Annotated in this window: 43 protein-coding genes and 1 tRNA gene; 2 read left to right on the top strand and 42 right to left on the bottom strand. The window is 35.5% G+C overall.

Translation table 11 applies throughout. The features are described from left to right. Positions 1-254: 254 nt before the first annotated feature. From Q5O30_RS00820 to Q5O30_RS00755, 14 genes are all read right to left on the bottom strand, one after another. Positions 255-1,559 carry a transglutaminase domain-containing protein gene (locus Q5O30_RS00820; RefSeq protein WP_021951875.1) on the bottom strand — a complete coding sequence of 435 codons (1,305 nt, stop codon included), beginning with the start codon at positions 1,557-1,559 and terminating at the stop codon, positions 255-257. Between the two features lie 11 nt (positions 1,560-1,570). Beyond that, positions 1,571-3,463 (bottom strand): lipopolysaccharide assembly protein LapB, encoded by a 1,893-nt coding sequence (locus Q5O30_RS00815; RefSeq protein WP_021951874.1) that lies wholly within the window; start codon positions 3,461-3,463, stop codon positions 1,571-1,573. A gap of 141 nt (positions 3,464-3,604) precedes the next feature. Beyond that, positions 3,605-4,813 (bottom strand): family 16 glycosylhydrolase, encoded by a 1,209-nt coding sequence (locus Q5O30_RS00810; protein WP_021951873.1) that lies wholly within the window; start codon positions 4,811-4,813, stop codon positions 3,605-3,607. Positions 4,814-5,053: 240 nt separating this feature from the next. Beyond that, positions 5,054-6,043: a 2-hydroxyacid dehydrogenase gene (locus tag Q5O30_RS00805; protein WP_021951872.1), complete on the bottom strand. Its 990-nt coding sequence runs from the start codon at positions 6,041-6,043 to the stop codon at positions 5,054-5,056. A gap of 122 nt (positions 6,044-6,165) precedes the next feature. Next, on the bottom strand, positions 6,166-6,828 hold the full coding sequence (locus tag Q5O30_RS00800; RefSeq protein ID WP_021951871.1) for a V-type ATP synthase subunit D: 663 nt from the start codon (positions 6,826-6,828) through the stop codon (positions 6,166-6,168). A gap of 39 nt (positions 6,829-6,867) precedes the next feature. Beyond that, positions 6,868-8,241 carry a V-type ATP synthase subunit B gene (locus tag Q5O30_RS00795; RefSeq protein WP_021951870.1) on the bottom strand — a complete coding sequence of 458 codons (1,374 nt, stop codon included), beginning with the start codon at positions 8,239-8,241 and terminating at the stop codon, positions 6,868-6,870. A gap of 1 nt (position 8,242) precedes the next feature. After that, positions 8,243-10,015, bottom strand: coding sequence for a V-type ATP synthase subunit A (locus Q5O30_RS00790; protein ID WP_021951869.1), 1,773 nt, complete (start codon positions 10,013-10,015; stop codon positions 8,243-8,245). Positions 10,016-10,056: 41 nt separating this feature from the next. Beyond that, complete coding sequence (locus Q5O30_RS00785; RefSeq protein ID WP_021951868.1) at positions 10,057-10,377, bottom strand: V-type ATP synthase subunit F; 321 nt, start codon at positions 10,375-10,377, stop codon at positions 10,057-10,059. Next, entirely contained in the window at positions 10,370-11,332 is a 963-nt protein-coding gene (locus tag Q5O30_RS00780; RefSeq protein ID WP_021951867.1) for a V-type ATPase subunit, read from the bottom strand. Before Q5O30_RS00780 ends, Q5O30_RS00785 begins: the two co-directional genes overlap by 8 nt. Before the next feature lie 11 nt (positions 11,333-11,343). Continuing rightward, positions 11,344-11,946, bottom strand: coding sequence for a V-type ATP synthase subunit E (locus Q5O30_RS00775; protein ID WP_021951866.1), 603 nt, complete (start codon positions 11,944-11,946; stop codon positions 11,344-11,346). A 40-nt stretch (positions 11,947-11,986) separates the two neighbouring features. Next, on the bottom strand, positions 11,987-12,481 hold the full coding sequence (locus Q5O30_RS00770) for a V-type ATP synthase subunit K (RefSeq protein ID WP_021951865.1): 495 nt from the start codon (positions 12,479-12,481) through the stop codon (positions 11,987-11,989). 2 nt (positions 12,482-12,483) lie between these two features. Beyond that, positions 12,484-14,496, bottom strand: coding sequence for a V-type ATP synthase subunit I (locus Q5O30_RS00765; RefSeq protein WP_021951864.1), 2,013 nt, complete (start codon positions 14,494-14,496; stop codon positions 12,484-12,486). A 9-nt stretch (positions 14,497-14,505) separates the two neighbouring features. Further along, positions 14,506-14,814, bottom strand: coding sequence for a hypothetical protein (locus Q5O30_RS00760; protein ID WP_021951863.1), 309 nt, complete (start codon positions 14,812-14,814; stop codon positions 14,506-14,508). Positions 14,815-15,037: 223 nt separating this feature from the next. Further along, positions 15,038-18,061, bottom strand: a complete 3,024-nt coding sequence (locus tag Q5O30_RS00755) for a glycoside hydrolase family 76 protein (protein ID WP_021951862.1) — start codon at positions 18,059-18,061, stop codon at positions 15,038-15,040. A 184-nt stretch (positions 18,062-18,245) separates the two neighbouring features. Between Q5O30_RS00755 and Q5O30_RS00750 the strand changes: the two genes are divergently transcribed. Further along, a tRNA-Trp gene (locus Q5O30_RS00750) sits at positions 18,246-18,316 on the top strand. 60 nt (positions 18,317-18,376) lie between these two features. On the opposite strand, the gene radA is transcribed toward Q5O30_RS00750, so the two are convergent. The 17 genes from radA to Q5O30_RS00665 form a co-directional block, all read right to left on the bottom strand. After that, on the bottom strand, positions 18,377-19,732 hold the full coding sequence (gene radA, locus Q5O30_RS00745) for a DNA repair protein RadA (RefSeq protein WP_021951861.1): 1,356 nt from the start codon (positions 19,730-19,732) through the stop codon (positions 18,377-18,379). Positions 19,733-19,837: 105 nt separating this feature from the next. Further along, the gene (locus Q5O30_RS00740) at positions 19,838-20,251 is read right to left on the bottom strand and encodes a hypothetical protein (RefSeq protein WP_021951860.1); all 414 of its coding nucleotides are present in this window, start codon (positions 20,249-20,251) and stop codon (positions 19,838-19,840) included. A gap of 113 nt (positions 20,252-20,364) precedes the next feature. Further along, positions 20,365-22,848, bottom strand: coding sequence for an ATP-dependent Clp protease ATP-binding subunit (locus Q5O30_RS00735; protein WP_021951859.1), 2,484 nt, complete (start codon positions 22,846-22,848; stop codon positions 20,365-20,367). Positions 22,849-22,986: 138 nt separating this feature from the next. Continuing rightward, positions 22,987-24,705 (bottom strand): cadherin-like beta sandwich domain-containing protein, encoded by a 1,719-nt coding sequence (locus tag Q5O30_RS00730; protein ID WP_021951858.1) that lies wholly within the window; start codon positions 24,703-24,705, stop codon positions 22,987-22,989. A gap of 74 nt (positions 24,706-24,779) precedes the next feature. Continuing rightward, positions 24,780-26,051, bottom strand: coding sequence for a phosphoribosylamine--glycine ligase (gene purD / locus Q5O30_RS00725; protein ID WP_021951857.1), 1,272 nt, complete (start codon positions 26,049-26,051; stop codon positions 24,780-24,782). 100 nt (positions 26,052-26,151) lie between these two features. Next, positions 26,152-26,745 (bottom strand): phosphoribosylglycinamide formyltransferase, encoded by a 594-nt coding sequence (gene purN / locus Q5O30_RS00720; protein ID WP_021951856.1) that lies wholly within the window; start codon positions 26,743-26,745, stop codon positions 26,152-26,154. Further along, on the bottom strand, positions 26,739-27,764 hold the full coding sequence (gene purM, locus Q5O30_RS00715; RefSeq protein WP_021951855.1) for a phosphoribosylformylglycinamidine cyclo-ligase: 1,026 nt from the start codon (positions 27,762-27,764) through the stop codon (positions 26,739-26,741). Before purM ends, purN begins: the two co-directional genes overlap by 7 nt. Before the next feature lie 22 nt (positions 27,765-27,786). After that, positions 27,787-28,287 carry a 5-(carboxyamino)imidazole ribonucleotide mutase gene (purE, locus tag Q5O30_RS00710; RefSeq protein WP_021951854.1) on the bottom strand — a complete coding sequence of 167 codons (501 nt, stop codon included), beginning with the start codon at positions 28,285-28,287 and terminating at the stop codon, positions 27,787-27,789. Positions 28,288-28,381: 94 nt separating this feature from the next. Beyond that, on the bottom strand, positions 28,382-30,382 hold the full coding sequence (locus Q5O30_RS00705) for an aminopeptidase (protein ID WP_021951853.1): 2,001 nt from the start codon (positions 30,380-30,382) through the stop codon (positions 28,382-28,384). A 12-nt stretch (positions 30,383-30,394) separates the two neighbouring features. Further along, positions 30,395-30,742, bottom strand: a complete 348-nt coding sequence (locus Q5O30_RS00700; protein WP_021951852.1) for a DUF6142 family protein — start codon at positions 30,740-30,742, stop codon at positions 30,395-30,397. A gap of 34 nt (positions 30,743-30,776) precedes the next feature. Further along, positions 30,777-31,232, bottom strand: a complete 456-nt coding sequence (locus Q5O30_RS00695) for a VanZ family protein (protein ID WP_021951851.1) — start codon at positions 31,230-31,232, stop codon at positions 30,777-30,779. A gap of 14 nt (positions 31,233-31,246) precedes the next feature. Further along, positions 31,247-31,927, bottom strand: a complete 681-nt coding sequence (gene pyrE, locus Q5O30_RS00690) for an orotate phosphoribosyltransferase (RefSeq protein WP_021951850.1) — start codon at positions 31,925-31,927, stop codon at positions 31,247-31,249. A gap of 30 nt (positions 31,928-31,957) precedes the next feature. After that, positions 31,958-32,860, bottom strand: coding sequence for a dihydroorotate dehydrogenase (locus tag Q5O30_RS00685; RefSeq protein ID WP_021951849.1), 903 nt, complete (start codon positions 32,858-32,860; stop codon positions 31,958-31,960). Beyond that, positions 32,860-33,627 (bottom strand): dihydroorotate dehydrogenase electron transfer subunit, encoded by a 768-nt coding sequence (locus tag Q5O30_RS00680; protein WP_021951848.1) that lies wholly within the window; start codon positions 33,625-33,627, stop codon positions 32,860-32,862. Before Q5O30_RS00680 ends, Q5O30_RS00685 begins: the two co-directional genes overlap by 1 nt. A 27-nt stretch (positions 33,628-33,654) precedes the next feature. Next, entirely contained in the window at positions 33,655-34,572 is a 918-nt protein-coding gene (gene pyrF, locus Q5O30_RS00675) for an orotidine-5'-phosphate decarboxylase (RefSeq protein ID WP_021951847.1), read from the bottom strand. A 1-nt stretch (position 34,573) separates the two neighbouring features. Then, positions 34,574-35,857, bottom strand: coding sequence for a dihydroorotase (locus tag Q5O30_RS00670; protein ID WP_021951846.1), 1,284 nt, complete (start codon positions 35,855-35,857; stop codon positions 34,574-34,576). A gap of 108 nt (positions 35,858-35,965) precedes the next feature. Beyond that, positions 35,966-37,798 carry a DUF2079 domain-containing protein gene (locus tag Q5O30_RS00665; RefSeq protein ID WP_021951845.1) on the bottom strand — a complete coding sequence of 611 codons (1,833 nt, stop codon included), beginning with the start codon at positions 37,796-37,798 and terminating at the stop codon, positions 35,966-35,968. 160 nt (positions 37,799-37,958) lie between these two features. Here Q5O30_RS00665 and Q5O30_RS00660 point away from each other — a divergent pair, with 160 nt between their 5' ends. Beyond that, a complete protein-coding gene (locus tag Q5O30_RS00660) occupies positions 37,959-38,837 on the top strand; it encodes a DegV family protein (RefSeq protein WP_021951844.1) in 879 nt (292 codons plus the stop codon). Between the two features lie 88 nt (positions 38,838-38,925). Here the strand turns inward: Q5O30_RS00660 and Q5O30_RS00655 are convergent, their stop codons facing one another. The 11 genes from Q5O30_RS00655 to Q5O30_RS00600 form a co-directional block, all read right to left on the bottom strand. Next, positions 38,926-40,524, bottom strand: coding sequence for an MBL fold metallo-hydrolase RNA specificity domain-containing protein (locus tag Q5O30_RS00655; protein WP_021951843.1), 1,599 nt, complete (start codon positions 40,522-40,524; stop codon positions 38,926-38,928). A gap of 117 nt (positions 40,525-40,641) precedes the next feature. Beyond that, positions 40,642-41,616 (bottom strand): choloylglycine hydrolase, encoded by a 975-nt coding sequence (gene bsh, locus Q5O30_RS00650; RefSeq protein WP_021951842.1) that lies wholly within the window; start codon positions 41,614-41,616, stop codon positions 40,642-40,644. A gap of 177 nt (positions 41,617-41,793) precedes the next feature. Further along, the gene (locus Q5O30_RS00640; RefSeq protein WP_021951841.1) at positions 41,794-42,597 is read right to left on the bottom strand and encodes an MBL fold metallo-hydrolase; all 804 of its coding nucleotides are present in this window, start codon (positions 42,595-42,597) and stop codon (positions 41,794-41,796) included. Between the two features lie 16 nt (positions 42,598-42,613). Continuing rightward, positions 42,614-43,111 carry a GNAT family N-acetyltransferase gene (locus Q5O30_RS00635; RefSeq protein ID WP_021951840.1) on the bottom strand — a complete coding sequence of 166 codons (498 nt, stop codon included), beginning with the start codon at positions 43,109-43,111 and terminating at the stop codon, positions 42,614-42,616. 160 nt (positions 43,112-43,271) lie between these two features. Then, a complete protein-coding gene (locus Q5O30_RS00630) occupies positions 43,272-43,415 on the bottom strand; it encodes a hypothetical protein (RefSeq protein ID WP_021951839.1) in 144 nt (47 codons plus the stop codon). Between the two features lie 151 nt (positions 43,416-43,566). Further along, a complete protein-coding gene (locus tag Q5O30_RS00625; protein ID WP_021951838.1) occupies positions 43,567-45,285 on the bottom strand; it encodes a leucine-rich repeat protein in 1,719 nt (572 codons plus the stop codon). Between the two features lie 221 nt (positions 45,286-45,506). After that, entirely contained in the window at positions 45,507-45,908 is a 402-nt protein-coding gene (locus Q5O30_RS00620) for a DUF2752 domain-containing protein (RefSeq protein ID WP_021951837.1), read from the bottom strand. A 40-nt stretch (positions 45,909-45,948) separates the two neighbouring features. Continuing rightward, positions 45,949-46,161, bottom strand: coding sequence for a hypothetical protein (locus tag Q5O30_RS00615; protein WP_021951836.1), 213 nt, complete (start codon positions 46,159-46,161; stop codon positions 45,949-45,951). Positions 46,162-46,240: 79 nt separating this feature from the next. After that, positions 46,241-46,705 carry a DUF2798 domain-containing protein gene (locus tag Q5O30_RS00610; RefSeq protein WP_021951835.1) on the bottom strand — a complete coding sequence of 155 codons (465 nt, stop codon included), beginning with the start codon at positions 46,703-46,705 and terminating at the stop codon, positions 46,241-46,243. Between the two features lie 224 nt (positions 46,706-46,929). Beyond that, positions 46,930-47,559, bottom strand: a complete 630-nt coding sequence (locus tag Q5O30_RS00605; RefSeq protein WP_021951834.1) for a non-canonical purine NTP pyrophosphatase — start codon at positions 47,557-47,559, stop codon at positions 46,930-46,932. 159 nt (positions 47,560-47,718) lie between these two features. Further along, the gene (locus Q5O30_RS00600; protein WP_021951833.1) at positions 47,719-48,123 is read right to left on the bottom strand and encodes a hypothetical protein; all 405 of its coding nucleotides are present in this window, start codon (positions 48,121-48,123) and stop codon (positions 47,719-47,721) included. Positions 48,124-48,676: the final 553 nt, after the last annotated feature.

Genomic DNA, 48,676 nt, shown 5'->3' with positions numbered 1-48,676 from the left:
TTTTCAGATGATGTTCCTCCTTTTTTTCGTTCAATCACCCTATTTCCATTTTAGCATATTAAATAAAAACCGATTAGGTGTTTTTTTTTATAAAAGTATCATTTTTATATTTTTTTAGTTATCTGAAAGTATAATAGCCGAGTATCAAACAAACTCCTATAGAACCTTTAAATCTATTTTATCATAAAATAAACATATTTTTTTAACCATTTTTGCAAATCCAACTATATTTCTTCCCGGTCTTTCCACTAGTATCATCGACATACGTATCTCTTTACCTCCTTCACTGATGACCAGTTGGTGTAAACCTTATTTTCATTAATTATCTTATATGCCCTAAAACGTACATAATATTTCTTTTTCTTTTTTAAATTTTTCGGCTTAAAATATACTTTCGACGTTACTGCTGTTTTTTTTCCTTTTTTGAATTTCTTATCTGTTGCATACTGAATCTGGTATCCCTTAGCCCCGGTAACTGCAACAAAAGTAACCTTTTTCCTTGCCACTTTCTTAAATTTTGCTTTTTTGACGGCAAAAAAGGCCGACCGGGTTTTAAGTGAATATCCCAAAGGTTCAACATTATACTCATTTTGAGCCATGGGATAAACATTGTAAAACTCCATAGTCTTGTACTCTTCTAAGCGGGTATGTTTATTAAAATTATCTCCTTTTAAAAAGTAACGATATTTTATTCCATTTTGTATTAGTTCAGCGTCCCAGGTTGAATCAAGATTGTAATAGTAATCTCCAAGCTTTACAATATTCCAGCCATGGCGCACATTACGACTTCCAAAACCTGCAATAACTCTTACAGATATTCCCAATTCCTTAAGTATCCTGTACATCAGCTGGGCATATCCCTGACATACTGCATTTCCCCTAAACAAGGCTGACCACGATGTATATACGATTTCATCAACTGTGCTATCAGAATATTTTACGTGTTCACACACATAATCATATACCATTTTAATTACTTCATATTCTGTAGTTTCTTCTGTAATTTCCAATTGGCTTATAATTTCTTTCACCTTGGCATCTACCTGCTTTTTTTGCTCTAAAGTAGTGAGATACCATACTTCAGTCCTGAAGTGATAATAATAGTAGATTTTCTTTTTTTCTTTTCTTGTATAACGTGTATAGGAAGGATATTCCCTGTCTATATCCCAATACATGTAATCCCCTTCGTCACCCTTTGATGTGACTTTAAATGCCTGACTCTCCAGTTCATCAAACACTTCTGCCGGAACAGCATTCGTTGATTTAACATATGCGTTTACTTCATACTGATGATTTAACAGCTGTTTTCTATAACCTGTAGCTGCTTCAGCAACTGACTTATATGCAGAGGTTTTCCTGTTTCCTGAATACAGTCTTTCTCTTCTTTCAACAAGGATTAATTTTCCCCTTGTTTTCATAGTGGAAATCTCATCAATCGCATTCCTGCTAATTGTGTCAGCATAAACATTATTGTTACACCATGTTACATTCTCCATTGGAGAACATAACATGACAGTAGCAATAATAAGACATATTATTCTTTTAATTTTTATTTTCATTTAAACTCCTGTTATTTTATTTTTCCATAACGGGTACTAAATTTTTCTCCGTTATATTTAAGCTGTCTTACCATCTTCTTTCCGCCCTTTAAAGTATATGTGAACCTCTGATTATGATTAGCTCTTAATCTGAATTTCAGCTGATAAGTTCCAATTAATATTGAATCTACCTTATTTTTGGTACTTATAACTGTATCAAATCCCAGATAGTCATTATTCTTATCTATAATTCTAAGACACATTTCGTCCTTGTAGAGAACCTGTGAAATATATATCTTATATATCTTCTTTTCTCCATTAACTTTTCCCGTATGTTTCCATGTGCCTACCCAGTATTTAACCTTACTGTTAAAGCTGCTCATTTTACTATAAAGTGTTCCTGCTTTTTTGTAGCTCTTCTTAATTGTTTCAAGGAGTTTCATTGCCTCAGAAATTTTTCCCTGTTCTCCTAATTTTACAGCCTGCTTATAAACACTTTCATTAAGGTTCTCTGACTTGGTATACTTAGATACACTATTGTATATTTCCATGCCGTTTTTTGTATCGCCCTTATCTACTAAAGCTTTAGCATAGCCATATCCATATGTCCCGTACTCTGTTTCGTAAGATTTATCCTTTGCATACACATTTTTAATTGTGTTCCATGCTGTTTCATAATCTTTTTTGAGGTAATAAATTTCTGCCATCCCGGCACTTGCCCTATTAACCAGATTCATATCTGCTGCCGCATTGCTGCTTGACTTAAATAAATCCATTGCCTTATCATATTCTTCACTTTGCAATGCCGTGGCACCTGCATAATAATCTAAAAATGCTCCGCACATTTTTCCATATCTGCTGTTTTTGTCAGAATTATACCCTTTTTTGAAATACTCAGTTGCCTTATTTTCATCTTCACTATCTAACTGATTTAATCCCAGATTATAATATGCTTGGGCTAAATATTCCTCACTTTTTAAGAAACCGTTAAGTTCATTAAAGGAATTTATAGCCTCTTCATAATTCTTATTGTTAATTAACTTTTTAGCTGCCGTATATTTCTTATTAGGAATAAAGTAAGTCATAACAGCCACTGCTGCTAATCCTGCTATAATCACAATTATAATTGCTGCCGTAATATATCTCTTACGAACCGCCTTTTTTCTGTTTACACGTCTGCTTTCACTGTTTTGCTTTCTTTCCTCATTCTGCTTTACTATGGCATATTTTCTTTTGGCATCATTAAGCAACTCTGCTGTATTCATATACCAGTAAATTCTCTTAAATATCTCTATTCCATTGGCAATGCTTGCTGAATCGTCCTTTTCAACATCCTCCGTTGCTGAAATATAGCTGTCTTCATAGTCCTTAAGCTTTGCCTTTGCAAACACTTCCACATCATCAAGTACCCCTACCGATTCACATATTGCCTCTTTTTTATTCCATACTGTTCCGTCTTCAAAAACAACACTGTCTATTTTTATTACAAATTTCTCTGCTGCTTCATTTGAAACAGTTATCTTTGCAGCTTTGCCCTTTGATTCTAAATACTTAAGTCCTAAAGCTCCATACTTATGCTGAATTTCTTCTGCATTGCCCTCATTATCACTGGCATATACAGTTATATTTAAATCCCTGATTGTCTTTTCATAAATATTGGTAAACTTAAGGGTAAGTCTGTTCTTATTGCTTACGGTATCACGCTCAAGCTCTCCTGTTTCAAACAAAACAGGACTTCCGTATGTCCATAAATTCTCTTTTAAATCTAATATTTTTTCATAACGCTTTAAGCCTTCAGACTGTGAAACTTTATTGTCGTTCGTTTCCGAATTATTTATGTTTTCTGAATTACTTAAAGCTTCCGCACTATTTTCCTGCTGATTTGCAGTATCTTCTATAATATTTTCATTCATCTTTTCTTCCATATTAGTCTCCAATAATAATATTTTTAAGATTATAGTATCAATGGTTATTGTATCACATTTGACAAAATAATACACCCCAAATGTTGATATCTGCTCCAACACTTAGGGTGTATAAAAATTTGTATGAGATTTTAAAATAATTTATTTTTTAATTTTTACATGCTTAACCTTTGACCAGCTTCCATATATCTTTTTGCCTTTATATACCTTATATGCTCTTACCTTAACATAGCAGGTACTTTTCTTTTCAAGTCTCTTTAACGTATACTTTGTTTTTGTAGTATTTTTTTGTATATAGCCCTGAAATCTTTTATTGTCGCAATATCTGATTTGATATCCCTTGGCATCTTTTATCTTCTTAATGGTAAGGCTTACTTTTCTTCCCTTTACATTTTTCATGGATTTAACTGTAGCCCTTGCCGGTTTCGCCTTTGCTTTCTTTTCCGCCTCTGCTTTAGCTGCAGCAGCCTTCTTTGCTGCTTCTTCCTTAGCTGCCTGCTCTTTTTCGTCAGCAATATCCTGAGCTGTCTTGTCTCTGTAATATCTTACATAGTCTACTTCCATTGTTGCCGGAAGTGCTGATGTTGCAGGCAATTGATTAGAAGTTAAATTTCCTCCTACTGCCACATTTAATAACATATAGTAATTATCTTTTAATTCTTCCATTCCGGCTACATATGTATAAGAACCTATTAATTGATTATCATAGAATACTCTTATTTTGTCGTCAGTTCTGTAAACGCCGTATGTATGCCACTGGGTTTTATCAAAATTCGGGAAACCGTATGCTGTCGGGAACTTACTTTCATAATGATCCTTTGTAGGTGCTGCCACTGTTGTCCAATGCATTGTTGCATATGGGAACTGGTTGGTATTTATGGATTCCATTATGTCAATTTCACCACACATAGGCCATGTCTGTCCGTTAGTTCCTAACATCCAGAATGCCGGCCATATACCTTTTGCTGAAGGAAGTTTGATTTTTGCTACAACGTAGCCGTTTCCCACTTCCACTTTTCCTGCTGTTTTAATACGTCCCGAGGTGTAATTTTTTCCACCTACAGACTGCTTTCTTGCAGATATTTTTAAAGTTCCGTTGTTTACATATACATTATCTGTGGAACTTGTATAATATTCCTGTTCGTTGTTTCCCCAACCCCAGTTTCCATTTCCAATTTCATAAGTCCAGTTGTTTGTATTAAGTGCATCTCCTTCAAACTCATCCGACCATATTAACTTCATGTCACTTGGATCAATAGTAAGTGTGTCCTGATTATATGAAGCACTTACACCGGTGCTTGCTGCCAAAATTCCCACCATTGTAGCTATAACTGCTAATGCCTTTCTCATATGTTAAACCTCCATTGTATAATAAATGAAAACCTTTTTATGTTCACTTTCATATTACACAATAACGTTTTTATTCTCAACAGTGTCTAAAATATGCTAACCAATTATAAAATTTTTACACCTTTTATGGCACCGGTGTCTGTGTTCGTTTATGATGTAAGCAGAACAAAATTTTGCCACCTCTGATATCCGGATTACTTCATTGCCAGCCAATTTCTCTAATTCCTAAACAGCTTAACATTACTTCACCACATTGTTTTCAATAAGATTTCCCATTTCAAAAGATTTGGCATTCTCTAAAGTTGTGTAGCTTATTGCCTCTAGTGCCTCTTCTGTTAAAAATGCCTGATGAGAAGTAACTATTACATTTGGAAACGACAAAAGTCTTGATGTTATGGATGTCTCTAATATATCATCTTCCCTGTTTTCAAAAACATTCTTAGTTTCCTCTTCATATACATCAAGACCTACACTGTGAAATTTGTGCTCCCTTATTCCCTGTATCAAATCCTGAGTATCAATTAAAGCTCCCCTTGATGTATTTACTAAGACCACGTTGTCCTTCATTTTTTTAATAGTCTTTTTATTTATCATATGATAAGAATCATCTGTCAGTGGACAATGTAGGGAAATTAAGTCGCTTTTTTCTAATACTGTATCTAAATCCGTATATTCCACAAAATTCAAATCCGGATTTTTGTAAATATCATATGCCATAACCTTCATTCCAAATCCTCTGCAAATACGACACATTGCCGCTCCGATTTTTCCTGTTCCAATTATTCCTGCTATTTTTCCATAAAAATTAATTCCCGTAAGTCCCACAAGGCTGAAATTATTTTCCCTGACCTTAATATATGCCTTGTGAATATGTCTGTTACTGGCAAGGGCTAATGCCATGGCATGCTCTGCCACAGCTTCCGGTGAATATCCCGGAACTCTTAACACCGTAATTCCATATTTTTTTGCAGCCCCTACATCCACGTTATTATATCCCGCGCAACGCATAAGAACTAACTTTACGCCACATTCTTTCAATATTTTTAATACTTTTTCACTTACATCAGAACTTACAAAAGCACATATGGCATCATATCCTTTTGCATATTTTGCAGTTCTTTCACTTATATCTTCCTCCGCATACTCTATTTGAATGTCCTTATATTCAGGGATTATTTTATCAAAGGATTCCCTGTCATATTTTTTTGTGTCATAAAATAAAATTTTCATGTATTTATTACCTCCTTTTAAAACATAACATACCATATGGAAGTTTTATAGATATCAGAAAAGCACAAAATAGCGAAGCAAAAGCTCCGCCATTAATTGTTACATAATATTCATATAGATACTTACATATCCTCTTTCCGTCTGGCTTCCACTGCTTCTTCTAACATCATATCCTTAACCTTCATTAAACGAATCTGGGTACTTCTCTCATTTTCATCTAATTTCATGGTTATATATTTTATATTGTCCAAAGCCTGAGGAATTATTACATGTTCTAATGCATTTACCCTTCGTCTTGTTTTTTCTATTTCCGATGCCATAAGCTGACATGATTTTTCTATTTCAGCAAGCTTTATCATATCAGAAAAAACATTAGACAATGAGTATACTGCATCATCTAAATCCCCGGCAGTGAAAGCATATCCATAAGAATATATATCCCTTCCGCCAATTTCAGTTTTAGCACAAAATTGTGGAATGTCAACACTCATTATATTTTTGTAATCCTGCTTTATTTCCAACGACTTATTATTAGCCATAAGGGCTGTGTTTAAAACCTCTTCACTCATTCCTGCCCTGGCCACGGCAAACTCCCTGTTTGCCCTTTTAAGTCCCTCTTCAACTTTAAGTCTGAGCCTCATATTTTCCTTTATCATATCCATAAACTGTCTTACTAACTCGTCACGTTTATCCTTTAACAGTTTATGTCCTCTTGTGGCAGACATAAGCTTCTTTTTTTGCCTTGTAAGCTCCATTCTCGTTGGATTTACACGTGTAGATGCCATAAAACTTCCCACCTTTCGTTAACAAATCCGTTATATGTCCTACTTGCTAATATAGTATTTATCAAGGTATTTTTCGTCAATACGCTTTAATTCTGATTTTGGAAGCATTGACAAAAGTTTCCAGCCTACATTCATTGTCTCCTCTATGGATCTGTCTGTATCATATCCCTGGGAAACATATTCCTTCTCAAATTCATCTGCAAACTTAGCATAAATAAGGTCAATATCAGACAATGCTGCCTCACCTAAAATTGTCATAAGTTCCTTGGCATCCTTACCTCTTGCATAGGCAGAAAACAGCTGATTCATTACATTACTGTGGTCAGCTCTTGTTTTTCCTTCACCTATACCTTTATCCTTTAATCGTGAAAGTGAAGGCAATACATCAATAGGTGGTGTAATTCCCTTTCTATATAGTTCACGGCTTAAAATAATCTGTCCTTCCGTTATATATCCTGTAAGGTCAGGAATAGGATGGGTTTTGTCATCCTCAGGCATTGTAAGAATAGGAATCATGGTTATACTTCCGTCTTTTCCTCTCTGACGGCCTGCACGCTCATAAAGTGTGGCAAGGTCAGTGTACATGTATCCCGGATAACCTCTTCTTCCAGGGACTTCCTTTCTTGCTGCAGATACCTCACGAAGGGCATCTGCATAGTTAGTAATATCAGTAATAATTACCAGTACATGCATTCCCTTTTCAAAGGCAAGATATTCTGCTGCTGTAAGTGCCATTCTAGGGGTGGCAATACGTTCAACTGCCGGGTCATTGGCAAGGTTCATAAACATTACAGTTCTGTCAATGGCTCCTGTTTCCTTAAAGCTGTTGACAAAAAAGTCTGATTCCTCAAAGGTAATTCCCACTGCTGCAAAAACTACTGCAAAAGGCTCATCTGTTCCTACTACCTTTGCCTGTTTTGCAATCTGAGCTGCCAAATTGGCATGAGGAAGACCTGATGCGGAAAATATAGGAAGCTTCTGTCCCCTTACTAATGTATTTAAGCCGTCAATGGCAGATATTCCTGTCTGAATAAATTCTGAAGGATAATTTCTTGCTGCCGGATTCATGGCAATACCATTAATATCCTTTCTTTCATCAGGTAAAATATCCGGACCGTCATCTATGGGATTTCCAAGACCATCAAATACTCTTCCTAACATGTCCATTGACACTCCAAGTTCCATGCTTCGTCCTAAAAATCTTACCTTACTGTTTGAAAGGTTAATACCTGTTGAATCTTCAAAAAGCTGAACTAATGCATTGCTTCCGTTTACCTCTAAAACCTTGCATCGTCTTACCTCTCCATTTGCCAGTTCTATTTCACCTAATTCATCATAAGTTACTCCTGAAACGTCCCTTACCAACATAAGAGGTCCGGCAACTTCCTGTATGGTTCTGTACTCTTTTGGCATATTAGAACTCCTCCTTCTTTAAAGTATTGGCAATCTCAATATCCAGTCTGTCGTTTATTTCTGCAAATTCTTTATCAAGCTCATCTTCATGAGTATATTTAAAACGTCCGATTGCCTCACGGACAGGCATTTTTATCAGAGCTTCCACATCTGCTCCATTGTCCAATGCCTCCTTAGATTTCTCATAAAATCCAATTACTAATTCCATCATCATCTCCTGTTTCTTAAGAGACGTATATGTGTCTACTTCGTGGAAGGAATTTTGATGAAGATAATCCTCTCTAATAGAACGGGCAGCTTCCATTTTTAGTCTGTCCGGTGCAGATAATGCATCCATACCTACCATTTTTACTATTTCGTCCAGTTCTGACTCATCATGTAAAAGACTCATTAACTTTTGTCTTAAAGTAAGCCAGTTCTTATTAACATTTTCCGTAAACCATCCACCTATGCTGTCTACATAAAGGGAATAGCTTGTAAGCCAGTTTATTGCCGGGAAGTGACGCTTATATGCCAGATTAGAATCCAGACCCCAGAATACTTTTACAATACGAAGGGTTGCCTGGGATACCGGCTCTGAAATATCTCCTCCCGGAGGTGATACGGCACCGATAACTGATAATGCCCCGTCTCTTCCTTCTTTTCCCAGGGTAACCACATCCCCTGCCCTTTCATAAAACTGGGCAAGACGGCTACCTAAATATGCCGGATATCCTTCTTCACCAGGCATTTCTTCCAATCGTCCGGACATTTCACGAAGGGCTTCTGCCCATCTTGAAGTGGAATCAGCCATAAGGGCTACTGAATATCCCATATCACGGAAATATTCCGCAATGGTTATACCTGTATATATGGAAGCCTCTCTGGCTGCTACAGGCATATCTGATGTGTTGGCAATAAGAACTGTTCTTTCCATAAGGGAATGTCCTGTTTTAGGATCCTTTAACTCCGGAAATTCATTTAAAACATCCGTCATTTCATTTCCACGCTCGCCACAGCCGATATATACTACAATATCTGCCTCAGCCCACTTAGCAAGCTGATGCTGTATAACTGTTTTTCCGCTTCCAAATGGTCCCGGAACTGCTGCCACACCACCTCTTGCAATAGGAAACAGTGTGTCAACAACTCTCTGACCTGTAATAAGAGGTTTATTAGGTGCCTTCTTTCTCTTGTAAGGTCTGCCTTTTCTTACCGGCCATTTCTGCATTAATGTAAGTTCCTTTTCACCATCTGAAGTTTTTATTACTGCAACGGTTTCAGTTACATCGTAGGTTCCTCCGTTTATTTTTACGATTTCACCCTTAATTCCATATGGGACCATTATTTTCTGTGTAACTACGGCAGTTTCCTGTACGGTTCCAATAATATCTCCTGCCTCAACCATATCTCCTACCTTTGCCGTAGGAACAAATTCCCATTTTAATTCTCTTTTAAGTGACGGAACCTGAACTCCCCTCTTTAAAAGATTTCCGGAAACCTTCATAATGTCATCAAGAGGTCTTTGTATACCATCATATATGCTGCCTATTAATCCCGGACCTAACTCAACAGACATTGGTGCACCGGTGGATACAACCTCTTCTCCTGGTCCAAGTCCTGACGTTTCCTCATATACCTGAATAGATGCCCGGTCATCATGCATCTCTATTATTTCACCTATTAATTTTTTATCGCTGACCCTTACCACGTCAAACATGTTAGCATCACGCATTCCGTCAGCAATTACCAAAGGTCCTGCTACTTTTCTAATAATTCCCTTGCTATGTTCCATGCTTCTTCCTTTCCTGTCATCAGGTTACCTGTCAACATTTTCTAATTATTTCCAAATACAATGTCAGAGCCTATTGCCTGTTCCACTGATTTCTTGACTCCTGAAACACCTTCTCCGGTGTTACCAAGTACACCGGGAATCAAAATAATTGCCGGGGTTACTCTTTCCCTGTATCTGTCTATTTCTTCGGAAATTTCTGCCGCTAATGATTCAGTTATATAAATAATTGCATATTCATTATCAGCTAACCTTCTAAGTTCCTTTATTGCCAAAACCTTGTCATCTAAAGGAAATATATCAACTCCTAAGGCACTAAATCCGTATATGCTGTCATAATCACCCATTACTGCTACCTTATACATACATTTCCCTCATTCTTTCTCTGATAAACCCGTTATCAAATCCATTTAACTTACATGTTAAAATTATCCTTATGGTCTTAATTTCCATTTCCTTTGCTATGGCATAGGCTATAATTGGGCCTACAGTAAAGGAATTGTATTTTTCGGATTTAATACATTGGACAATTTTGTTATCACACCAGCATTCAAACACTGACATGGATTTCTTTAGTGCATCTACCCCATCTTTAAACCCTGTGCTTTCCAGATAAGTACACACACCTTCCATGCCTCCATCTACTGATGCTGCTAAATCCCTTATGCTTATTCCGTCACAGCTAACAACGCATTTTTTTACAAAATCACTGTTTTTGCCTGTGGCGGCACATCTTACTGCAATTTTTATATTAGCAATGGTAACTGTCGTATCGGCATATTTTCTAATTAACTTACTTTCGGAATTTTCTCCCATTTCCTTTATTTTCTCAAGAGCTGCCTTATCAATTATTACATCGCATATCTGTCCGCTTCCTGTCTGAATCAATGTATCTGCTGCTTCCTTAGCCGGCTTTTCCATATTTTCAGGTAGTTTCTGATACTTTCCCTGCCTTATGGATTCCATAATAATCTCCGGAGACAATTTAGTTCCTTCATAGAAAATATTGTCATTATTACTGTCTGTACAAACCTGCTTAATTGCCGCCTTTAGGTTATGATACTCGTCACCTATCATAAGAATATCCATTTCATTACTGTCATCTGATAATTCTTTTATAAGTTTAGATGTATTCTTTTTTTCTATGGAAATCATTTTCTCTAAAGAATCTGCACCATTTCCCCAGCCCTTGGACTTTAGAAATGCAATGCACTGACTGTAATCACTACACTGCAACAGTGCCGTCATATCATCATCAGAAAATAGCTTTCCCTCTAATGCCCTTATTCTGGCAACACCGTAAGTATAATCCTTTTCCATGGCATTACCTCCTAATTTCCGGTACCAAATAATACTTTATTGGCAACATCTTTAAGCTTATCTGAATTTGCCATAAACAGAGATTTTACCGTGCAGTTTTCTTCAATATCACCGTAAGTTAAAATAAATCCTCCATCAATGTTTTCAGGCTTTTCATTTATTTTAATTTCTCCGCCTTTTTCCTTTGCTGCCTGATTAATTTCATCCTTAAACCATTGAGGCATCCGGCTTAAATCCTTTTCATTAAACAGGATTTTCCCCTTTTCACATGTTACATTAGCCTTAAATAATTCAAGCATTAGTTTAAAGTATTCTTCACTTTCAAGTTCTAAAAAAGTCTTTTCTGCTTTTTCAATTACTTCATTAATGCAGCTCTGTTTTGCCATAAGTATGGTTTTTCTTTTTCTAAATTCACCACCGGATTTTGTTTTTTTCTCATATAACTTTCTGTCAGCTAAAGATTTTTTATTGATTTGTTCTACCTGTACTGCTACGTCAGCTTTTACACCATCCATATACTCGTTGCAATATTCTTCAGCTTCATTTAAAATCCGGTTTGCTTCCTTCTGTGCCTGAGAATGAATTTCCTGCACAATGTTGTCTAATCCACTCATACACGTCTCCTTTTCAACGTATCTCCTTTAATACCATCTCCTACAATGAAATTCCGTTAATTGCCAGGAATGAAATAAGAAGTGCTAAAATAGCATACGTTTCAACCATTGCAGGGAATAACATTGCCTTTGCAAACTGTTCAGGTCTTCTTGCAACAATTCCGATACCTGCTGCTGCTGTTTTTCCCTGTGCCTTTGCAGAAATAAGACCTACAATTGCAATTGGAAGACATGCTGCGAGTATTTCAAGTCCCTGAAGAGATGATACCTGTACGGAAGTTCCTCCAATGATTCCGATTTTTGATAATGTAACGAAACCGATTAATAATCCGTAAAGTCCCTGAGTACCCGGAAGTAACTGCATAACTAATACCTTAGCAAACTTTGACGGGTCTTCAGTCATAACTCCTGCCGCCGCTCTTCCTGCTATACCTACACCAATGGCTGAACCTGCACCTGCCATTAACACTGCTAAAGCTGCACCTAATAATGCATAAAATAATCCTAAATTTTCAAAAAAATCTCCAAATGTCATAATTAATTCTCCTTTACATTAATGTATTTTGTATTTTCCTTAAAAGGCTTAAACTCTCTGCTTCCGCCTTCATAAAACTTTCCAAAAAATTCAACGTACTGTAATCTGTTGGTGTGAACATAGGAACCTAAAAGATTAATTGCCAGGTTAAATGTGTGGCCAAATACAAATACCACTATAAAAAGTATAACTCCGCCTATACTTTTTCCTCCCATGGCTGCCATGGTGTTAATAACCTTTGCAATTACTCCTGTGGCAAGTCCTAATGCCAATAGTCTTGAATATGACAACAAATCACTGAGCCAGCTGGTTGTGTCATAAAGGCTGTAGGCTCCTAATAACAGTCTCTTTATAGGATTTTTTGCCCTTCTTCCTGCCATTAAAAGTATTCCCAACATTCCACCTAATGCCATTACCTTTGCCAGCATATTTATACCTGCCGGAAAAACTATTGTTGTTCCTGAAAGGGATGCAAATAATGATGTTGGAACTAATAGCAATATCAGTCCTATTAAGAACACGTACCATAAAACCACGTCACACACAAATGCCATTACATCCTTTTGCTTAAGCAGCTGGTATCCCTTTATTGCCAGTCCTGTAAATAAATGTATAATCCCGAAAATCATACAGTATATTAACATTTCCATTGGCTTTTCTATAGGTTCAAACCATAATGCCGGAATGGTTATTGTGGTGTCAAAAAATGTTTTGGCAATAACCTGTATTGCATCTCCAAAATATCCGCCAAATAATATGCCCCATACCAATGTGGAAATTCCACAGTTTTTAAACATTCTAAGAGTCTTTTCCATGGTTGGTGACATTCCCGGATATTTTTTTAGTGCAAACAGACAACCTAGAAATATTATTAAACCATAGGCTGCATCACTTAGCATAATACCGAATAGTACATAATAGAAAAATGCCGTAATGGCTGTGGGGTCGATTTCGTTTTTGCCCGGATATCCGAAGGATGTTACCACATCCTCCACTGCCGCAGCAGTCTTATTATTTTCAAGAAGTACGGGAACATCTTCATCTTCCCCTACCTCTTCCGTATCAATAGCCACAACAAACTTTTTTTCCAGCTCCTCAATTAACTTTCCCGATTTTTTCACCGGAATAAATCCACTAACAAAAAACGTGTGCTTTGACTGAAGAATGGTTCCTACAACCCGGTATTTATCAGCCCTTACAGTGTAATAGTCTGAAACACTTTCTATTGACTGTCTGCTTAATGCCTCCCGGGCAAGTTCAGCCTTAATTTCAGCTATGTCGCTGTATAAATTTTCAATGCGCTTCCCTCTGTTTTTAATTGAAACAGCCGGCGTGTGATGTGCCACCACCTGAGGCCTGGTAAATCCCAGCTGCCTTAACGCTTTCTCCGTTTCTTCCGTCTTGTCCTTAATACATATACAGGTAATGTATGTCTGGAATTTATCAGCAGCTACTACCTGAATATATACTTCCTTTGGAAACTCTTCTATTTTTTCAATTTCTGAAATTAAAATCTCCTGAGTGTAACTTCCTAAGATACTTCCTAACATAAACACCGTATCCTTTGTTCCCTGATAATTCATTGGAACATCAAGATTTTTCCATATGCTTAATGCCTTAATTTCATCCTGATACTTTGCAATCTGACTTTCCTTTTCATCAAGATTTTTCTTTTGCTGAATAATCCTGTTCACTAAAGACATTATTTCCTGTTGGTCGCTAATTGTCTTTAAATATTCCGAATCAGATATCTGTTTCTTCCCCTCTAGAGAAGATAACATTGACTTCTTTTCAGGTGCATACATATCTAAAATTTCCAAGGCATTTTCAGCTAAAGAAACATTCCTTTCAAAAATTGAAATCTGGGTAGCCGTATTGGTTTTAGTAAAAACCTCATCTTCCTTATCCTTTTCAATTATCTCCAGACAACCACGTTTTTGTAGTAGCTCAAGAATTTTCTTCCGGTTTGCTTTCATTGCGCATATATTAATTTTTTGCATTTGCAAAACTGCCATAAAAACCTCCTAAAACAATGCATCAATTACAGCTTTTACTGCCTCTGGCTGCCTTTCTGCTGCCTCTTCCTTTAGTTTTATTACCTGCCTGTCAATTTCTGCATTAAATTCTCTGTCTGCCTCGCTGCAACTTTTAATGGTTTCTTCCATATCCCTGCGGGCTTTATCTTTCACTTTATCTGTTTCCTCTTCCCTATATGATTGTGCCCTTATCTTAATGTCATTTTTCATGTTCATTGCATTATCCTTTGCCGTCATTACCGTTTTTTCAGCATCTGACTCTGCAATTCTAATTGCATCCACGGTTTCTTTAATCAATACAGGCTCCTCCTTTCTATCCACATTGTCTTTATAATTTCATTTCTTATCAAGTATGATATATCATAGAATAATTATATACAAGTATCATTTTATAACAGTTGTTGTATATTTTTACTATTTCGTATTTTGTATGCTTTTATTACTATTTTACATAATTGTTTTTATGAATTATTTCCTAAAACAATTATGCGTAAAAGTCCTTTTTTTATTCCTTTTATGACTACGGAGTGACTATTGTATTTCCCCAATCATAATCTATTTCTTTTGCATCCTTATTAACAACTTTAACTATTTTATTAAAAAGATAGGCATGAGCTTCCTTTGTATTCATCTTTACATTTTCATAAAGATTTTTTGCAACATCGTAAATAGAATATTGTGAAATATTGTCTCCATATACATAGGTACCATCATCCAGTACGGCATATGCCCTGACCATATACTTTGATGTAAATTCCTTAGTGGAAAATGCTCCGAACTTTATTGTTCTTACATAGTATGTTGCCGTATCGGATTCTCCAAATTTTTGTGCAGCAGTTCCATTAGCGGTAGATTCAAAGCTTGCAATATATTTATTACTACTATTAACGACCATCTCTGATTCCTTAATATTGGTTTTTATACCGTCTACTTCTGACACACCATAAATAAATCCCCACTTTACAACTTGTCCTTCATTTATTTTTAGTTCAACAGACGCAATAGTTCTTATTCCTCCTAATATTGTACTTATCTGGTATCCCTCTATTTTTAGTTCAGGGCTTGTTACAATATTATATATTGCACCTTTAGGCAAAATTTTGCTTCCATCTGCTGTTAAAAACCTGAATTTTTCTTGATTTCCTGTCACTTTATCTGCATTAGCCAGAATATACATTTCTTCATCTTCAGGGTCAACTAACAGGTATTTACCTGTCTTAACAGATTTTATTGCCACCGATGTATCATCTGATTCTTCGTTTAAGTTTTCAACTATAAATTTTGACTCATCATCAATGGTATCTGCATTTGCAGTAATATAATATCCATTTGAGCCATATGCTGCCCTTATATATTTTTCAGTAACTAAAGACTTAAATGAAACTGTACCATCAGAATTATTAACTATACCTATTTGCTCCCAATCTCCTCTACTGGTACTTCTTGCTAAAATAGTTGTATCTTTTGTTCCATTTTTCAACTGGGCATATTTATCATTAGACTCTGAATAAAGAAACATATATCCCTGGGAATTGTCTGTTGCCTTTTCAAACTGTATATAGTCCAAATTACATACATGTTCAGTATCTGACTTAAAAATGACATATAAATTTTGTACACCCTTTACTCTTGCTGTATCAACAGAAATTTCTCTCCAATCACTCCAGTTACCTGTATTATCTAATGGAACACTTGCAATTATGGTTCCATTAGTAGAACCAAGCCTTATTTCTATTCTCCCCTTTTTTTCTGCATCTTCTGTTTTTCTCGAATATCTAAGTTTAACTTTTGAACATCCTGTTTTTCCAAAATCAACGTTATAGTATGCAGTGTAATCTCCACTATTAATTCCACCCAGACTTCTTCCTCCACTGCTGTTATCACTGTTTTCAGAAATCAAACCTTTAGTATAGTCCATATCCTCTGCTTCTATAAGTGAATATGCATCTCTTTCAAGTCTGTCAGAATATGTAGGCATATTTGCCATAAGAGATATGGCATTATACGCTGTGTAGCATTCCCATGTTACATCTTCTGATGTTTTCTTATTCCATACACACCATTGCAAATTCTTTGAGTTTTTATTCATCCATGCTATTTTTGCATTGTCCCGGAAGAATGATAAATATTCCGGTCTGTTGAAATCCACTATGAACTTTCTTAAATATCTCATTAAAATTCCACGCATTTTTGAGTTGTCTGTGATATATGCATCTTCCTTAATTAATATATTGTTATAACACAAAGCTTTCATTGTATGATTTACAGCATTGCAGGCATCTTCATAATAACTATTATCTCCAAAGTGTTCATAAAGCATTGTTGCCGCCCCAATAAATGTCCCCTGATTATATGTTGAGCACCAGTATTCATGCATTGTATCCCAGACATGCCCTATTTCCTCTCCTTCTCGTACATACATAGAACTGTTTCTCCAGGCTGAATACAGTTTTTTTGCTTTTTCATAATAAGACATATCCCCCGTTGCTTCAGCCAGATAGCATGCCCCCACTGTTGCAGGTCCATTAATACAGGATGTTGTATCATCATTCTCATGATTCATTTTCCATATAAGCATTCCGTCGCTTCTCTTATTTGCTCTTTCGTACATTAAATCATAATTATGTTTACCATATGTTAAGTATTGTTCATCACCAAACAAAATATATGCTCTAACCGATGCCAAGACTGCCCATGCCAAATCGTCATTCCAATCCTTCCATGCCCAATCTTCTCCGTTGGTTGCTATAAAATCTTTATAAGTTGTAACAAACATATCTTTATATATTGCTTTACCTGTTGTTTCATAGCCATCAAGAAGTGCTTCCATTATTTCTGCCTCTCCCCAAAAACCATCATCACTACTATGAAATGTCATATACCCTGTTTTTTCATAGTATTTATAATAGTAATCTTTAAACGCATTTACCATGGTGTCATTCATTTCCTCTGTAAATCCATTATATTCCACACTGGTCTTTTTTAACTTCCATATTTGTCTCGGTTCATAATCTATACTTTTTGCTTTAGTCCACAAACGAACCTGAGCACCATCTTTATCCCTTTTGTCATCATCACTGATAATTTCCGCACATTCCTCCTCACCGTTGTCGTTTTTTACAGCAGACACAATATAATAACAACCTTCATATTTGCCTTCTGTTATAGGAACCAGTTTCCATTTGTAAATATCCGTACCATCATTTCCATTAAAATCCAGCTTATCACCATTACTTTTTCCTGTTATTTTCATAGTTTTGTCCGTAACAGTATTTGTAAATGTATAATATTCTCCTTCTTTCTTTACATTAAATCTCGCTAAGTCACTTAGGGCATCAGTATTCCATACAACGCAATCAGCATAATAATTTGATACATCTGTCTGGGTTATTGCTTTTTGGTTATAGACCGATTGAATAACATATACTCCGTCATTAATTGCTCCTTCATCTTCCGCCTTCACATTTTTTAAACCGTTTTGTCCCGGCAATGATGTTATAATCAATGCAACAGCAAGACACAATATCATTAATCTTTTTTTCATAAATGTATACCTCCTACTTTTTATATATATTCAACATAACACATTTAATTTTTCCAAACAATTAAACCTAAAATATGATATCCCTAAAAGAAATATGACATAACTTCACAAAAATATGACATATTTTTCTTGACAGTGAAATCTAATTATGGTATAAATATCTTTGTTGTGCAAAATTGCAAATAGGGGTGTAGTTCATCGGTAGAATAAGAGTCTCCAAAACTCCAGAGGTGGGTTCGATTCCTACCACCCCTGCTATTTAAAGAGTTCTGAGTCCTTTTTAAAGGTATTCAGAACTTTTTCTTTTTAGGTAGCTTATATTACATTAGCTGCCTCATTTATATTTCTTACACCAACTAATTCAATTCCTTCCGTATTTTTCAAATTTCCCACAGATACTTCAGGCATAATACATCTTTTAAATCCCAGTTTTTTTGCTTCCATTACTCTTTGCTGTGCCTGAGACACCGCTCTTACTTCTCCTGCTAAGCCTACTTCCCCAAAAACAATGGTCTTAGAATCTAAGGGACGGTTTTTGTAGCTACTGATTAATGCCATAACCAAAGCTAAATCAAGAGCCGGCTCTGTTATTTTCATTCCTCCTGCAATATTAACATAGGCATCATAATCTCCCATTTGTATTCCCATTTTTTTCTCAATAACTGCCATAAGAAGATTAACCTTGTTGTAATCAGTACCTACAGATGTTCTTCTTGGCATTCCAAAGTTAGTATGGGATATAAGTGCCTGAACCTCTACTAATATAGGTCTTGTTCCCTCCATAAGGCATGCCACCACAGAACCTGATGCATCCTCCGGTCTTCCTGAAAGCATAAATTCAGAAGGATTAAGCACCTGCTTTAGCCCATCCTCTCTCATTTCAAAAACACCTATTTCATTTGTGGAACCGAATCTGTTTTTTACGCCTCTGATAATTCTATATGCAGCATGTCTGTCCCCCTCAAAATAAAGTACAGTATCTACCATGTGTTCAAGGACTCTTGGACCTGCCACTACGCCTTCTTTTGTTACATGACCTACTATAAAAACGGGAATGGTATTTCCCTTCGCTATTTGCATAAGAGTATTAGTTGACTCCCTTACCTGACTTACACTTCCCGGAGCCGAACTAATGTCTTCCCTAAAAATGGTTTGAATGGAATCTATTACCACTGCATCAGGCTTTACCTCTGTTATCACACTTTCAATGGAGTCAAGACTGGTTTCTGCAAGCAGCTTAAGATTGTCACTAAACTTTCCCATTCTGTTAGCTCTAAGTTTTATTTGTTTTAAGGACTCTTCTCCTGATATATAAAGTATGTTTTTTCCTGCCCCTGACATATTTCTACATACCTGAAGTAAAAGTGTGGACTTTCCTATTCCCGGATCTCCCCCTACCAAAATAAGTGCTCCGGGAACTATTCCGCCACCTAAAACCCTGTCTAATTCAGTAAATCCCGTAGTTATTCTTTCTTCATCATTAGCCGTAACTTCATTAATAGCCACAGGCTTGCTGTTTAACAGACTTCTTTTTGTCTGCTTACCGTTATTTTTAACCAATTCTTCCACAAAAGTGCCTACTTCCCTGCACCCCGGACACACTCCCATCCACTTTGAGGATTCATATCCGCACTCTTTACAGAAGAATACTGTTTTTCCTGATTTTGCCATATTTTTCCTTTTCCCAATTAGTTTATTATATAAAAAACAATGCTGCTGTACTAATGCAAAATTATATTCACATTAATACAACAGCTTCGTTAATTTCGTACCTGTTTATGCAGCTACAACTTTAACCACGGTCATGCTGCCTTTTTGCAAGTCAACGTCAAATGTAATCTTTCCTCCAACATCAGTTTTAGAAACGCCTAAATCCTTGTCATCCACAAACACACTGTATTCCTTGTTTGATTCTAATTCTAATGTGATCTGTGTCTGTCCTGTACCTTCAACGAAGAAAGTAACCTCATCTGCTGTCTCTTTAAAAACATTTACTGCTGTTCCCGGAATTGATTCATACACAAAAGTTCCGTTTCTTTCTAATTTTGTCATTTCATTCCATGTCTTTACCTTATACAAGTCACCTGCTACCTCAAAATCTGCAAGTTTCTTCTTTTCCGGTAAATCATAGTTACCAAAACTAATTGATCCGTTACTTTCTTTTTTGATTAATTCCTTGACTGTTGCCATTTCATCCTCCTGTTCACTGTCACTTTGGTGACCTTTCTCTAGATATGAACATTGTACCATAAAACTACAAATAATTGCGAAAAAAGTATGAATTTTTTATAACTTTTTTTCAATTAATTTTCCTGCTTATTTTCCCTGTCCACCTTAAAGGTTACCTTTCCATTTTTACATGAAACAGTAACTTTATCATTGTTATTTACATTGCCGGAAAGCACCTCTTCTGCTAAAGCATCCTCCACCTTTGACTGAATTTTCCTTCTAAGTGGTCTTGCTCCGAATTTTTTATCATAGCTTTCCTTAGCTATCATATTTTTTAAGGTCTCCGTAAATTTAAGTTCTATTGCCATTTGCTCTTTTACCTGTTTTGCCAGATTTTTAAGCATTATGCCTACGATATTTTTAACCTCTTTTTCAGTAAGAGAATGGAATACTATTATGTCATCAATTCTGTTGATAAACTCAGGCTTAAACATAAGCTTAACTTCTTCCATAACGTCAGATTTCATTTTTTCGTAGTCCTTCTTTTCGTCATTTACAACACCAAAGCCTAAATTTTTCGGATCCACAATTCTGTTTGCTCCCACATTACTTGTCATAATGATAATAGTATTCTTAAAGCTTACTTTCCGACCCTTTGAGTCTGTAATATGACCGTCATCTAACACCTGTAAAAGTACATTAAATACATCCGGATGGGCTTTTTCCACTTCATCAAAAAGAATAACAGAATAAGGATTTCTTCTTACCTTATCACTGAGCTGACCGCCCTCATCATATCCCACATATCCCGGAGGTGAACCTATCATTTTTGAGACACTGTGTTTTTCCATATATTCAGACATATCAATTCTGATAATGGAATCCTCGGTGCCAAAAACAGCTTCTGCCAAAGCCTTTGAAAGCTCTGTTTTTCCCACACCTGTAGGCCCTAAAAACAAAAATGAACCTATAGGTCTGTTAGGATTTTTAAGTCCTACACGACCTCTTCTTACGGCTTTTGCCACGGCACTTACTGCCTCATCCTGTCCTACCATTCGTTTATGCAAAACTTCTTCCAGTTTAAGAAGTCTCTTTTGCTCATTTTTTTCTAATTTAGTAACAGGAATACCGGTCCACATTGATACTATATCCTCAATTTCCCTGTCAGTAATCTTCTGTCTGTTTTCCTTCTCTGATAATTCCCACTTTTCATTTTCAATCTTTACCCTGTTTTCTAATTTGTCCAGCTTCTTTTTAATTTCTGCTGCTGTACTAAAATCAGCATTTCTAACATACATATCCAATTCTAATTTAAGTTCAGCTATTTGTATCTCTTTATTTCTAATAGCCTTAGGCTTCGGATCCTCATGAATACGTTTCTTTGAGCAGGCTTCATCTATTAAATCAATTGCCTTATCCGGCAGATTTCTGTCGTTAATATATCTCATTGACAATTTTACCGCTGCTTCAATGGCTTCATCAGTAATATTTATTTTGTGGAAATCCTCATAGGACTTTCTTAGACCTTTAAGAATTTCTATTGCATGCTCCTTAGTTGGTTCTTCTACTGTTATTGGCTGGAACCTTCTTTCTAAAGCAGCATCCTTTTCAAAATATTTTCTGTATTCATTAATAGTTGTGGCACCTATTACCTGCAAAGTTCCCTTTGTAAGGGAAGGCTTTAATATATTAGAAGCATCCATTGAGCCTTCAGCACTTCCTGCCCCTACAATCATATGAATTTCATCAATAAATATTATTACATTTCCTGCTGCCTCAACTTCATCTATGATACTTTTTAATCTGTCTTCAAATTCTCCTCTGTACTTAGCCCCTGCCACGGTGCCGGTTAAATCAAGACTTATGATTTCCTTGTCCTCCATGTTTTTTGGAACTTTTCCCTCCACAATTCTTGTGGCAATTGCCTCAACGATAGCTGTTTTCCCAACTCCCGGCTCTCCAATTAAACAAGGATTGTTCTTTGTTTTCCTGCTAAGTATCTGCAATGCTCTTTGAATTTCAATATCCCTGCCTATAACCGGGTCTAACTTGCCTTCTCTTGCTTCTTCAGTTAGATTTCTTCCGTATTTTTCCAAGGCTGTTTTTCTGCTTTGTCTGCCATTTCCTTTTCTGTCATCCTTAAAATACTTCTTTGCCTCACTTTGACTGCGACCACAAAGCCTTAATATATCCATGCATACTTTCTTTGTATTAACATCATAACTGGTAAGTATTTTGCCGGCTTCACATGTTCTGTCTGTAACCATTGCCATTAAAATATGCTCGGTTCCTATTTCCTTAAGTCCCTGCATATTGGCTTCACTATAGGCATTTTCCAATATTAAATTAGCTTTATAATTATATTCTAACTGTCTTTTATCCGGTATAACGTCCTTCGCCTTAATATCCACGTCATAACCTGCTTCCATAAACCCGATAACATCTGAATATGTGAATTTGTAGTGACTAAGCAGTTTAGCCGTAACACTGTCTGCCACTCTGCACATACCGGCTAAAATATGTTCTGTTCCTATATATTTAATTTTACAAAGGTGAGCAATATAATTAGCATAGGCTAATGCCCTATCAGCCTGTTGCGTAAAAACATATTTTCCCATCTGTTCTTCCTCCATCTTATTGTCAGATATAAAGTATAACCATCATTTATGTCAAATATTTAAACTGTTTTTTAAGAAAGGAGTAACTCTAACCTGTATTTTTGTTAGAATCACTCCTTTGTTATTATCTGCTACTTATTAATTAATATCAATAAATTCAAAATCATCATCGTCCTCTTCTTCATCATCAGCAAGCATGGACTTTAATGTTTCTTTTATATCTTCTTCCGTTTCTTTTTGAGCTGCCTTTGTATCATTTTCAATTTTTTCTTCTTTTGAAATTGTCTCCGGTGCTTTCTCCTGATTATCTTCTACAGTTTCAGGAATTTCTTCTACGGTTTCATCCTCTGTAATATCAATGAAAACTTCTCCGTCTTCATCATCTTCTCCACCGTAAAATCCTTCATCAGATTCTAAATCCGAACCAAAAGTAGGCTGGTCACCATAAGTTCTTGTCATAACATCTCTTCCAAAGAACTTTGATGAATCATCTTCCTCTTCCAGTGTAAGCTCATCTGATTCAAGGTTAAATGTAGGAGCCTCTTCATTGTCTTCCTGCACATTCTCCTGTATATCTTCCGGAATAAATTCCTCTACAGGCTCTTCAATTTCTTCTAAAGGCTCTTCAGAATCAATATTATCTATATCTTCTTCCTCTTCTGCCTTCTTTTCTTTCTTTGACTTCTTCTTTTTCTTTTTAGGACTCTCTTCTTTTGTTTCCTCTACATCAGGCTTATAATTGTTGTCTTTGTCTTTCTTAATCCTCTTTTCCTTTTTGTTTAAACCAATGTTAATACACAGGAAAATCAAAATAATTATAACAACAACCAATCCACACATAACTTTTAAGAAAATATTATATTTTTCCACAAGCTTGTTATAATCTTTTTCAAGGTTATTATAGGCTTTAGCTGCTGCCTCTGACTGATTATTTGCATCATTTGATACTAAATATCTCTGGAAGCACTTCTCATTATCATCATAGCAGTAAAGATTTGTTTCTCCATTCCAGTTCATGGCATAAACTAAATACATTCCCTGCTCTTCATCTAATGCCCAGGCATTTACTTCATTATCAACTATTGTTATTTTCTTCTTGTCATAATTCTTAAGAATACCATCTGTTTTTTCCGGTTTTACAATGGTATACATTCTGCTTTTGATTTTTATATTATACATTGGATAAAATACATCTTTATCCTTGTCATATATATAAAATCCCTTTGTATCATCATTATAAAGGTAAAATGCAGTGATTTTCTTTACTTCGCCTTTGATACATGTATACTTCTTATCATTGTATTTTTCACTTGACTTTGTAAATCCGTCAGGAATATCTGCTTTTGGAAAAGATGAAGATATTTTCATCTGTTTCTTTCCTACTTTTACCGTTGTTTCCTTAGAACTTCTGTCTGTTTTGGGAGTGTCAGATGTATTTGAACCATCTCCATTTTCTGCCTTATATGATTCATCTTCATCAGCAGTCAGCTTAGTTGTATTCAAAGTATATTTCTGAACAGTTCCACTTGTTGATGTTACAGATACTTCTGTTAAGTTTTTTCCTGTATCCATCTTTGTGTTTGCCCACTCTTTTTCAACAACAGCTTTAGATGTGGAATCAGCCGGCACTGCTTCTATCTGAATTTTTTCAGTAGTAGACAACACTGTAAGATTATAAGTATAAGTAGTTGAATTAAAATTCATCTTAACTTCTGTCTTATTTCCTGCTGCATCTACTGCATATACCTTTAGTGAAGACAAATCCGTTGCCTGGTCTGCACTTACACATGTAGCAGTTCCAATAACTAAAACAAATAAAGTTACAACCGTTACCCACAGATTTCTAATTTTCATCATATCATTACCATCCTTTTACAAAAGATTCTTGTGTATCTTTTATTATTTATTCTTAAACCTTAATTATATGACAATTATGCCTCGTCTATAGCCTTTCCTATGTCATTACGCATATATTTATTTTCAAAATCAATTAATTTTGTTGCTTCATATGCGTTGGCTCTTGCTTCTTTAAGGTTAGCTCCCTTAGCTGTAACACCTAGGACACGACCTCCATTAGTAACTATTTTCCCATCAGATAATTTAGTTCCTGCATGGAAAACATAATATCCTTCTTTGTTTTCAAAGTTTTCCAATCCTTTGATTTCAAAGCCCTTTTCATAAGAAACCGGATATCCGTCGCTGGCTAAAACGACACAAACTGCTGCATTATCCTCAAACTCTAATTCAATCTTATCAAGAGTTCCGTCAATACATGCTTCAAAAACATCAACAATGTCATTTTTCATTCTTGGAAGAACTACCTGTGCTTCAGGATCACCGAATCTTGCATTGTATTCAAGTACCTTTGGTCCATCTTCAGTAAGCATAAGTCCAAAGAAAATAATTCCCTTAAATTCTCTTCCCTCAGAAGCCATTGCATCAACAGTTGCCTGATATATATATTTCTTACAAAATTCATCAACTTCCGGTGTGTAAAACGGACTTGGTGAGAATGTTCCCATTCCTCCGGTGTTAAGTCCCTTATCACCATCCTTTGCACGTTTATGATCCTGTGCTGATGTCATAATTTTAATTGTTTTTCCATCTACATAAGAAAGAACTGAAACCTCACGTCCTGTCATAAATTCTTCTATAACAATAGTATTTCCGGCATTACCAAACTTCTTATCAAGCATCAGTTCTTTAACACCATCCATAGCTTCTTCCTTTGTCTGACAGATAAGCACCCCTTTACCAAGAGCCAGCCCGTCTGCCTTAAGAACTATAGGATACTTGGAGGTTTCAAGATATTCCATTGCTGCCTCAGGTGAAGTAAAGTTCTCATATCCTGCTGTAGGAATATTATATTTCTTCATTAAATCTTTTGAGAAAGCCTTTGAGCCTTCAAGTATTGCAGCATTTTTTCTTGGGCCAAACACTCTAAGTCCTGCCTCTTCAAACTTGTCAACTATACCACCAACTAAAGGATCATCCATTCCTACTACCGTAAGATCAATTTCATTTTCCTTTGCAAAGTCAACTAACTTATCAAATTCCATTGCACCAATATTAACACATTCAGCTATCTGTCCGATTCCTGCATTTCCCGGTGCACAGTAAATCTTATCAACTTTGCTGCTTTTTGCAACTGAAGTTGCAATAGCATGCTCTCTTCCACCACTTCCAACAATTAAAACTTTCATCTTTGTCTCTCCTTAAATATGTAACGCCTCCTACCTTCGGTGGTTGGCAATTCGTCGGAAACGTTTATAGAAAATGAACTTCGTTCATTTTGTTTCCTCCTCAAATAATTCCGTTTGCTATGTCGTTGATGGCCTTTGGTAAAATCTTCCATTCAGCCTGCTCCATAACACGCTTCTGCAAAATTTCCGGTGTATCTCCCGGCAACACTTCAACAGCCTTCTGGTAAATAATAGGACCTGTATCTGTACCTTCATCTACAAAATGCACTGTGGCACCTGTAACCTTAACACCTCTTTCTAACGCTTTTTCATGAACATGTAATCCATAAAATCCGTTACCGCAAAATGATGGTATTAAAGACGGATGAATATTTATAATTCTGTTTCTGTATTTTGCAATAAGTTCAGGCGGCAACACAACTAAAAATCCGGCTAATACAATAAGGTCTAAATTGTATGAATCAATCTTTTCTATTAAAGCATCATTAAACTTTTCCCTGCTTTCAAAATCCTTTATACATACTGATTCAGCTGCTATGCCACTTTCCTTTGCCCTTGTAAGGGCATATGCATCTTTTTTATTACTAATAACTACTTCTATTGAAGCATTTGTAATGTCTCCACTTTTAACTGCATCAATTATTGCCTGAAGGTTTGTTCCTCCACCGGAAACTAAAACTCCAACTCTTAACATAATTCAACACCTTTTTCTCCGGCTTCAACATATCCTAATTCATAACATGTTTCGCCTGCTGCCTTTAATGCTTCCATTGTCTTTTCTACATCTGGTTCATCAATTGCCAGTACCATGCCAATACCCATATTGAAAGTATTGTACATCATTTCCTCTGCAATATCTCCCTCTTTTGCAAGAAGGTCAAAAAGTGCAGGAACCTTGTAGCTGTCCTTTTTAACTACTGCCTTTACGCCATCAGGTAACATTCTAGGAATATTTTCATAGAATCCGCCACCTGTAATATGGCTGCATCCCTTTATTTTAACTCCTGCATCCTTAACATTTCTCAATGCCTTAACATATATTCTTGTAGGAGCAATTAATGCCTCTCCTAATGTCTTTCCTAATTCATCATAATATGTATTAAGAGTTTCCTCTGTCATGTCAAAGACTTTTCTTACAAGGGAAAATCCATTGCTGTGAACACCTGTTGAAGCAATACCAATAAGCTTGTCTCCCGGTTTAATGTTTTCTCCTGTAATTAAATCCTTTTTATCTACCACACCTACTGCAAATCCTGCCAAATCATATTCATCTACCGGCATAAGTCCCGGATGTTCTGCTGTCTCGCCACCTACAAGTGCTGCCCCTGACTGCTTACAGCCTTCTGCCACACCACTTACAATAGTAGCAATCTTTTCAGGATAGTTCTTTCCACATGCAATATAATCAAGGAAGAATAAAGGCTCTCCACCTGAACATGCAATGTCATTAACACACATGGCAACACAGTCAATTCCTATTGTGTCATGCTTATCCATAACAAAAGCTAATTTTACTTTTGTACCACATCCGTCAGTTCCTGATAAAAGAACAGGTTCCTCCATTCCTTTAATTTTGCCCATGTCAAATGCACCGGCAAAACCACCAATACCGCCTAACACTTCCGGTCTCATTGTTTCCTTAATGTGCTTTTTCATTAATTCAACTGACTTATATCCTGCTTCAATATCTACTCCTGCCTTCTTGTAATCCATATTAAACTCCTTCTTGTTTTCTCTAATAATTCTTGTATCCGATTTCTTTTAACCTGGCGTCTTTTTCAACAACAGAATCTTTCATCTCCCTGCTGAAATCTTTTAGTTTATTTAAAATGTCATTATCTGATGTGGCAAGAATCTTTGCTGCCAGGATTCCTGCATTCTGTCCTCCATTAATGGCAACTGTAGCCACAGGAATGCCTGATGGCATCTGTACGATAGAATATAGTGAATCAACTCCTCCTAAATCAGAAGTCTTCATAGGTATACCAATAACCGGCATTGGGAATAATGCTGCACACATTCCAGGAAGATGAGCTGCCTTTCCTGCTCCTGCTATTATAACCTTAATTCCTCTTTCTTCTGCACCTTTTGCCCATTCAAAGAATATATCCGGCTCTCTGTGAGCTGAAATAATGGTCATCTCATAATCAATTCCCATCTTATCAAGGAATTCTGCTGCTTTGCTCATTACCGGCAGATCTGAATCACTGCCCATTACAATACCTACTTTAGACATTTTGCTCTCCTTTTTCTTTTCGATAAATATGTTATTTTTTCAACAATCTTCATTGTATCATAATACTTACAAATTATGAAGAAAAAAATCATACTTATAACGGTTTATTTAACATTTCCGTGCCGTTAAGTACAAATTTTCCATTCTTTATAATGGTAATCTCTTCTCCTGCCTTAGTTACAGCCGTAATTTCACCTATTTCATCATAAGGAATGGTTATATCTGTATGACATCCGAAATATGCCTTTGAAATATCAGTTTTTCTAAGAGCCGATATTTCATTTTCCCTGGCCACGATTTCTTTTCCGTCAGGGTTATAGGTTTTAATTTCTTCCTCATAACTGTAACAGGTATCTCCCACTGCAAAATGAGGACCCATTTTTTCCACAATTAAAATAGGAAGCTTATACACTGCCCCAAACTTTCCTGCCATAGCATAAGCTGTTGTATTAGTACCAATGGCAAATTCACCTATAGGAAGAATTTCATGATTATATAAAACATTTTCTTTTATATATATTTTATTTTCCTCTTCGCTATCAAAGTTGCTACAGTTATAATCTTTAACCTTTCCATCTTCAAAGGTCATTTCAAAATTTTTATATTTAAGTTTCCCTAAATAAACTTCACTTACATGTAATAGTCCCTGAGTTCCCTTAAGCTTAGGCGATGTAAAAACCTCCCCTAAAGGAATGTTTACGTCTGCAAGACAGTTTTCAAAGTTAGTTTCTTTTTCAGGATTTGCCAGTTCATGCATCATAACCTTAATATCTGTTTTGTTCCTGCCCTGACCTTTTACTTTCACATAAACTGCTTTATCTAAGGCATCAATTAAACATTGCTGAACCTTTGCATATTTTTCCTCATCTAATGTGTTAATTTCCACTGTGGCATCAAACATTTCCCTGAAATTCTCACCAAATTCCGGTATTGGAAATGCTATAATGGTAAAACTTCTTTCGTCCCCTTTTATATATTCCTGAACGATTTGCTGATACTCCATGGTAAACTCAACCTTAAGCTTCTGCTGCTTTCCATCAAGGGAATATGCCTCTTTTTTGTTTTCCGGTTCAAAAGGATTTTCACCAAACACCTCTATTACAGCAGGACCTGCCATTTTAGAAGCCATTTCTTTTCTGTTTTCAAAAGCCTGTTTAGAAACTTCCAGTTTTCTTTTTACATAAGCCTTATCTAAATACAATGCTTCGTCAAACTTGTGGTCAAACCAGTATTGCCTGTTAAAATTTGTAGACCCATATCCTCTAGGGTAAATAACCGGCTTAAGTCCCATTTTTTCAAAATTTTTAATGGCCGCTTTTACAATTCGCTCAAATCCAATATTGTATCTTATATCAACAGTTTCTTTAATTGATAAATCTTTTCCGGTATTAATAAATCCCTTTCTGTACCCTTCCGTGTATACAAAGGCTAAACTGTCGATTTTATCCTGATCTAATGAATTAAGATATTTTGCCATTTCTATTTCATTATATCCCACGTGTTCTCCGTAATAATATAAATATCTCAAGTCCTGCAGGTCGCTTTTTGTAACAATATCCGTTGCAAAGGTATTGTCAGGATTAATCATGGCATCAACTGAAGCTTCAGTAAAAATCTCAGTATTATCTCTCATAAAGGAACAGAGAGTTTCCCTGACTCCATCTACGGTTATGTCCTCCATAGCCTCAAAATCAACATATATTTCTATAAAAAGTTCAAACCATGATACTGAGATTTCTTCCTGTTTTCTATAAAGATTTCCGATAGTTTTCCTTATTTGTTCATACAGAAAACACAGCATCTTTCCATAGTCATCTCCAAGCTTTTTCACTGCAAACTCAGGATTTGCATAGCTTTCACTATAATTTTCATTATATACATCACTATATAAATCATAGTTAATGCGTTCTAATTCCCTAAGCTCTAACTTTTTTATTTCACCGCTGATTATTTTCTGATATATGTTGTCTAAATGACAAATAAACTTTGCAGTTCTTCTGAAATAATCTCCATAAGGCTCTTTTATGAGACTTTCACCGGCAATTTCATTAATTCTGCTTATTGCCATATCATAACGTTCTCTTACGATATCCATACACGCACCTCATTAAATATAAATTAAATACATTCCCAAAACTCCAAGCCATATAACTGCATTGGCAATGGTTCCAATGTATGTATACATCATAAACTTATTCTCTTCTTTAAAGCTGTTTATCCCTACAATAAACCCTGCAATAGATGTAATAAAAGCAAACAAAGTCAAAAGACCTACGTAAATTCCTGCTTTTCCTTTCATTGCCACGGAAATTGCAATTGCCAAAATAATAACCAGCAAGCTCTCAATGGCAATAAGTGTAGAGGATTTTCCACCTTTTGTATACTTTCTAAGAGGAATTTTTTTTGCTTTTTTATCTTCTTTCTCTTCTAATCTTACTTTCTTGCTCTTTCTCACTTATATTTACCCTCAATCTGTTTTTTATGCACCTTTATATATGCTTTCGCACCCTTGTAAATTTCATTGTCACATAACCTAAAAAGCCGCCTATGGTATTTAAGAAAATGTCGTCAACGTCAAATGCTCCAACCTTTAATAAAAGTTGTGCCGTCTCTATTCCCAAACTAAAAAGCATGGCAAGAAGTGTAACGCTAATAACATTTTTGCATATTTTCTTCTTTGAGATAGTCGGAATTAAAAAGCCAAAAGGCATAAAACATATAACATTTCCAACTAAGTTTACAATGGTTACATTCCAGCCGTAGGTATGCCGCATATCCCAAAATCTTGTTATTTCTTTAAACAACGTAAGATTATACCTGTAATTTTTACTAACCATTGACCTGTCTAAGGTCTCTGATAAAAACATAAAATAAAGGGCGGCAAGCATATAAAGTACAAAAAATAATCTGCCAAAATTTCTGACTCTTCTATCTGTTTTTGTCAACTTGCATCTCCTGACTATTTAGCACCATACTGCTCATAATACTTATCAATTGCTGACTTTATCTCATCGTTAATCACAACTTTTCCGTTGCATTCTCTGTTGTATAAATGCTCCACAACATCTGCCATAGTAACAATGGCATTAGTTTCAAATCCGTAAAGATCCTTTACTTCATCAAGGGCACATTTTTCTCCACCTTTTCCAACTTCCATTCTGTCAAGGGAAACCATAAGTCCTACAATGGTAACATCTGCTGCTCCCTTTACTTTTGGAACTGTTTCCTCCATAGACTTACCTGATGTTGTAACATCTTCAATCATTACCACTCTGTCACCGTCTTTTAAAGTGCTTCCAAGTAAGCTTCCCTTGTCTGCTCCGTGGTCTTTCTCTTCTTTTCTATCTGAACAATAACGGATTTCTTTTCCATATAATTCATTAAATGCAATAGCTGTAACCACTGCAAGGGGTATTCCCTTATATGCCGGTCCGAAAAGCACGTCAAAATCATCACCATATCTGTCGTGTATTGCCTTTGCATAATACTGACCTAATCTGTGAAGCTGGGAACCTGTAACATAAGCTCCTGCATTCATGAAAAATGGAGACTTTCTACCACTTTTAAGTGTAAACTCTCCAAACTTTAAAACATCACTTTCTACCATAAATTCTATAAACTCACTCTTATATGCTTCCATTGTTAAATCTCCTTATTATAAATATTCAATTTACTTAACACTTCCTATCAGATTGTTTATATCTTCAACTCCATGTCTTTCCATATAATCCTCAATTCCTTCAATAACTTCTATTGTGGTATTTGGATTGTTAAAGTTGGCCGTTCCTACCGACACTGCCGTGGCACCTGCTAATATAAATTCAAGAGCATCCTTAGCACTTGCAATTCCGCCCATTCCAATAATAGGAACTTTAACCGCATTTGCCACCTGATATACCATTCTTACAGCTACAGGTTTAATTGCAGGACCTGATAATCCTCCTGTTTTGTTAGCTAAAACAAACTTCTGTCTTTCAACATCAATCTGCATTCCTGTTAATGTATTAATTAAAGACAAAGCATCTGCGCCACCTGCCTCTGCAGCTCTTGCCATTTCCGTTATGTCTGTAACATTTGGACTTAATTTCATAATAACCGGCTGTTTTGCAACCGCTTTTACAGCCTTGGTTATAGCCTCAACCGCCTTTGGATCCTGACCGAATGCAATTCCACCATGCTTTACATTCGGGCATGAAATATTTATTTCCAACATATCAACACTTTCGTGTCCTAATTTTTCCACTACGTCAATGTAATCTTCCGTAGTTCTTCCACATACATTTACAATTATATTGGTATCATAGTTCTGTAAATACGGAATATCTCTTTTGGCAAATAAATCATATCCCGGATTTTGAAGTCCCACTGCATTAAGCATTCCACCGTAAGTTTCTGCAATTCTCGGTGTAGGATTTCCTTCCCATGGTACATTTGCCACACCTTTTGTAACTACTGCTCCAAGTCTGTTTAAATCTACAAACTCTCCGTATTCAGCTCCGGAACCGAAAGTTCCTGAGGCAACCATAACCGGATTTTTAAATTCAACTCCCGCAATATTAACTTTTGTGTTCATTACAGTTCTACCTCCTCTGCCAAAAATACCGGACCATCCTTACAAATACGTTTGTTGTTTACATTTGAATGAGCATCCTTATCCTTTGACTTACACACACAGGCAAGGCACGCCCCAATACCGCATGCCATTCTCTCTTCTAATGAAAGCTGACACTCTATTCCTTTTTCCATGGCATATTCTTTAATCGCCCTAAGCATAGGTGTTGGACCACAGGCGTATATTACGTCTCCCTGTATTTCTTTATCCTTTATGGCATCAATAACCGTTCCCTTAGTTCCGCAGCTTCCGTCTTCCGTTGCGATATAAAGACTTCCGTTTTCCTGCAATTCCTTAGTAAGAAAAAGTTCATCCCTGTAGCCTGCCACAATCTGAACCTCTGCCTTATCCTTTAATGCTTCTGCCAAACCTACCATTGGTGGGATTCCAATTCCTCCACCAATTAAAATGGCTTTTTTATTTTCACGCTGCATAAATCCATTTCCAAGAGGTCCTATTAATTCAATCCCGTCTCCTGACTTATAGCCTGACATTTCTTCCGTGCCGCCACCAACAACACGGTATACTATTCTGATTGTTCCGTTTTCCTTATCTATCTCACATATGCTGATAGGTCTTGGCAACAATTTAGTTTTGTCCTTACAGTAAATTGAAACAAACTGCCCTGCAACTGCACTGTCTGCCGCCTTAGTTTTTATTATCATACTGTAAATTCCGGTACCAATGCATTCCTGACTGACAACAACTGCTTTTTCCTTTTCTCTCATAACTAATCCATCCTTATTAAAATTTCACTAGAAAATTGAATTAATATCCTCAATCATATCTATAACTGCCTGACGTGATGCATCGGCATAATTTAATTCTCCAAATTTGGCATATTTATCCTGCTTGTATGCACATATAATTCCTCTTGAAGAGTTTACAATGGCACCAAGTCCGTCCTCGTTGAAATATGGTCTTAAGCCTTCTGCAGTTCCACCTTGTGCTCCGTATCCCGGTACCAGAATGTAGCTCTTTGGCATAATTTTTCTTAAAACTTTTCCCATTTCCGGATATGTGGCTCCTACAACTGCACCAATGTAGCTGTATTCATCACCCATGTGCTCCTGACCCCATTTTGCCACATATTCACCAACAAGCTCATACAAAGGCTTTCCATCAATTAATCTGTCCTGAAACTCTCCACTTGATGGATTTGAAGTTTTAACTAAAATAAATAATCCCTTGTTTTCTTCCTTACATACATCAATAAAAGGCTTGATTCCATCTGTTCCAAGATATGGATTAACAGTTGCAAAGTCTTCATCAAATAATGAATATGTTTTGCTTCCAACCTGAACCTTTCCAAGATGACCTGTAGCATATGCTGCTGATGTGGAGCCAATATCTCCACGCTTTACATCTCCTATTACAACTAAGTCTTTTTCCTTTGCATAATCTACAGTCTTTTTAAATGCCACAAGTCCCGGAATACCAAACTGCTCATACATGGCTATCTGCGGTTTTACTGCCGGAATTAAATCATATGTAGCATCAATAATTCCTTTATTGTACTGCCATATAGCTTCTGCTGCTCCCTCAAGAGTTTCTCCATATTCCTCAAAAGCCTTTTTTGTAATATGCTCCGGCAAATAACTCATCATAGGGTCTAAACCTACTACTACCGGTGCATTGGTTTCTTTAATTTTCTTAACTAATTTATTAATCATTCTATTTCTCTCCTTTATTGTATACTACATTGCCATTTAAAATCGTATATTCAACCTCTCCGGATACCCTGTAACCATTAAAAGGTGTATTTTTTCCTTTAGAAGCAAATTCATTTGAGTCAATAACATATTCTTTATTTGGATTGATAATGGTAACATCTGCTATGGCTCCTTCATTTAATGTTCCTTTGTTAATTCCAAGAACCTTCGCAGGATTGTAACTCATTTTTGCAGCCATCTGAAGGGGTGTAATATGTCCTTTTTTTACCAGATTAGTTATGGTAAGTGCCACAGATGTTTCAAGTCCCACGATTCCAAAAGGTGCATGCTCTAAATCCTTCGCCTTTTCCTCTGCACTGTGGGGAGCATGGTCTGTGGAAATAACATCCATTATATCATCACTTAATCCCTTTATTAATGCTTCCATATCCTCTCTTGTTCTAAGAGGAGGGTTCATTTTGAAATTAGCATCATTAGAAGTAATATCATCACTGCACATGGAAAAATGATGAGGGCACACCTCTGCGGTAACCTTTACTCCCTCTTTCTTAGCACGTCTTACCATTTCCACGCTGTCTTTTGTGGAGCAATGGCATAAATGCAATTTAGCACCTGTTTCCTTTGCTAAAAGAATATCTCTTAAGGCTATAACATCTTCCACTGCATTGCTTATTCCCTTAACCCCTAACTCCTTTGACTTGTCTCCTAAGTTAATAACTCCGCCTTCTACAAGGTTTATGTCTTCACAATGTGCCAAAACCGGAATATCCGCTTTTTTAGCATTTTTCATTGCTTTTCTATATACACCGGAATTCATAACAGACTTTCCATCTTCACTTATGGCACAGATTCCTGCTGCCTTTAGTCCCTCTACATCTGTAATTTCAACTCCTGCCATGTTTTTGGTAACTGCCCCTACAGGAAGTACATTGGTAAGCCCTACGGCTTTTCCCTTATCTATAATGTATTTAACTGTTTCCGGGGAATCTACTACAGGTTTTGTATTCGGCATGCAGCATACGGTAGTAAATCCACCTTTAGCAGCTGCCCTGCTTCCTGTTTCTATATCTTCTTTATATGTTAATCCCGGATCTCTGAAATGCACATGCAAATCTATAAGTCCCGGCATTACATAACAGCCTTTAGCATCTATAATCTGATTCGCTTCATTTTCAATATATGAAGCTTTTTTTACTATTACTCCCTTATCAATCAGAATATCCATAACACTGTCAAGATTTTCTGATGGATTAAGAACCCGTCCGTTTTTTATGAGTATTGACACCTATAAATCCTCTTTCTTATATATTTACCTTTAAAAGGCATAAAAATCCATATAAAAGTATAGCAAAAAAACACATCCCTTTCAATATAAAGAGATGTGTTCTAACTTTTAATTTGAAGTTCTTTTGTAAATTGTTATTAATCCGTCCACATTATACACCACTTCATACTTGCCTGAAGCTATAATATTGCTAAACTTCTCTTTTTCAGTATCATATCTTGCATCCACTACCAGATAATCAGTATATATATCACTTTCAAGATGATTCTGATCATATAAAATAAGGTTCTTTGACAAATGTGGTACCAAAAATCCTGATGCACATACTGAAGCATCCTCCGGAACCATGTCCAGTGCCTTGTTAAGTCCCTGGTATGTAGCCTTGTCCGCATTATATCTTGATACATAATACGGTGCCTTCTGGTAAATGCTTCCCATAAACATTACACTGGCACATATTACCGAAACAGTTGCCAGTTTCTTTGCCCTGTTTATATCCATATCTGCTATGTTTAATATAATTGCATACATCATAAGTGCTATAACACTAAAATCGTATTGGAATGTTATATCATGCATATATAAATATGTCGGCAATAAATTAATGATTATAAACGGAAGAAGTAATATATATCTTGAATACTTCTTTCCTGTTGTAAAAAGCACTGCTGCTACAGGAACAAGCATGGAAATGATATATCCGATTTTATCCATTGAGTTATCATTTGTGTTTCTTATAATCTGACTGATGGCATAACCCGGATTAGCCAAAAGCGTCTCAAATACCTGAATAAGACCTCCATCCTGAGTAAAGTATAAATTTCCAAATCTATATTCCTGTATTCCAAGACCATAGCTGTTTACTATGGCTGTTGCCATAGCGAAGTAAATTGCTGATGCCACAATAAGAATAACACCACGTTTTTTATCCTTCTTTGAAAACAGGAAGAATATCCCCAATATAAACACATAAACCGGTGCATCTTCCTTAACCATCAATGACAAAATTGCGAATATAACCGCTGCAACGTTCTTCTTTTTTTCAACTGTCCAGGCTAACATCAACAGAAAAAATGTTATAAAGCAGTTTTCGTGAATATCATAAAATGTTCCACCTGCTGTTGCCGGATATAAAACATATATCAGTGAAACTGCAATTGCCATCTGGTTAGATAACTTGTGATGTTTACAAAGTAATACTATTGGTATAACAGGAATGGCAACCATAAATGCCTGTATAAGCTGAACTGTTATGGCGTTATCAAATATAAAATATATTGGAAGCGCTATATAAAATATAGGTGAAAAATGCACTGCAAAATGTGAAAGCAATTTATTTCTCTCTACTGTAGTACTGATGGTTCCTTTTTGCTTCATATATTCATACATTTGAGCAAATATACCAAAATCAAATGTTGAATTGCTATATGTAAGATATCTGTATACCGTAACCACTCCTATAAAGGCAAAGAGTAAAACACCAATTACAGCTACAACAATCCATGTTTCTTTTTTAGTTAAATGAATTTTAGCAAAAATATTAAAAATATCCTCTTTCACATACATAAATGCCCAAACTGCAATGACACACAACACTGTTTGGAAACATACATTTCCAATCCGGTTATAATATGATGCATCTCCCCATGAAACGGAATATCCCTGACATGCGCACAAAATTACAAAAAGATACACAAAAGCAAACATAGCCAGTTTTGCCATGGAATCCTTATGTATATAAAGCATGGCCATAAGTGCCATACCTATCACAAATAGACATATGACAATGGCAATATTAGTAGCTCCTCCAAAATTTACATCATTAATGTGCCTGTATGCCCCTCGTATTATTGAACATAACGCCCAACTTCCTACTGCACTTACAAAGAAACCTTCAATGATTTCTTTTTGATACTGCAATAATGATTTGATTTTATTCACTTTCCCTTCCTCACTTATAAAAACTTTTTCTCTATTTTAGCATATATCTTACAACTTATGTGGTAAAATTTTGTTTTTTGATAAAAATAATATTGATTAATGTTTTTTATATGATATACTATGTAGTATTAAATACTATGTTAAGGAGTTTTACAAGTCTATGTATAAGATAATTAGTGACAGTGCCTGTGATTTGTCAAAAAAGTATATTGCAGAACACGATATTACAATAGTTCCTCTTTCAGTTTCATTTGATGGAGAGACATATTACAGGGATTCCATAGATATTTCAAGAGATGAATGTTATGAGAGAATGGTTTCAAATCCGGGAGTTTACCCTAAAACTTCCCTTCCAAGTGTTGACAGCTATTACAATGCTTTTAAGGAATTTACTGACAAGGGTATTCCTGTTGTTTGCTTTACCATTACTCTTATTTTCAGTGGTTCTTATAACTCAGCAATGAATGCAAAGGAAATGATTGAGGAAGAAAATCCTGATGCTAACATTACTGTTATTGATTCTAAGCAAAATACCGTAACTCAGGCTCTTATTATTGACCAGATGGTTAGAATGCGTGATGCAGGAATTTCCTTTGAAGATTCTTTAAAGAAATTAGAGCCATTAATGGCAAGCGCCCGTATTTTCTTTACAGTAGGTTCTCTTGACTATTTAAAAATGGGTGGTCGTATCGGTAAGCTTGCATCTATTGCCAGCAAAATCGACGTTAAACCTGTTATTATAATGAAAAATGGAGATATCAGCCTTGGGGGTATCGGACGAAACAGAAATAAACTTAAGGCTAAGGTTTTATCAACAGCTAAGGCTTATCTTGATGAAAACGGAAAAGACAATTTCGTGGTTTCCGTAGGATACGGATATGACAAAACAGAAGGTGTCAGCTTTATGAATGATGTAGAGGAAACTCTTGGAGTTAAACTTAATTCTGAAACCAATGTTGCCATTGGTATCGTATCCGGCGTACATACCGGCCCACATCCTATTGGGTTAGGTGTAATCAGAAAATATGAAACACTGTAGTTAAACAAGCAACAGCAAAACAGGCAGTCAGAACGTGTTCAAATCACATTCTAACTGCCTATTTATATATCTTCTCTAAATTTCTGTTTTATCTGTCCCACTTATCGCATAGAGACTGTATCTGACTGGTGAATCTTGCCAAATCTTTATTGGCTCCACCTTCATTTCTCTTAATAACAGCCATAAGACGGTTACCTGCTGATACAAGGTTGTCGTAAATTCCATTAGCCCTGCGTTTCTTTGCCTTCTCAGCGATTCGTTGTGGAATACCTTCTTTAATCAACTCACCGGATATTAAATCAAACTCTGTTCCACTATATGGAGCATATGTATCATAACCATGCTGTTTGCTTAACAGTTCTGCAAAAGTATCACACACCTGATCTTCTCCATGAACGACAAACACCTTATCCGGCTTTTTCATCATGGATTCCATCCAGTTAATCAGTCCTTTTTGGTCTGCATGACCACTTACTCCCTTTAAATTTTCAATGTGGGCATTTACTGCAATTTCCTCACCAAAAAGTTTTACTGACTTAGCGCCTTCAAGAAGTGACCTTCCAAGAGTACCTACTGCCTGATATCCCACAAACAAAACAGTACACTCTTCCCTCCAAAGGTTATGCTTCAAATGATGTCTGATTCTGCCGGCTTCACACATTCCTGATGCCGATAAAATAACCTTTGGTTTCATATCTTCATTGATGGCAATGGAATCCTGAGTTGTTACGGAAACATTTAATCCCTCAAATCTCAGTGGGTTAATTCCCTGATTTATAAGTTCCATGGTTTCATCATCAAAACAGTCTATTATATTATTGTTAAACACGTTTGTAGCTTCCACCGCTAAAGGACTGTCAACATAAACCTGAAAATGAGGGAATCCGGGAACCATGTTTTCTTTTTTTATAATTCTTAAGAAATATAGCATTTCCTGAGTTCTGCCTACAGCAAAAGACGGAATAACTACATTTCCACCTCTCTCAAAGGTTTCATTTAGTATTCTGGCAAGAGCTCCCACATAATCCGGTCTGTCTCCGTGTAATCTGTCACCATAAGTTGATTCAATAAGAACATAGTCAGCACCATCCATAGGTGTAGGATCTTTAATAATAGGTTTATTAATATTTCCAACATCCCCTGAAAAAATAATTGTTCTCTTTTCCTCTCCCTCAGTTAAAAACATCTTAATGCTGGCAGAACCTAGCAAATGTCCCGCATCCTCGTACCTCACGGAGATTTCATCGCAGATTTTCACCATACAGTCATAGTCCACCGGAACTAACAACTCGCAGGCTGCCACAGCATCATCCATAGTGTATATGGGTTCATAAGGTGCCTCACCAGACCTCTTTGCCTTTCTGTTTCTCCATTCTGCCTCAAACTCCTGAATATGTGCACTATCACGAAGCATTATGTTGCACAAATCACAGGTAGCTCTGGTAGCAAACACCTGTCCTTTAAATCCCTGTTTCACCATCAGTGGAATGAGACCTGAATGGTCAATATGGGCATGGGTAAGAAAAATGTAATCAATTTCTCCTGCTAAAACCGGCAGTTCCTGGTTTACATAAATATCCTTTCCCTGCTCCATTCCACAATCCACAAGTACCTTTTTGTCACCAACCTGAATAAAATGACAGCTTCCTGTAACTTCATGGTCTGCTCCTAAAAATGTAAGAATCATAACTAGCACCTCCCTATTCGATTTTATCCGAAACTCATAATTTATATAACAGTAATTATACCATTTTCCCCGGAAGGTCGCTATATATATTTTAGCAAATGTGTTAGATTTAATTAGTTAATTCTGATAATTTATCTGCTCTCCTGTAATTAACGGATACCGTACTAACTTATCCCCATCTAATTTTTCCCTGTGCATGTCCACTGCGGTAATCTGATGATTGTTATAGGTTGTATAATAATAAATCCCCTTGGTTGCATTGCAACATGAAGTATAAATTGTTATCTCATACTTGCCTTCTTCCACTTCACAGCATCCCCTTTGCTGGTCAACAGAGCCTAGAATATGGAAGAACTGGCTGACACTTTCCTCTTCGCCATCTCCTGATACGGAATTCATTTTGGTAAAGGCAACCTTGGCAAATCTTGAAGCTGATGACAAATCCCCCGGAAGCCCCAAAGCTCCCATTCCACGACTGTAGGCATTAAAATCCAAATCCTTTGAAAACTTATTTTCAGGCTGTTTAGGAGATAAATTCATATAATTGTTTAGCATAAACATCTGCTGATCAAAGGGTGGATTGTTGGTAAGAACTCCCACGGGATTGTCATATATATGAAGTCCGTCTGCCATACATTCCACTGTAATTGAGCTCTTTTCATCTGCAATTATCCAATGAAGCTGTGCAGAAGGCAACTGCTCACTAAAAGGTGTTGCCACCAGATTCATATGGGACAGCGCCTCCCTTGCCTCATCTACATTGGAGTATTGTGCCAAAATCCACATAATAAACTCAAACTGAGCCACATTGGTTTCATTTTCCTTAACTTCCTGATACATGGCATTTCCAACAAAATTAAGCCCTGCCATTCCAAGACCTTTCTCATTAATTGCATCATAATATAGAGGATACTCCCCTACAACATACGCCATGCCCATTATGGCATAGTGATTATCTAAAGCCTTTGTATGTCTAAAATTAATTGGATAATTTCTCGGAGTTATGGCAATTTCATCGCCATATGAAAACTCATAGTCCAATGTTCTTCCAAAATAAAAATCCTTTGTTTTATATGTTGCTGCGGTACACATACTACCTCCTAGTTTATTTTATAGTATTACGTTTTGCATATATTTATTTTTCTACTGTTGCCTGAACTCTATCTCTCCGGTATCTGCATTCATCCTGTCTACAATTGCAAGGGATTCTAAATGATATCCCAGATTTCTAATTGTTCTACCTCCCGGCTGGAAGCCTTTTTCTTATAATCACTCTTTAATTTCCACTATTTTTCCTGTGTGAATGGCTTTTAATTTATCTTTCATAATTTTATGCATTATCTCATAAGCTTTATCCCCTGTACAATGCCCGGTATAAAAAATAGTGTACATCTTGTTTAATTTTTTTGCAATAGCCTCTATATTTGCTGTTTCTTCTTTAGTATACCCACCGTTTTTAAACATATGAAACCCACTGATTACTACCATTGGCTCATTGGCAAATTTCTTCTTATATGCCTCTAAAATATTTATAATTCCACAATGTGCACACCCTGATATAAGGGCATTTCCCTTCTTTGTACATATTACAAGGCTTTGCTCATGGGAAAAATCATCTTCTGTAATTTTTCCATCCACTTTTCTTAGAAATTTTATATTTCTCTTTTCTGTGGGTACATTAGAAATCAAATATAAATTATCATCTATTTTATAGCTTCCATCTACTAATTTAAGCTGCGGCAAATTCAATATTCTGTTATCTATTCCTATATATGTGTCTTTATAATAGCATTCCTCTGTTGCATTTTTTTGCATATAAATTTGTGCATGATTGTTTATCTCACAAAATTTAAGCAAACCACCTGCGTGATCATAATGCCCATGACTTATAATAACCTTGTCAATTTCATTTAAATCAATTCCTAATTTTGCGGCATTTCCCACAAATCTGCCTGTGGCTCCCGTATCAAATAACAATTTATACTGTTGAATTTCAATATATAATGCCAAACCATGTTCAAAATCACACTCCATATCCTCCGGGGTGTCCTCAATTAATGTTATTACTTTCATTGTGTTTTTCCCACCACTACACTTCTATATAGTACACACATATATTTTCATATTTTCCTTCATCCATCTTGAAGCCATTGGGAATGACTCCCAGCTGCTTGAAGCCAATTCGCTCATATAAATGTATTGCATGCATATTTGATTCCACTACTGCATTAAACTGGAGAATTTTAAACTGCTCCCTGTGTGCCTGTTGTATGCAGTCACGCACCATTTTTTCACCAATATGAAGTCCTCTGCTTTCCGATGAAACTGCAAAACTTGCATTAGCAATATGTCCACACCTCCCAACATTATTAGGATGCAAAATATACATTCCCAGTATTTTTCCTGTGTCTTTGTTTACTGCTACTCCACAATAGCTCTGTCTCTCAAAGAATATCTTACCCTTTTCTTCTGTCAGTAAATCTTCCTGTGGGAAAGCATTTCCCTCCTTAACAACTTCATTCCAAATATTAACCATTTCAGGAATATCCCTTACTTCGTATCTTCTTAATTCAATATTATTAATCATTGTTCTTTCTCCTGTAACGGTACTTTTATACCTTAATACCGTATATTTTATGGTAACTCCATTGAAACTCTTTTGCAATACATCTTTATGACAATAACTCCAGAAGTTCCTCTTTATTAAATGAAGCCCCGGCATAAGATAGTCAAATTCGCTCCAGAGTTCACTTAATCTGTTTTCTCTCTTCTGCCGTTCCAACAACTATGGAATCATTAAGGGTCGGAGCAAACTTTTCAAATTCACTTTTCCAATTGTACACAAGACTACTAAACTCTTCACTTTTTTTTCGTTTCAATATAAGTTTCATATACATTTCCACCACTTACATCTATATAAATCACTATACATTTATGCAGTTATTAACTACGTATGTGCATTTACTATTTCTATTTTTACATAAAATAACCCCGGTCACATACACCACCAATGACCGGGATTACGACTTTATTTACTAACGATTATTTAACTGTCATAGTCTTTTTGTACCCTGTAGATTTTTTCATAATCATTTTTTTATACTTCTTTAAAGATTTCTTAGGACACTTAATTGTAGCTTTCTTGTTAATTCCGCTAAATGCCTTCTTTCCAATCTTTTCAATATTTTTTCCAATTACTACTTTCTTTGTTTTGTTGCAATTCTTAAATGCCTTTTTTCCAATTGCAGTAACCTTGTATTTATCTTTACCAATTGTTACTGTTGCAGGAATTTTTACAGTCTTTTTATTTTTAGCTGCCTTAAGAGAAACAGTTTTCTTTGATGTTGATGTAACTACATAAGTACCACTTTTAGCCTTTACAATATCTCCCTTTTTAACTTTCTTAACAGAAGTTTTTGTATCGTTACTCTTTGTTCCTTTTTCCTTAACTGATACATCAAATGAAATATCTACAGATGTAGCCTCTTTACCCTCTCCTGATGCGAATTTAATACTTCCTGTAAACAGTGCATCTCTTGAACCTTTTTTACCCTTAGTGTCAGCAGTAAAATTAGCATATGCCTTGACTTTGTTCATTTCAATTGCTTTTTCAATTGGGATGTACTTAATTATGTTTCCTCCCTTATCCTTCACTTCTTCCTTAGTTAAGGCATCTAAGTTTCTGGATATACTTTTAACCTGGAAAACCATTTCTTTCTTCACTGCATCTAAGTATCCCTTTGGATATGATTTAGCTACTTCATCAAATCCAGGTAATGCAAACAATCTATCTGCTGCACTATTTATTATAACTTCCGCATTGTTTCCTAATGCCAGACTAAGTCTCTTGATTAACTCTGTCGCATTTTTTTCTGTTACACTAATAGTTGATTTTGTACCTGACTTTGTTTCAAATTTACCAAGAGTATAGTCAGCTGTATTAAGAACCAATGCCAATAAATCTTTACCTGTACTCATTAACTGCTCACTGGATATGTTAAAGTTTGGATACATTTTTTCTCCATAATTCACATCTTTAATACATCCTATTTTATCAGCCACGTCTTCACCATCTTCCTCTGTATACACTGTATAAGATAATACTTCACGAATCCCAAGTTCTGACTTTAAGTATTTATTTAATTCGTTTATTCCATTAAGTGTAAGCTCTTCTATGGCAGGTATCTCCAATGCATCATAAATATCATTAACAGTTCTTCCTGTATATTCCTTCACAAATGAAACTAATGTGCCTAAATTAATTTTAATTTTTCCATTGTTATAATTTAATGAAATTGCCTTTGCATTTTTTCCTTTTGCAAGCTGAAGATATAAATCTAAATTAAAATTCTGTGAATCAATAACTGATGATTTTACTGTTCCCTTTAAGTCTAAAACATCTGCTCCAATAGGTTCGCCATCTTCATTTAAACCTGATGCAATGCCTAATTTAAGCATCCGGTTGTAAAATGCTTCACCTTCTTTAGTTAAAACCAATTTTCCATCTTCATATGAACCATAATCACTGTTATAATCAAAAGCTAACTGTCTAAAAGTTCTATAAAGCTGTTCAGCTACTTCCTCTCCCTTTACATTTGCCTTAAAATTAGCCGTAACATCTGCATTTTTTGCATCTAAAATGTCATTAACCTGCTTTGATACTGACTTTGTTTCTGCTGCATTTGCAGGTGTATGCACTGTTCCACCTAAACCTATTATCATTGTAAGTGATAATATAATTGCAACTATTTTTTCTTTCATAATGTTCACTCTCCTTCCAATAATTGTGGTGTTAATAAAATAATAACATAGGCAAACCTTCCCCCACATCACACAAAAGTGTTATATGGAGTAATTTCCTACATTTTTTATTCTTATGATTTTACATAAAAAAATATGCCGGTAAAATCATTTCTACCAACATATTTTAATGAAATCATTCAAAGTATAAATTGCCATTCTACATACCAAAATAAGCAACTTCATTTATTAAATATTTTATATAACAGCCCCTTCTCCGGCTGAAAAACCACTATGCCATTAGGTGTAAACATCCTATATATGTAGACTATGCCAAATAAAATCAGCACAGTCCATATAATACCCGACAAAGCTTTTGGCTTTAGTCTTTTTCTATTTAGTATAATAATTAAAATCACCACCGGCATAAAAAATAACGGGTGATAATAAAATGCCATTGAAAAATCTAATTTTAGTGCTGCTAACCATGCCCTGGTCATTCCGCAACCTAAGCATGAAACACCTGTGAAATATTTAATAATACAGGGAACGCCCTTTAAGTATACTCCCACATAGCCAATAATTATTATAAAAACAATTGCTATTATAATCCTTTGTTTCTTTAATTTATTGTCCTTTTTCAAGATTTGCCTTTCTTTATAATTTATCTTTTTGCTTAAAATACTATAAATATTTTCTTATGTCAATGGCAAAACTCTCTTCTATATTAACTAAGCGTTTTGCAATATCTTTAGTCTTCTCATAAGCGGCTTTGTACTGATTAAGATATTCATTCAAAGATTTAACGCCCATATTACATCCGTCAGTTATTAAGTCAGCGATGGTTTCATCTGACTCATCCATAACTAATTTAACATTTGTTTTTATCCACGACATTCCTTTTGCATAGGATTCGGATTTTTTCCTTCGTCATGGGTTTCTGATTGTAAACAATCTTTATGTAAAGCCATCATTTTTATGATTCGTGATTTTTTTCACGAAAAATCATTCTAAATATAAGCCTTACAAAAGGACCACAATAAAACATCTGATAACATATTGCCATTGGAAAATTCATTGCCCATGTCTGTATCCATGTCCCAAAGCTTTTTGTTTCCTTAAACAGTATGGTAGCAACTAAACTCATTATTGGACACATTATACAACAAATGCAAATTGAAATTGCATATGTTATAATCTGTGGTCTGTCGCTTGTTTTCATCACAGTAAAGGCTAATATTTTAGCTATTTTCCCCACTACGAAAAATTCTAATACAAAAGCCACAGGCACCATAATTGGCAATTCATGGGTTGCACTAATAAATGTTTGCCCTGTTACACTGCATGTATTAAGTGCTACATTATACACAACCATTCCATAAACCATCATTGTAGCCATAATAATTGTAAATATTACATCCTGAAATTTGTTTTTTGGCATAAAAAATCCTCCTATCGATAACTTATAACTAATGTGTTGTTCGTTATCATCCCGGAGGATTGTGCGTTTCCAATAATAACCATAATAAAATTGCTAGGGAAGTATAACATATTTTTCTATTTAATGTAATACCTAAATTTAATATTTATCAACATTCCTACGTCGTATTTTTCACCATTTATCGCTGATTATAACAGTTATTTTTCACTCTACCTGCTATATTATTATTTAATATTCAGTGCATTCTTTAAAAATTCCACTACTCTCTTTTTGTATTCTCCATAAATTACATTTTCCTTGCTATCAGTATCAGTTCCATCAACAAAATATTTCCCCGTCTCCCTGCTTACGGATATTGAATCAAGAGGCCATCCCGGAAATCTTTTAGGTGATGCTTTATCTACCATATAAAATGCCCCTGTTTCTTTGGCTGCATCTTTATCCATAAAGGACGAAATAATTCCCTTGTTATACACTGCTATTCCATCAAGATAATAGGCAGACACTTTTCCTCCAAGGTCTGATACCAGCTTAGAATAATATTTTATCATTTCTTCATCTGACAACCTTTCCATCCCCATTGGTGTTCTAACATTAAGCCCCGGCTGTCGCTTATCATCTAAATCAAGTTCCTCAAAATATAAACCTGAGTCATTGCAAATAACAGCATCAAAATACTGTCCGTAAAATTTTGCTTTACATACGGCATTTTCCTCAGGTGTTTTTCCTACTTCTTCCGGTTCCTGTGATATCTCAAGCTCCTTTAAAGTAATAAATTCTATGTTGCAATTAGCTAAAAGCTCAGAAAATCTTTTTACTTTTGAAGGATTTGTTGTTCCTAGTAATACTTTCATTTTTTCTCCTGTCTTTTATATGATTCTACAAATCATACTTACAAATTCAATTCAAACATTTTATACTCTGTCCAGCCTGTATCTTCGTAATACATATTTTTAGCTTCCACAAATTGAAATCCACAACCTGTATAAAGACGTTCCGCCACTTTAATTAATTTATTTCATTTTGGAAATATATTTATTCAATTTGGTCATGTCATCTTCCTCAATTTTTTTCACATCACCTTCAAACAATAATTCCTTTTCATCCTGCAATATATACGCAGCATAACCATTGTCAAAATCAATCTTAAAGTCATAATTTTCTTCAGAAATATCACCTTTTATTGTATTATTTTCATTTACAATTTTCTTAATCAACCTGGTAAATTCCGATTTTTCATCATTAGTCAGAGTTATATTTTTGTCATTGCCTGTAATAACAATCCTGGAGCTGTTTACCTCAAATACCGTCAGTCCTCCCTTGCCTCCATCTTTATTCGTAACAAATATTGTGATACCAATTGCAACCACAATTACTGCAAGAACAATTATACCCAGTACCTTTTTATTTCTAATCATGTGTTTTCACCTCTCCATAAATATGTTGCCTGAATAGTAACATAAAGGTAGCAGTAGTGTAAATAACTTTAGGTTTATGCTTATTATTATAAACTGCTTTTCTTGTTTTCTTAAGAAAAAACAGGGGGATATGTAATAAGTTCTACATTTTTAATTGTTATCAGATGTTCTTTAATTAATGCTGATTTTCTTGTTTCATTTTCTAATATTAAGTAATTTGTTATTTGTGTATATAATTGTGGATTCTGGATTTTTCTGATATGGCTTATATAAATCTCTACCAGAAAAAAAATTTATTATTACACTGTTTATTTCAAAAAAATAATTTCTCGGGCAGTTTACCTTTTTTCAAATAATTTTTTTATATATTTAAGGATAAACTATTGCATCACTTTCATAGTGCAATAATGCCCTGTCCCTTATTCTTTTCTTACCTCAATTTTGATTATTGTATTATTTAATCATATCTGGACCATCATATTGCTATTTTGCAATTTCATCCACAATTTTTTCAAGCCTTTCTATTTTATTTTTGCTTTTATCTAAAAAAATT

Origin of the sequence: Eubacterium sp. CAG:161 (genome assembly GCF_000432355.1) — a bacterium.
In the GTDB taxonomy this organism is placed as follows: domain Bacteria; phylum Bacillota; class Clostridia; order Lachnospirales; family Lachnospiraceae; genus Eubacterium_G; species Eubacterium_G segne.
The sequence above is the reverse complement of the archived record's forward strand: the minus strand, read 5'-3'. Positions and strand labels throughout refer to the sequence as shown.

Bases quoted from the DNA above. Each gene is read 5' to 3' on its own strand.
- pyrE (WP_021951850.1), bottom strand. From the start codon at position 31,927: ATGGAAGCATATAAGAGTGAGTTTATAGAATTTATGGTAGAAAGTGAT.
- Q5O30_RS00805 (WP_021951872.1), bottom strand. From the start codon at position 6,043: ATGAAAATTTTATTTTATGACACAAAAAAATATGACAGGGAATCCTTT.
- Q5O30_RS00815 (WP_021951874.1), bottom strand. From the start codon at position 3,463: ATGGAAGAAAAGATGAATGAAAATATTATAGAAGATACTGCAAATCAG.
- Q5O30_RS00660 (WP_021951844.1), top strand. From the start codon at position 37,959: ATGTATAAGATAATTAGTGACAGTGCCTGTGATTTGTCAAAAAAGTAT.
- Q5O30_RS00655 (WP_021951843.1), bottom strand. From the start codon at position 40,524: ATGATTCTTACATTTTTAGGAGCAGACCATGAAGTTACAGGAAGCTGT.
- Q5O30_RS00685 (WP_021951849.1), bottom strand. From the start codon at position 32,860: ATGAACACAAAAGTTAATATTGCGGGAGTTGAATTTAAAAATCCGGTT.
- bsh (WP_021951842.1), bottom strand. From the start codon at position 41,616: ATGTGTACCGCAGCAACATATAAAACAAAGGATTTTTATTTTGGAAGA.
- Q5O30_RS00820 (WP_021951875.1), bottom strand. From the start codon at position 1,559: ATGAAAATAAAAATTAAAAGAATAATATGTCTTATTATTGCTACTGTC.
- Q5O30_RS00605 (WP_021951834.1), bottom strand. From the start codon at position 47,559: ATGAAAGTATTACTAGGAACAACAAATCCTTCAAAAGTAAAAAGATTT.
- radA (WP_021951861.1), bottom strand. From the start codon at position 19,732: ATGGCAAAATCAGGAAAAACAGTATTCTTCTGTAAAGAGTGCGGATAT.
- Q5O30_RS00625 (WP_021951838.1), bottom strand. From the start codon at position 45,285: ATGAAAGAAAAAATAGTTGCAATTATATTATCACTTACAATGATAATA.
- pyrF (WP_021951847.1), bottom strand. From the start codon at position 34,572: ATGATTAATAAATTAGTTAAGAAAATTAAAGAAACCAATGCACCGGTA.
- Q5O30_RS00810 (WP_021951873.1), bottom strand. From the start codon at position 4,813: ATGAGAAAGGCATTAGCAGTTATAGCTACAATGGTGGGAATTTTGGCA.
- Q5O30_RS00635 (WP_021951840.1), bottom strand. From the start codon at position 43,111: ATGATTAATAATATTGAATTAAGAAGATACGAAGTAAGGGATATTCCT.
- purM (WP_021951855.1), bottom strand. From the start codon at position 27,764: ATGGATTACAAGAAGGCAGGAGTAGATATTGAAGCAGGATATAAGTCA.
- Q5O30_RS00790 (WP_021951869.1), bottom strand. From the start codon at position 10,015: ATGGAACATAGCAAGGGAATTATTAGAAAAGTAGCAGGACCTTTGGTA.
- purN (WP_021951856.1), bottom strand. From the start codon at position 26,745: ATGTTAAGAGTTGGAGTTTTAGTTTCCGGTGGAGGAACAAACCTTCAG.
- Q5O30_RS00610 (WP_021951835.1), bottom strand. From the start codon at position 46,705: ATGCCAAAAAACAAATTTCAGGATGTAATATTTACAATTATTATGGCT.
- Q5O30_RS00765 (WP_021951864.1), bottom strand. From the start codon at position 14,496: ATGGCAGTTTTGCAAATGCAAAAAATTAATATATGCGCAATGAAAGCA.
- Q5O30_RS00770 (WP_021951865.1), bottom strand. From the start codon at position 12,481: ATGACATTTGGAGATTTTTTTGAAAATTTAGGATTATTTTATGCATTA.
- purE (WP_021951854.1), bottom strand. From the start codon at position 28,287: ATGTCTAAAGTAGGTATTGTAATGGGCAGTGATTCAGATCTGCCGGTA.
- Q5O30_RS00615 (WP_021951836.1), bottom strand. From the start codon at position 46,161: ATGTCGTGGATAAAAACAAATGTTAAATTAGTTATGGATGAGTCAGAT.
- Q5O30_RS00630 (WP_021951839.1), bottom strand. From the start codon at position 43,415: ATGAAACTTATATTGAAACGAAAAAAAAGTGAAGAGTTTAGTAGTCTT.
- Q5O30_RS00780 (WP_021951867.1), bottom strand. From the start codon at position 11,332: ATGGAAAAGGATTATACTTACGGTGTTGCCAGAATAAGGGCATTAGAG.
- Q5O30_RS00775 (WP_021951866.1), bottom strand. From the start codon at position 11,946: ATGAGTGGATTAGACAACATTGTGCAGGAAATTCATTCTCAGGCACAG.
- Q5O30_RS00785 (WP_021951868.1), bottom strand. From the start codon at position 10,377: ATGTATAAGGTAGCAGTAATGGGTGATTATGACAGCATATACGGATTT.
- Q5O30_RS00600 (WP_021951833.1), bottom strand. From the start codon at position 48,123: ATGATTAGAAATAAAAAGGTACTGGGTATAATTGTTCTTGCAGTAATT.
- Q5O30_RS00705 (WP_021951853.1), bottom strand. From the start codon at position 30,382: ATGGATATCGTAAGAGAACGTTATGATATGGCAATAAGCAGAATTAAT.
- Q5O30_RS00730 (WP_021951858.1), bottom strand. From the start codon at position 24,705: ATGATGAAAATTAGAAATCTGTGGGTAACGGTTGTAACTTTATTTGTT.
- Q5O30_RS00680 (WP_021951848.1), bottom strand. From the start codon at position 33,627: ATGAGAGAAAAGGAAAAAGCAGTTGTTGTCAGTCAGGAATGCATTGGT.
- Q5O30_RS00795 (WP_021951870.1), bottom strand. From the start codon at position 8,241: ATGCCAAAAGAGTACAGAACCATACAGGAAGTTGCCGGACCTCTTATG.
- purD (WP_021951857.1), bottom strand. From the start codon at position 26,051: ATGAAAGTTTTAATTGTTGGAAGTGGTGGAAGAGAGCATGCTATTGCA.
- Q5O30_RS00640 (WP_021951841.1), bottom strand. From the start codon at position 42,597: ATGAAAGTAATAACATTAATTGAGGACACCCCGGAGGATATGGAGTGT.
- Q5O30_RS00755 (WP_021951862.1), bottom strand. From the start codon at position 18,061: ATGAAAAAAAGATTAATGATATTGTGTCTTGCTGTTGCATTGATTATA.
- Q5O30_RS00735 (WP_021951859.1), bottom strand. From the start codon at position 22,848: ATGGGAAAATATGTTTTTACGCAACAGGCTGATAGGGCATTAGCCTAT.
- Q5O30_RS00800 (WP_021951871.1), bottom strand. From the start codon at position 6,828: ATGGCATCTACACGTGTAAATCCAACGAGAATGGAGCTTACAAGGCAA.
- Q5O30_RS00740 (WP_021951860.1), bottom strand. From the start codon at position 20,251: ATGGCAACAGTCAAGGAATTAATCAAAAAAGAAAGTAACGGATCAATT.